The organism is Rathayibacter sp. AY1A5, assembly GCF_002930875.1.
Classification (GTDB): domain Bacteria; phylum Actinomycetota; class Actinomycetes; order Actinomycetales; family Microbacteriaceae; genus Rathayibacter.
The window spans coordinates 54,959-108,475 of record NZ_PSTM01000013.1 but is presented as its reverse complement, the minus strand read 5'-3'; the positions used below and the strand labels follow the sequence as shown (position 1 = coordinate 108,475).

The window sequence follows — 53,517 nt, the reverse complement described above, 5'->3', positions numbered from 1 at the left end:
GGGCAGGACGACGCGGCCCGGCCCCGTCGTCCTGCCCCGCGAGGCGCGCCCCGCCCCCCACGGCCTCGGCCACACAGCAGACCGCCGAGCAGCCCTTTCCAGGGTAGGGGCGGTGCGCGCACATCTCCGGAGGTCGAGAGGACGTTCCGCCCTCGAGGCGAACGCGGGAAACGCGTGTCAGCGTTTCCCGCTAGCCGGTCGCGATCCGCTCTCCGAATCGCGACAACGGGTGAAGCCGACCGCGGCGAGGAGAACGCAAGCGTTCTCCTCGCAATTCAGAACAGATCCGGCGACGGCGTCGACGCGTAGCGGATGGCGACGTCGGCGTGGCGGTCGAAGCGGTAGCCGACTCCGCGGACGGTGCGCACGATCTCCTCGTAGCGGCCGAGCTTGGCGCGGAGGCGGCGGACGTGGACGTCGATGGTGCGCTCGTTCGGTGCGTCGTCGTCCGCGGCGCCCCAGAGCGAGGCGATGAGCTCGGCGCGCTCGATGGTGCGGCCCTCGCGGAGCACGAGGTACTGGAGGAGCTCGAACTCCTTGTAGGTGAGGGGGGTGGTCTCCTCGTCGAGGATGACGCGCTTGCGGGAGATGTCGATGACGACGCCGCCGGGTGCACGGTCGGGGTCGGGCTCGGCGTCGGAGCGGCGCTTGGCGACGGCGGCCGGGTCCTGCAGCGCGAGGCGGACCACGTCCACGTCGCGGCCGCCGGCGCCCTGCGGGGCGAGGGCGACGGAGGCGTACGTCTCGGCGTCGGGGGCGAGCTGCGCCGTGACGCGCTTGAGCTCCTCGACCAGGCGGCCGAGGTCGACTCCGGCGGCGCGGGCCTTGGCCTCGTCGATGCCGACGTACAGGGCGAAGCCGCGGGCCTCGGTGCCCTGGGGGACGGCGCGGAGGCGGGGTGCTGCGGGCGCGGCGTCGGCGACCGGCTGGAGGCGGGGCGCCTCGGTGGGGGTGGTGGCGGTGGCGGTGCGGGTGTGGAGGAGGGTCATGACGAGTCCTTGGCTGGTCGGATCCGGGACGAGTGTCCGAGGGGGCGGATCCGGGTGTGCGCGATCGAGCCGGCCCGCGGTGCGCGGTGGCGGCAGAGTCGGATGCGGGGCATCCAGGGGATCGTCCGCGCCTCGGACGCTCAGCCGATCGTGACGATCAGCGGGCGGAGGCGGTGCGGGGATCCGGCGAGGTCAGTTCCTCATGCACACATTCGACAGCACATGACGGGGCCACCGGCCATCATCATGCCGGCATTCCCGGTGGCCTCGAGGGAGGTCGGGGCGTGCAGGGTGTCAGTCATGTCCGTCAGTAAAGCGGAGGCCGGTGCACGGCGTCAACACTTCCGTGGGGATGGACGGCGCGTCGGGGGTGGTTCGGGTGCTCGGGAGAAGGCGCGCGCCGTGATTGGGGACCTCGATGCGCCCGCTGCGCGGGCTGCTCGATCCGCAGGACGGGCTTTGCCGGACGGTCGCGGTGGGGGCTGTCGAGACCCTCGCTGCGCCGGCCGACCGGCACGGCTCAGCGGGGCTCCCTGTTCCGGGGTGCGACGCGAGGCCCGCTCGTCCGGGTGCCGGCGGGCTCAGCCCGCGAGGCCGTAGAGGCGGTCGCCCGCGTCGCCGAGGCCGGGGACGATGTAGCCGAGCTCGTTGAGCTTCTCGTCGAGGGAGCCGAGGACGATGGTCACGTCGCGGTCGCCGAAGGTCTTCTCGACGGCGGCCAGGCCCTCGGGGGCGGCGAGCAGGCAGACGGCGGTGACGTCGACCGCTCCCCGGTCGAAGAGGAACTGGATGGCCGCGACGAGCGAGCCGCCGGTCGCGAGCATCGGGTCGAGGACGAAGCACTGGCGGTTCGACAGGTCGTCGGGCAGGCGCTCCGCGTACGTGGTCGGCTCGAGCGTCTCCTCGTTGCGCGCCATGCCCAGGAAGCCGACCTCGGCGGTCGGGATGAGCTTGACCATGCCCTCGAGCATCCCGAGGCCGGCCCGAAGGATCGGGACGACCAGCGGCTGCGGGTCGCTGAGCGCGAGGCCGGTGGTCTGCGTCACGGGGGTCTCGATGGTGACGGTGCGGGTGCGGACGCCGCGGGTGGCCTCGTAGGCGAGGAGCGTCATCAGCTCCTCGGCGAGCTGCCGGAAGGTGGGGGAGGGGGTGCGCTTGTCACGCAGCACGGTGAGCTTGTGGGTGATCAGCGGGTGGTCGGCTACGTGGACGCGCATAAGCTCAATCTACTGGCCGGAGCGGCGCCCCACCGGCCGCAGCGGGCCGCCGCAGGAGGGGGAGCGATGCGCGACAGCGATCTCCGCGTCCCCCGCCGCTCCGAGGAGTGGATGGGCCTGGCGCTCGACGAGGCGCGGCGGGCCGCGGGCTGGGGCGACGTCCCCGTGGGCGCGGTGGTCCTCGACTCGGAGGGTGCGGTGCTCGGGCTCGGGCGCAACGAGCGCGAGCTGCGGCGGGATCCGACGGCGCACGCCGAGGTGGTCGCGATCCGCGCGGCGGCCGAGGCCCGCGGCGACTGGCATCTCGAGGGCTGCACGCTGGTGGTCACGCTCGAGCCGTGCGTGCTCTGCGCCGGAGCGATCCTGGCGGCGCGGATCGACCGCGTCGTCTTCGGCGCGTGGGACGAGAAGGCGGGCGCCTCCGGATCCGTGCACGACCTCCTCCGCGACCGCCGGCACAACCACGTGGTCGAGGTGTACCCCGGGGTCCGCGCCGCGGAGTGCTCGCGGCTCCTGCTCGACTTCTTCGCCGACCGCCGCTGACGCCGACCGCCGCTGACGCCGACCGCCGCTGACGCCGACCGCCGCTGACGCCGAGCGCCGCTGACGCCGAGCGCCGCCGAACCCCTCAGCTCGGAGCGCCCAGCCACTCCGTCAGCGCGAGCCGCGTCACCGCGTGCATCCGCTCGAAGCGCTCCGCCGCGACGTCCTCGGCGAGCACGGCGGCGTCGTAGCCCGCCGCTCCCGCCCACTCCCCGTCGCCCTCGAGCCACTGCGCAGCCATCGTGCCGGTCAGCTCGGGGTGGAACTGCACGCCGAGGAGCCAGTCCTCCACGGCGAACGCCTGCACCTCGCCCGCCGGCGACGACGCCAGCAGCGCTGCTCCGCTCGGCAGCGCGAAGGTGTCGCCGTGCCACTGCATCACGTCGACGCCGGCGAGGTGCCGGAGCGGGGAGCCGGCGCCCTCCTCCGTGAGCACGACCGGGCGGAAGCCGACCTCGCGGGCCGATCCGGGATGGACGGACTCGCCCAGGGCGGTCGCGATCAGCTGCGCTCCGAAGCAGACGCCGAGCGTGGGACGGCGGTGGTGCATCCGGTCCTGCAGGAGCGCGATCTCGGGGCTGATGAAGGGGTGCCGCGAGGTCTCGTAGACGCCGGCGCTGGAGCCGAGCGTGACGACGAGGTCGGGGGCGAGGATGTCGATCGCGTCGAGGTCCGTCCCTGCGACGGCGTCGACGGCGAACCCCCGCTCGGTCAGCATCGGCTCGAGCGCGCCGAGCCCGGCACCGCGCTCGTTGACGATCGCCAGGGCCCGGCGCATCTCAGGCGCTCCCGTGCGGCGCGGCCGGCGGGGAGGCGGCGGGCGGAGCGGCGGCGGCCGGAGCGGCCGCGGCGGCCGTCCCTTCCGCCTCCGTCACGGCCGGACGGGCCGCCACCGATCCCGCGCGTCCGCGGTCGACGTCGGGCTCGAGGTAGATCGTGGTGGCGGTGGGGACGGCCTCGCGGATCCGCTTCTCCGCGGCGTCGATCCCGGCGGCCACGTGCTCGAGGGTCTCGGCGGCCGGGAAGGCGAGCTTCGCGGCCACGAGGATCTCGTCCGGTCCGAGGTAGAGGGTGCGCATGTGGATGACGCGCTCGACGTCGCGACCGGCCTCGAGCGCGGCGCGGATCGAGGCGGCGTCGGCGGGAGTCGCCCCCTCGCCGACCAGCAGGCTCTTCGTCTCGACGCCCAGCACGATCGCCACCACGATCAGCAGGGTGCCGATCATGATCGTTCCGATCGCGTCGTAGACCGAGTCGCCGGTGATCACGGTCAGCCCGACTCCGAGCAGCGCGAACGTCAGACCGGTGAGCGCGGCGACGTCCTCGAGGAGCACGACCGGCAGCTCCGGCGCCTTCGCCCGGCGGATGAACTGCAACCAGGACTGCGAGCCGCGGACCCGGTTCGACTCCTTCACTCCGGTGCGCAGCGAGTAGCCCTCGAGGCAGATCGAGATCACGAGGACCAGGATCGGCAGCCAGGCGTTCTCGAGCTCGTGCGGCTCGGCGATCTTCTCGATGCCCTCGTAGAGCGAGAAGACGCCGCCGACGGAGAACAGGATGATCGACACCACGAAGGCGTAGACGTAGCGCTCCCGTCCGTAGCCGAACGGGTGCTCCTCGTCGGCGGCCTTCCGCGACTTGCGGCCGCCGAGCAGCAGGAGCAGCTGATTGCCGGAGTCGGCGAGCGAGTGCACGCCCTCGGCGAGCATGGAGGCGGATCCGGAGAAGAACCAGGCGACGAACTTCGTCAGGGCGATGCCGAGGTTGGCCGCGAGCGCCGCGATGATCGCGGTGCCGCCTCCGGATGCGCTCACGTGGTCTCCTCGGGCTCGCCGCTGGATGGTCGGGCCATCCTACGAGGCGCCGGACCGCACCCGGACCCCCTTGCCGCGGGCTCTTCGTAGGATGAGCGGCGTGACCGATGCGCCCGTCCTGCTCCCGTCCATCGCCGTCCTCGGCCTCGGCTCGATGGGGGGTGCGATCCTCCAGGGCCTGCTGGCTCCCGGCGTGCGCGTCGAGGGGGGCGTGCGGGTGACCAACCGCGACTCCGCGAAGGCCGCCGCGTGGGACGGCCACCCGGTGGTCACCGCCTTCGCCACCGCGGACGACCCGGAGGCCAACCGGCGTGCGGTCGAGGGCGCGGCGATCGTGCTCGTGGCCGTCAAGCCGCACATGGTGCCGGACCTGCTCGACGAGATCGCCGACGCGCTCGCCCCGGGCGCGGTCGTCGTCTCCGTCGCCGCCGGCGTGACCGCGGCCACGTTCGAGCGGCACCTGCCCGCGTCCGTCGCCGTGCTCCGCTCGATGCCGAACACTCCCGCGGTCGTGGGCCGCGCCGTCACCGGCCTCAGCGCGGGCACGCGGTCCGGCGACGAGGACCTGGCGCTCGTGCGCCGCCTGTTCGAGACGGTCGGCGAGGTGGTCGAGGTGCCGGAGTCGCAGCTCGACGCGCTCTCGACGATCTCCGGCTCGGGGCCCGCCTACGTGTTCCTGCTGATCGAGGAGCTCATCGCGGCCGCTGTCGCGAAGGGCTTCACCCCGGAGCAGGCGTCGACGATGGTGGTCGGCACGTTCCGCGGCGCGGCCGAGCTGCTCGCGGACTCCGGCGAGGAGCCGGCGGAGCTGCGCCGGCGGGTCACGAGCCCGAAGGGCACCACCGAGCGGGCCGTCGCGGTCCTGCAGGAGGCCGACCTCGCCGCTCTCTTCACGCGGGCGACCGACGCCGCGCTGGCCCGCGCCCGCGAGCTCGCCGCCTCCTGACTCCGCCCTCCTCTCCGCGAGACGCCGCTCGGGTACGCGACACCCCGGAGCGGGCGTACCGGAGCGGCATCCCGCAGAGGAGGAGGAGGGAGGGGGCGCGGGTCAGGAGCCGAGGGCCGCGAAGCGCTCGATGTCGCTGGGGGTGCCGCTGACCACGATGAGGTCGTGGTTCGAGACGACGGTCTGCTCGGTCGCGTAGGTGAAGGGCTTGCCCGGGCTCTTGACGCCGACGACGGTCACGCGGTGCTTGCGGCGCACGCCCGACTCCGTGAGCGTCAGCCCCCGGATCGGCTTGGGCGGGTACATCTTCGCGAGCACGAAGTCGTCGTCGAACTCGATGAAGTCGAGCATGCGGCCCGAGACCAGGTGCGCGACGCGCTCGCCCGCCTCCGCCTCGGGGTAGATCACGTGGTTCGCGCCGATCCGCTCGAGGATCTTGCCGTGCGAGCGCGAGATCGCCTTCGCCCAGATCTGCGGGATCTTGAGGTCGACGAGGTTCGCAGTGATCAGCACGGACGCCTCGATGGAGGAGCCGACCGCGACGACGGCGACCTGGAAGTCCTGCGCGCCGATCTGCGCGAGGGCGTCGAGCGAGCGGGCGTCGGCCTGCACCGCGTGGGTGACCCGCTCCGACCACTTCTGCACGAGACCGGCGTCGGCGTCGATGGCGAGGACCTCGCGGTCGAGGCGGTCGAGCTGGCCGGCCGTGGCGGCTCCGAAGCGCCCGAGGCCGATCACCAGCACCGGGGCGTCGTACCTGATGCGGTCAACCAACGATGGGCCTCTCTTCCGGTCGTCTGAACAACTGCCTCCGCTGGCTCGCGGCGAGCGCGGCGGCGAGAGTCACGGTACCAACGCGGCCCATGAACATCGTCAGCGCCAGGATGTAGACCCCGGACGGCGGCAGCTCCGCGGTGAGCCCCGTCGAGAGCCCGGAGGTCGCGAAGGCCGAGATCACGTCGAAGAGCACGTGGTCGAGCGAGGCCTTGGTGATGTGCAGGATCAGGACGCTCGACACGGCGACCGTCGTCGCGCCCCACAGCACGACCGAGACGGCCAGGCGGAGGACGTCGTTCGGGATCCGGCGGCCGAACGCCTCCATGTCGTTGTTGCCTCGGGCCTCGGCGAAGGCGGCCAGGAACAGGATCGCGAGGGTCGTGACCTTGATCCCGCCGGCCGTGGAGGCCGATCCTCCGCCGATGAACATCAGCATGTCCGTCACGAGCAGGCTCGAGCCGTTGAGGTCGGGGACCGAGATCGTCGAGAAGCCGCCCGACCGCGTCATCGTCGAGAGGAAGAAGGACTGGAAGACGGTGTCTCCCGCATCGAGGCTGCCGAAGGTCCTCGGATTGTCGAACTCGAGCACGATGTAGAGGACGGCCCCGGCGACGAGCAGGATCACGGAGGTGACCAGCGTCAGCTTCACGTGCACCGACCACTTGCGCGGGCGCCGCCAGCCGCGGGAGAAGGCGTAGATGACGGGGAAGCCGATCGAGCCGAGGAAGACGCCGAGCATCAGGATGCCGAGGAACCAGTAGTCGTCCTCGAACGGGGTGAGTCCCGCGGCGTTCGGGGCGAAGCCGGTGTTCGTGAACGCCATCGCGGAGTAGTAGAAGGAGTGCCAGACGGCCTCGCCGATCGGGATCCCGTCGATCAGCATCCGCGGGAACAGCAGGAGCGCGACGATGATCTCGATCGCGGCGGCGCTGATCGCGACGGTGGCGAGCAGCCCGCCGATCTCGCCCAGGCGCACGGCCTGGCCCTCGGCGACGGGGCCGGAGTGGATCCGCAGAGGGTTCGAGTCGCTGGCGACCATGAGCTTCGCCCGGAGCCCGAGGCGGCGCGAGATCGCCAGGCCCATGATCGAGGCGAGCGTCAGCACTCCCAGAGCGCCGATGTTCACGCCGACGAAGATGATCGAGTGGCCGAACGCCGACCAGTGCGTCGCCATGTCGACCGTCGCGAGGCCGGTCACGCAGATCACCGACATCGCGGTGAAGAAGGCGTCGTGCAGCGGCGTGACGGTGCCCGTGGTGCTCGACACCGGCAGCGAGAACAGCAGGGTGAACACGAGCACGAGCGCCGAGAAGATGAGGATCGCGAAGCGGGACGGCGAGCGTCCGGCGAAGTCGTCGATGAGGTCGCGGGCCCGCTCGAAACCCGACCAGGGGGAGACGGGCGAGACGCCCACGGGGCTGCGGAACTGCTGCCGAACCACCACGGCGGATCCTCCACTCGATCGCGGCCATGCTACCCGCTCGGTGCCGGGCCCCCGGGGCGCTGACTAGCCTGGGCGCATGGCTGACATCTTCGGGGTGATCGCGGACGGGACCCGCCGGGACATCCTCGCCCTGCTGCTCGAGCAGCGGCGGGACGGCTCGGCCGAGGGCATGAGCGTGTCGCGGATCGTGGCGCGCCTCGAGCTGAGCCAGCCGACCGTCTCCAAGCACCTCAAGGTGCTGCGCGAGACCGGCCTCGTCACGGTGCGCGAGAGCGGACAGCACCGCTTCTACGCGCTCGAGTACGCGCCGCTGGCGGAGGTCGAGGACTGGCTGCTGCCCTTCCTCGCCGAGGACGAGGCGGCCGGCGCCCTGCTCGACGCTCCGACCGCGGCCCGGGCGGAGTCGCTGGGCCGGGCGCTCGCCGAGCGCACCCACCAGGTCAGCACCGTGGTGCAGGACATCCAGCGGGGCGTCAGCGAGGGAGCGACGAAGGTGGCGGAGGCGCTGCGCATCCGCAAGTGAGGGGCGCCGAGGAGCCGGAAACGGTGGAGCCCCGGGTCGTGTAAGCTCGCGGGAGCCAGTTTTTCGTAAGCGGCCGCCCGTCGGGCGGTCGACCCCCTGAACGTTGTGAGGTCTTCGTGGGTTCTGTCATCAAGAAGCGTCGCAAGCGTATGGCGAAGAAGAAGCACCGCAAGCTGCTTCGCAAGACTCGCCACCAGCGTCGCAACAAGAAGTAGGCTCGCGCCTCTTCCCACTCGAGCGTCCGCCCTTCCGGGGTCGGGCGCTCGTCTGCGTTCACGGATCATCCCGGCGGCGCTCGCCGTCTCGGCGCCCGTCGCCGGGGCCGCCGTACACTGACCGCATGGTGGACGTGGAGCTGACGCTCGTGGGCAAGCCGGGCTGTCATCTCTGCGACGACGCGCGGACCGTGGTCGAGCAGGTGGTCGCCGATCTGGGCGGCGAGGCGTCGGTCGCCGTCTCGGAGGTGTCGATCCTCGACGATCCCGAGCTGCACGAGCGCTTCGTCGAGGAGATCCCGGTGGTGCTGATCGACGGGCGCGTGCACACCTTCTGGCGGGTCGATCCCGCGCGGCTCCGGCGGGCCCTCCTCGATCGCGGGTGAGCTTCGACCGGGCCGTCCGGACGGAAGCACGACCGCGACGTCCCTCTGACGGGGGACGGGACGGCTCGCGAAAGCTCGCCTCTCGCCCTTACCCTCGTGAGGGGGGAGTGCGCTCCTCCGTGCGCGGACGCAGATCGTCGCCCGTGGAGGAAGGAACCGCCATGCCGTCATCCCGCCGACTCGCCCTGCCCGCCGCCGCTCTCGCGGCGCTCGTGCTCGGCCTGGCCCTCCCCGGAGCGGCCGTCGCGGCCCCCTCCGCCTCGACGGTCTCGACCACGGTCGAGCAGCCGGCCGCGACGACCATCCCCGGCGTGCCGGAGGATCCCGAGCAGCCGGGCGACGGCGGCTCCGACCCCGTTCCCGGCGTCCCCGAGGAGCCGTCCGTTCCCGGAGTGCCCGAGGAGCCGGCAGAACCCGAGCAGCCCGCGCCCGTCGACCCCGCGCCCGTGGACCCCGCGCCGGTCGATCCGGCACCGGTCGACCCCGCGCCCCAGCAGCCGAGCCAGCCCTCCACCGGCGGTGGATCCACCGGCGGCGGCTCGACCGGCGGCGGCTCGACCGGCGGCGGCTCGACCGGCGGCGGCCAGCAGGGCGGCTCCGGCGGCGGTCAGCCCTCCACCGGCGGCGGATCGTCCTCCGGCGGCTCCGGCTCCGGCGGCGGCACCACCGGCGGAGCGACGTCCGGCGGCACCTCCGGCGGCGGCACCACAACCGGCACCACCACGTCCGGCACCGCCGGCTCCTCCGGTGCGGGCGCCGTCACTCCGGCGGCGTCGGCCCCCGGACGCACCGAGCTCGGCACCTCGACCGAGGGCGCGAAACCGGCGGCCGGTGCCGCGACCGCGGACGTCTTCCTCACCCGCGAGCTCGCCGTCCAGCCGGAGGCGCTCACCGTCGAGCTCGCCCGCTTCTACGGCGTCGGCTTCTCGTACACCGGCTTCGCGAGCGGCGAGGCCGTCTCGGCGGTCCTCCGCGACCCGAACGGCACCAAGACCCCGCTGACCCTCGAGGCGGGGAGTGGCACCGCGACCGTGCCGACCGCGCTGATCACCAAGTCGGGCGCCTTCACGGTCGACCTCACGGGCGACCAGGGCTCCGCCGCCAAGGTCGTCTTCCGGCTCGCGCCCTCCACCGGCAACGGCCTCCTGCTCGAGCCGCGCGAGCTCGGCGACGGCAGCACCGAGGCGCCCCGCGGCGCCGTCTGGGGCTTCGACGCCGACGAGGAGGTCGCCGTGGGCGCCTTCGAGACCTCCGGGGCCCGCGCCGACCTGGCCGCCGGCGACGTCGCCGTGCAGTCCGACTCCATCGGCTGGGCAGAGCTGGCGCTGGGCGACGCGGTCATCGCCGACCCCGACCCCTCCGTCTACTGCGTCGTCGCCTTCGGCCGCGAGTCGCACCGCACGGCAGCCGTGACCGTCTCCTACCGTGACAGCGACACCACGGCCGCACCGTGGGAGGCGCAGCAGGTCTGCGGCACCGCGATCAGCGCCGCGCGCACCGCCTTCCTCAGCACGGCCGCCTCGGCGGGACCGGCCGGCATCACGCCGACCACCGCGCTGATGATCGGCGGCGGTGCGGTCGCCGCGTCGCTCGTCGCCTGCGCGGCCGTCCTGGTCGTGATGCGCCGCCGGCGCATGAACACGGACCTCTTCATCGGCGGACCGCTGCCGCGCACGCAGAGCGACTGACGCGTCCCGAGGACGAGGGAAGGCCCGCGGGACGCGATCCCGCGGGCCTTCCCTCGTCCTCTCCCGGCGCTCAGCCGGCCGCGGTGAAGCGGAGGAGGATCGTCCGTGCCTCCGGCCGCAGCTGGAAGTCGGGCCACACGTCCGGACCGCACGCACGGGAGCCCAGGCCGTGCTGGGCGGCGTCGATCACGAGGACCGCGCGCTCCGACGCCGGCAGCTCGTGCGGGTGCGCGGCTGCCGTGATCTCCTGCGGCGTGTGCCTCGCCAGGGTGAAGCCGGGGAGGCGCCCGTGCAGGTCGCGCGCGGCTTCGATGCGGAGCCGGGGCGAGCCCGCCTCCGTCAGCGTCAGCTCGCGCACGCTGCTGCGGTGACCGCTCTCCTGCGGGCGGGCGTACAGAGTCGTCAGCCGGTCCATCTCCGCCGTGAAGCGCCCCACCCGCGCGGCCCGGAGGCTGTCGGGGTAGGACTCGAGCGGGCCGGTGCCGAACCACTCCGCGCCGTCGATCGACGCGGGCATGTCGATCCGGATGCCCAGCCGCGGCCAGACGGAGTCCCAGCCCCGGGTCGGCACGAGGTCGACGCGGAGGACCGTGCTCTCCCCGTCGACGCTCCAGCGCTCCTCCATCAGGAGTCCCGCATCGAGATCCGCGGCCGAGAAGCGGGTCACGCGGCGGAGCCCGGCGGAGGCGTCCACCTCCTGCACGCGGCCGACCAGGCGGTCGAGTCCGGCCTCGCGCCAGCGGGCGGCGGAGGAGGGGGCCGGCGTCCCGCGGCCGTCGCCGTCGTACGGGTCGCCGGTGACGTAGCCGGGGAAGCCCGCGCCCTCGTCGTTGTCGGTCGGGGCGCGCCAGAGCTCGGCGCGCGGTCCGTCGACGGGCAGGCCGGCGAGGGAGGCGAGCCGGCCGTCGCGGAACCGCGCGACTCCGAGCGCGCCGCCCTCGAGGGGCGGAGCGGCGCGGACGGCGCGTGTCCACGCGGGCACCGCCGACGGCACGGCGAGGAGGTGCTGACCGGTGGAGAGCACGTGGCCCTCCTCCGCCCAGGCGGTCGAGGCGTCGAGGACCGCGTCGACGGTGAGCCAGGTCTCGCCGCCGGGACGCACCTCGAGCGGGGGGAGCTCGACGTGCACGGCGTCGCCGGCCGCGATGACCGGGGCGTCGAGCACTCCCTCCGCGGTGACCCGCCCGTCCCGCTCGACCCGCCACGCGAAGCGCAGATCGGCGGTGGAGGCGTCGTGCCGGCGGTTCTCGATGACGACGCCGTCGCCGCGGACCGTGAGGCGCACCGGAGCGACGATCTGCTTCCACTCGAACAGGCCCGGGCTGGGCGTGCCGTCGGAGAGCACCATGCCGTCCATCACGAAGTTGCCGTCGTGCACCACCTCGCCGAAGTCGCCGCCGTACGCGTAGTACTCGACGCCCTCCGGCGTGCGCGCCCGCAGGCCGTGGTCGCGCCACTCCCAGACGAAGCCGCCGTGCAGCCGCGGGAAGCGGTCGACGAGGTCCTCGTACTGGTCGATCGCTCCCGGGCCGTTGCCCATCGCGTGCACGTACTCGCAGAGCAGGAAGGGCTTGGAGCGCTGCCGAGCGGACTCGCCGGGGGAGCAGCCGAGCAGCGGAGTGAGCGAGCCGTCGGTGCCGATCCGCTCGGTCTCGGGGATCGAGGAGTACATCCGCGAGTACACGTCGGTGTACGCGCCGGTGTAGTCGCCCTCGTAGTGGACGGGGCGCTCCGGGTCGCGCCCGTGCACCCAGGCGGACATCGCGGCGAGGTTCGCGCCGGTGCCCGCCTCGTTGCCGAGGGACCAGAGCACGATGCTCGGGTGGTTCTTGTCGCGCTCGACGGTCCGCTCGATGCGGTCGAGGTAGGCCTCGCGCCAGGCGGGGTCGTCGCTGGGGTTGCCCGCCCAGCCGACCCGCTCGAAGCCGTGAGTCTCGAGATCGCACTCGAGGACCACCCAGAAGCCGAGCTCGTCGGCGAGGTCGAGCAGACGGGGATGCGGCGGGTAGTGGCTGGTGCGGATGGCGTTCACGTTGAAGCGCTTCATCATCGCGAGGTCCTCGCGGGCGGAGTCCTCGTCGAACGCTCGACCGCGGTCGGGGTGCGTCTCGTGGCGGTTGACTCCGTGGAAGACGACGCGCTCGCCGTTGACCAGGAAGCGGTCGCCGCGGATCTCGACCGTGCGGAAGCCGAGCCGCAGCGAGACCGTCTCGCCGGCGGAGGCGAGCGTCGCGTCGTAGAGGCGCGGAGCCTCCGCCGACCACGGCTCGACCTCGGGGACCTCGATCGCGGCGATCTCCTCCGCCGAGGCCCAGACCGTCTCGATCCCGAGCCCGGGTACGCGCAGCGTCAGCGGGAACGCGTCGGCCGCGGCGGTCACCTCCGCCTCGATCCGGCCCGCGCCGCCGGCGAAGGAGGAGCGCAGCCACACGTCCTCGATCCCGCCGACGGGGCGCGCGAGCAGGTGCACCGAGCGGAAGATCCCCGGCAGCCACCACTGGTCCTGGTCCTCCACGTAGCTCGAGGCCGACCACTGGTGCACGCGGACCACGACGAGGTTCTCGCCCGGGCGGACGACGCCGGTGACGTCGAACTCCTGCGCGAGCCGGCTGCCGGACCCGATGCCGATCTCGACGCCGTTGACCCAGACGCGGTAGCGCGACTCGACCCCGTCGAAGCGCAGGACGACCGCCTCGGCGGAGTCCCACTCCTCCGGGACCACGACGGTGCGGCGGTAGTCGCCCGTCGGGTTCGCGTCCGGAACGAACGGCGGCTCGGTCGGGAACGGGAACTGCACGTTCGTGTAAGCCGGCAGTCCGTAGCGCCCGTCGCCCTGCAGCACCCAGTGCGAGGGCACCGGCATCAGGTCCCAGCCGGAGTCGTCGAACGACTCGTCCCCGACGGCGTCCACGCCCTCGCCCTCCGGCAGCACGCCGGCGCCGCCCGGGGTCCCCGGAGCGGCGGGGAGCAGGCGGAAGCGCCACTCCCCGTCCAGCGGGAGCGCCGGGGCGTCGGTGTGCAGCCATGAGCGGGGGGCCCGGCGGCGGCCGGAGCCCGGTCCGGTGTCCGTCAGGTAGTGGGAGGTCGTCGGGAGAGTCGTCACTTCACGGAGCCTTCCGTCAGGCCGCCGCGCCAGAAGCGCTGCAGCACGATCATGGCGATGGCGAGCGGGATGATCGACAGCAGGACGCCGCCGGTCGTCAGCTCGTAGAACTCGGGGAGGCGGTCGACCTGTCCGAGCCAGTTGTTCAGTCCCAGTGTGATCGGGAACAGGTTCGTGTCCGAGAGCATCACCAGGGGCAGGAAGTAGTTGTTCCAGATCCCGACCAGCTGGAAGAGGAACACGGTGACCAGCGCGGGAGTCAGGATGCGCAGCCCGAGCGTGTGGAAGATCCGCAGCTCCCCGGCGCCGTCGATGCGCGCCGCCTCGATGATCGCGGTGTCCACGGTCGCCTGAGCGTAGATCCGGCAGAGGAACAGCCCGAACGGCGAGACGAGCGAGGGGATCAGCACGCTCCAGTAGGTGTTCGCGATGCCCATCTGGCTGAAGAGCAGGAACAGCGGCAGAGCGGTCGCGGTGCCCGGCACCAGGACGCCCGCGAGGATCGTCCCGAACACGAGCCTGCTGCCGCGGAACTCGTACTTGGCCAGCGCGTAGCCGCCCGCCGCGGCGAGGTAGGTCGCGAGCAGGGCGCCCACTCCGGCGTAGAGGACGGAGTTGAGGAACCAGCGGACGAAGATGCCGTCGCCGTAGGTCAGCACCTGCGTCAGGTTGTCCCAGAGCGCGAACGTCGGGGCGAACCAGAAGCCGTAGGTGGCGAAGAGGTCCTCGGTCGTCTTGGTCGCCGCGACGACGACCCAGTAGACGGGAATGAGGAAGTAGACCGCCACGACGACGAGGATCGCGGTGACGATGATGGTCGAGGCGCGGTTGCGGCCGGCCGAGCGGTCGGGCCCGCGCCCGGCCTTCACGGGGCGGTCGGCGGTGACGACTCCGGTGGTCGTGGTCGGCGGGGTCTCGGTGCGGCTCATGACGACCTCCTGTTCGAGATCGAGAGGAACGTGAAGGAGAGCAGGAACGCGACCAGCGCGATCAGGACGGCCTGGGCGGCGGCGACGTTGTAGTCGTTGTAGGCGAAGGCCGTGGTGTACGCGCTGAGGTTCGGCGTGTACTGGCTGTCGATCGCCGGAGCGACCGTCTTCAGCACCTGCGCCTCGGCGAACAGCTGGAGCGTTCCGATGATCGAGAAGATCGTCGTCAGCACCAGCGCGGGGCGGATGAGCGGCAGCTGGATGCTGCGGGCGACGCGCCAGGTGGAGGCGCCGTCGACCTTCGCCGCCTCGTAGAGCTCGACCGGGATCGCCTTGAGCTGGGCGACGATGATCAGCATGTTGTAGCCGGTGTAGCTCCAGAGCGAGATGTTCGCGATCGACCAGAGCACCGTGTCCGCACCGAGGAAGTCGGGCTGGAGCCCGACCACGTTCGTCGCGTCGATGAGCGGGCTGAGGCCGGGCACGTAGAGGAACGACCACAGGATCGTCGCGATCACTCCGGGTACTCCGTAGGGGAGGAAGTAGGCCGCCCGGAAGAAGCCGGGGAACTTCGCCGACGCCGACTCGAGCATCAGCGCGAGGACGGTGCAGAGGGCGATCATCACCGGCACCTGGACGATGCCGAAGAGGAACATCCGCCCGATGGAGGCGATGAAGTTGCCGTCGGCGAGGGCCTGCGCGTAGTTGTCGAAGCCCGCGAACCCGCTGGTGACCCCGGCCTCGCCGAAGAGGCCGGAGCGCGTCACCTTCGTGAAGCTGGAGCCGACGGCGACGACGATCGGGACGATGAACGTGAGGACGAACAGGGCCAGGAAGGGTCCGAGGAGGATCCACGGGGCGCGGGCGACCGCGCGGCTGCGCCGGGGCGCGCCCGGCGTCCGCGTGGTGGCCGCGACCGCGGCGGCGGCGGGGGAGGTCGTGGTGGTCATGCGGAGGCCCTCCTGATGCTCAGGCCCTTGTTCTCGAAGACCGTGATGATCTGCTGCTCCGCCTCGGCGACCGCGTCCACGAGCGAGAGCCCGGACGCCTTCTTCCGGAAGCCGTCGCTGAGGATGTTGAAGGACTGCTGCGTGACGGGCCACCAGGACCAGTCCGGGTTCTGCTCCTTCGATGCGGGCACGAGGACGTCCTCGTTGTAGTTCTGCCCGCTGAAGAAGTCGCTCGGACCCTTGCGGGCCGTGCCGATCTCGCCGACCGCGGGAGACCAGCCGATGCCGCTGTTGGCGATCATCGCGTCGATGCCCTCCTGCGTGGTGGTCATCCAGACGGCGAACTCGATCGCCTCCTCCGGGTGCTTGCTGCTCGAGAACACCGCCGCGGTCGATCCGCCGAGGAAGCTCGAGCCGAAGCCGGTGTCGCCCCAGACCGGCATGGGAGCAGCGCGCCACTTGCCCGCGCCTCCGCTGACCCCCTCGATCAGGGCGTCGCCCCAGCTGCCGGTGGCGCAGGAGGCGATACCGCCCTTCGCCGCGGCCGCGAACCACGCGGGGGAGTAGGCGCCGTAGCCGGTCTGCACCAGGTCCTGGTCGATGGCCGTGTCGAAGAAGGAGGCGACGCGCGTCGTGGCGTCGTCGGTCATGTCGATGACCCAGCCGTCCTCCTCCGGGCGCAGCCACTGCGCACCGGCCTGCGTCGCGAACGCGGCGAAGACCGAGGCGTCGGCGAGGGGGAAGCAGTCGATGTAGGAGCCGGCTCCGCGCAGCTCCGTCGCCACCGCGGCCCAGTCGTCCCAGGTCGTCGGCGGCTCCGCACCCACCTTCCCGAACACCTCGGGCTGGTAGAAGAGCGCCATCGGGCCGCTGTCCTGCGGGATGCCGTAGACGCCGCCGGTGTAGCTGACCTGGCCCCAGAGCGTGGGGTCGTACAGGTCGCGATACTGCTCGACGCCGTACCGGGTGAGGTCGACGAGGCCGTTGACGAGCATGAACTCGGGGACGGAGCGGATCTCGACCTGGCCGAGGTCCGGCCCGCCGCCCGCGGCGAGAGCCGAGTAGAGCTTCTGGTACCCGCCCGCGTTGCCGCCGGGGATCCAGACGGCCTCGACCTGGATCTCGGGGTGCGAGGCGTTCCAGACGTCGCAGACCTTCTGCAGGTCCTTCAGCCAGCCCCAGTACTGCAGGCGGACCGGGCCGGTGGCCGGGGCGATCGTCGGCGCCGTGTTGACCGAGACGGTGCCCGGTGTCGCGCAGGCTGTCAGGCTCCCGAGTGCCGCGGTGCCGAGACCGGCGGCGATGAGCTGTCTCCGGGTGAACGGATGCATCTTCCCTCACTTCGTCGTGGTGGAGAGCCGGGGAGTCTCACCCGGCGATGATCGGGACGCTACCACGAATTCGAGTACGTACTCGAAATTGGCGGCACTGCTCCTCCGCCGCCGCTACGCTGGCCGTTCGAGGGGCACGGCGAGGCGCCTCCAGTGCGGAGGAGGGGTCGATGGCGGAGGCGACGAGGCGACGCGGCCCGTACGCGAAGTCGGCCGAGCGCCGCCGCGCCATCATCGAGGCCGCCCACCAGGTCTTCGCTGCACGGGGCTACGCCCGCGGCTCCCTCCAGGAGGTCGCCGACCGCGTCGGGCTCAGCCAGACGAGCCTCCTGCACTACTTCCCGTCGAAGACCGACCTGCTCTTCGCGGTCCTCGAGCACCGCGACCTGATCACGGGCGACGGTTCCTCGCCGCCGGACCCGGAGGAGGGGCTGGTCGCCGGCATCCTGCGGCAGACCCGCTACAACGAGACGGCGCCCGGAGTGATCGAGCTGTACGCCGTGCTCTGCGGCGAGTCGACGACGCAGGAGCACCCGGGGCGCGACTTCTTCGCCGCGCGGTTCCGCCGCCTCCGCAGCGAGTACGCGGCCGAGCTGCGCGAGCTCCAGGCAGCCGGGCGCCTCCGCGAGGGGTCCGATCCGGAGCGGGTGGCGGCGTCGATCATCGCGCTCTGGGACGGCGTGCAGCTGCAGTGGCTGCTCGAGCGCGACGCGGTGGACATGGTGGCGTGCCTGGCCGACTACCTCGACCTCGTGGTGCTGCCGGCTCCCTAGCCGCTGGCGCGAGGGAACCCCGGCCCGTCGAGGGGACCCGCCGTCCGCGGCGGTCTCGACGGCTCGGGGCTCCCTCGACCGTGGTGCGCGCCTAGGGCAGCAGGCGGGTCGGGCCGCGGAACAGGTAGGTGACCTCGCGGAGGTTCGCCTGGTTCAGCATCAGCATGATCACGCGCGAGAGGCCCATGCCGAAGCCGCCGTGCGGCGGGACGCCGTAGCGGAAGAAGTCGAGGTAGAACTCGAGCTCCTCCGGGTCCAGGCCCTTCTCGCGGGCCTGCTCGACGAGGACGTCGACGCGGTGCTCGCGCTGGGCTCCGGTCGAGATCTCGACGCCGTTGTAGATGAGGTCGTAGCTGTTGGTGATCGTCCCGTCGCCCTCGCGGCGCATGTGGTAGAACGGCCGGATGCTCGACGCGTAGTCGGTGAGGAACACGAAGTCGTGCCCGAACTCCTCCTGCACGTAGGCCGCGATGCGGCGCTCGCCCTCGGGGTCCATGTCGTCGTCGGCGCGGGGCACCTCGTAGCCGCGCTCGGCGACGATGCGCTTGGCCTCGGCGAGCGGGATGCGCGGGAACGGCGTGGTCGGGACGGTCAGGTCGATGTCGAAGAGCGCCTTCACCTCGGCGCCGTGCTTGTCGACGACGGCGGTGAGGCCGGCGACCATCAGCTGCTCGTGCAGCTCCATGACGTCCTCGTGCGAGTCGATCCAGGAGACCTCGGCGTCGACGCTCGTGAACTCGGTCGCGTGACGCGAGGTGAAGCTGGGGTCGGCGCGGAAGGCGGGGCCGACCTCGAAGACCTTGCCGAAGCCGGCGGGCTGCGCCATCTGCTTGAAGAACTGGGGGCTCTGCGCCAGGTAGGCCTTCGTCTCGAAGTACTCGACCTCGAAGAGCTCGGCCCGCGACTCCGAGGCGCTCGCCATGAGCTTCGGGGTGTGGATCTCGATGAAGTCGTGCTCGATCCAGTACGTGCGCAGCGCGTGCTCGAACGTGGTCTGCACACGGGCGATGAGGTTCTGCTCGGGACGGCGCAGGTCGAGGAAGCGCCAGTCCATGCGCTTGTCGATGCCGGAGTCGGGCGCGATCGGCGCCTCCGGGATCGACGCGGCGACGACCTCGAGCGTCTCGAGCTTGACCTCGATGCCGCCGAGCTTCACGCGCTCGTCGTGCTTGAGCGCGCCGGTGACGGTGATGAAGGAGCCCTGGGCGAGGCCGGAGATCTCCTCGGTGATCGCGAGGCGCGCAGCCGACGCGTCGTCGCCCTCGACGGCCTCGCGCACGGCCGGGTTCACCAGCTGCACGGCACCCGACTCGTCGCGCAGGACGACGAACTGCACCTTCTTCTGGTCGCGCACGGTCTCGACCCAGCCGGACACGCGGACGGGTCCGTCCTCGAGCGCGGCGAGCTTCTTGACAGTGGTTCGGGGGAGGCGGGTCTCGTCGGTCACGGTAGGGGAGTCTACTCGGGGGCCGCCGAGCGGCGACGGGTAGCGTCGGAGCATGAGCACCGCACTGATCACCGGCGCGTCCTCCGGCATCGGCCTCGCGTTCGCCCGGGCGTTCGCGCGCCGCGGCTGGAGCCTCGTCCTCGTCGCCCGCAGCGAGCAGCGCCTCCAGGAGGTGGCGGCCGGACTGCGCGGCCTCGGCGCCGCTGCGGTCGAGGTCCTGCCCGCCGACCTCGGCGACCGCGAGCAGGTCGAGCAGGTGCGAGCGCGGCTCGTCGATCCTGCCCGGCCCGTCCGCGTCCTCGTCAACAACGCCGGCTTCGGGATCGACGGGACCTTCGCCGAGCCGGACGTCGCCGCCCAGGACCGCGCCTTCGAGGTGATGGTGCGCTCGGTCGCCGTGCTCTCGGGCGCGGCGGCCGAGGCGATGACCACCCGCGGCCGCGGCGCGATCCTCACGGTCTCGAGCGTCGCGGGCTTCGTGCACCTCGGCCCCTACTCCGCGGTGAAGGCGTGGGCGACCGCCTTCGCGCAGTCGCTGGCCGTCGAGCTGCGCGGCACCGGCGTCCGCTCCGCCGCGCTCTGCCCGGGCTGGGTGCGCACCGAGTTCCACGAGCGGGCGGCGATGGACACCTCCTCCATCCCCTCCTTCCTCTGGCTCGACGCGGACGCGGTGGTGGAGGAGTTCCTCCGCGACGTCGCGCGCGGCTCCGTCGTCTCGGTGCCGTCGGTGCGCTTCGGAGTCCCGATGGCCGTGGTGCGGCACCTGCCCGGACCGCTCGTGCGGCGGCTGTCGGCGGCGGTCTCGGCGCGGCGCTGAGGCTCCGCTCAGGTCCGGCTCAGGCGACCCTTTTCCCGGCGTTCCCCCACGCCGCGTTCCGTACACTTGACGCTCGTGGTTGCCGATCAGATCCATCTCGTGCGGCACGGCGAGGTGTTCAACCCCGACCGGGTCCTCTACGGGCGACTCCCGAACTTCCGGCTCTCGGATCTGGGCCACCGCATGGCCCGCTCCGCCGCCGACGACCTGCTCGAGCGCCGGCGCCACGTCACGGCGCTGATCGCCTCGCCGCTCCAGCGCACGCAGGAGTCCGCGCAGCCCATCTCGCAGGCGTTCGAGCTCGAGATCCGCACCGATGAGCGGGTGATCGAGCCGAGCAACCGCTTCGAGGGGAAGTCCCTCGCCGCGCGCAGCTCCGCCCTGCGGAACCCCAAGCACTGGCCCTGGCTCCGCAACCCCTTCGAGCCCAGCTGGGGCGAGCCGTACCTCTCCATCTCGGCGCGGATGTACGCGGCGGTCGAGTCGGCGTGGGAGAGCACGGAGGAGGGCGACGCCGCGATCGTCAGCCACCAGCTCCCCATCTGGACGGTCCACCGCGCCCTCGCCGGCGAGCGCCTCTTCCACGATCCGCGCAAGCGCCGCTGCGCGCTCTCGAGCATCACGACCCTCGAGCGGCGCGGGGACGGCTTCGTCGAGGTCGGCTACTCCGACCCGGCCGCCGGCCTGCAGGGCCTGGCCACCGACGTGGGAGCGGTCTGATGCGCCGGACGGGGCGGCTCCGCGCAGCGGGCGTCCTCGCGCTGGCCGCCGCGCTCGCGCTGACGGGCTGCTCCGAGGATCCGCTCGCCGACCAGTACCGCAACGGCAGCAACAAGGGCTACATCTCGGGGGACGGCACCGTCACCGAGATCGCCGCCGCCGACCGGGACGACCCCATCGTCTTCTCCGGCACCGACGAGACCGGCGCCACCATCGACTCCGCCGACCTCGCCGGGCAGGTCGTCGTCGTCAACTTCTGGTACGCCAGCTGCGCCCCGTGCCGCGCCGAGGCCGCTGACCTCGAGACGGTGAACACGGAGTTCGCCGACAAGGGCGTGTCGTTCGTCGGCGTCAACGTGCGCGATCAGGCCCCCACCGCGGCCGCCTTCGCCGAGACCTTCGGGCTCGGCTACCCCTCCATCGTCGACACCGACTCGTCGGTGCAGCTCGCCTTCACCGGCACCGTCCCGCCGAACGCCGTGCCCACGACGCTCGTCCTCGACAGGGAGGGGCGCGTCGCGTCGCGCATCCTCGGCCAGCTCCAGGAGGCGTCGATCCTCTCGACCCTCGTGGGCGACACGCTCGCCGAGGGGGAGTAGCGGCGTGGGCGACATCGTCGTCAGCGGTCAGCTCCTGCTGGCCGTGCCGATCGCGCTCCTGGCCGGGCTCGTGTCCTTCGCGTCGCCCTGCGTACTCCCGCTGGTGCCCGGCTACCTCGCCTACGTCGGCGGATTCACCGACGCCGACGAGCGGGCGGCCCGCGGACGCCGCCGGGTCGTGCTGGGCGTCCTCCTCTTCGTGCTCGGATTCTCGCTGGTGTTCGTCCTCTACGGTGCGGCGGCGGGCACGGTCGGCTTCTGGCTGCGCCAGTACACCGACCTGATCACCCGCGTCCTCGGGCTCGTCGTGATCGCGATGGGGCTCGTCTTCATCGGCCAGTTCTCGTTCCTCCAGCGCACGCTCCGGCCCGGTATCCGTCCCGCCACCGGGCTGATCGGAGCGCCGCTGCTCGGCATCGTCTTCGGCGTCGGCTGGACGCCCTGCCTCGGCCCGACGCTGAGCTCGATCCTCGCCCTCAGCTACGGCGTGGGCTCGCCCTGGCGCGGCGCCCTCCTCGCCCTGGTCTACTGCCTCGGACTCGGCATCCCCTTCCTCCTCGTCGCCTTCGGCTTCAGCTGGGTGACCAGCACGCTCGCCTTCGTGAAGCGCCACATCCGCGTGGTCAACATCCTCGGCGGCGCCGCCCTCGTCCTGATCGGAGTCCTGATGGTCACGGGCATCTGGAACACCCTCGTCTACGGATCCCTCTCGGCGGTGATCGATGGCTTCCAGCCGGCGATCTGAGCCCGAGGAGAGCACGCGCCGCCCCGACGAGGCCGCGCAGCGGAGGACGGACGCCTCCTTCCGCCCCGCCGACCACTACGACTCCGACGGCACCGTCACGCAGCCGGCGCTCGGGTTCACCGGCTGGCTCCGCTGGATGTGGCGCCAGCTCACCAGCATGCGCACGGCGCTGTTCCTGCTGCTGCTGCTGGCGATCGCGGCGGTCCCCGGATCGCTCGTGCCGCAGCGCTCCTCCGACCCCAACGGCGTGACCCAGTACTTCGTCGACAACCCCGACCTCGCGCCCCTGCTCGACAAGGTGCAGGCGTTCGACACCTACACCTCCGCCTGGTTCTCGAGCATCTACCTGCTGCTGTTCATCTCCCTGATCGGCTGCATCGTCCCGCGCACGCGTCACCACTTCCAGGCGATGCGATCGCGGCCGCCGCGCACCCCGGCACGCCTGCAGCGCCTCGCCGGCTACACCGTCCGCGAGGTCGAGGGCGCGACGGAGGAGGAGGCCGTCGCCTCCGCCCACTCCGTCCTGCGCCGGGCGGGCTACCGCGTCGAGCGCTACGACGACCCGCGCGGCCGCTGGTCGAGCGTCTCGGCCGAGCGCGGCTACCTCCGCGAGACCGGCAACCTTGTCTTCCACTCCGCCCTGGTCGGCATCCTCGTCGCCGTCGGAGTGGGCGGCGGGTTCGGCTACAGCGGGCAGCGCGTGCTGGTCGAGGGCTCCCAGGGGTTCGCGAACAACCTCGCGGCCTACGACTCCTTCAACCCCGGCCGCTTCTTCGACAGCAGCCAGCTCGACCCGTACCAGCTGACCCTCGACAGCCTCGACGTGAAGTACGAGGAGCAGAACCAGTCGGCGCTCGGCCAGCCCGTCGATTTCACCGCGAACGTCACGACCTCCGAGCGCGGCGGGGGCACCGAGGACCGCACGATCAAGGTCAACGACCCGCTGGCGATCGGCGGCACGAACGTCTACCTCCTCGGCAACGGCTACGCCCCGACGATCACGGTCCGGGACCCCTCGGGCCGGGCGATCTTCACCGACTCGGTGCCGTTCCTCCCGCAGGACGCGAACCTGACCTCCGTCGGCGTCGTGAAGGTGCCGGACGGGCTCTCCGAGCAGCTGGGCCTCACCGGCTTCTTCTACCCGACGCAGGACACGCTGGCCTCCGGAGCGTCGACCTCGATCTTCCCCGACCTGCAGTACCCCGTGCTCTCGCTGAACGTCTTCGCTGGCGACCTCGGCCTCGACGGGGGAGTGCCCACATCCGTCTACGTGCTCAACACCGACTCGCTGACCCGGCTCACCGGCGGCACCACCGGCGTCGCGCCGATCACCCTCAAGCCCGGCGACACGGCCGAGCTCCCGAACGGGCTCGGCAGCGTGACCTTCGACAACACGGGCGCCGACCCGACGCGGATCGGCACCGACAGCGTCAAGCGCTTCGCCTCGTTCGACATCCACCACGACGCGACCCAGGGCTGGGTGCTGCTCTTCGCGATCCTCGTGCTCGCCGGACTCCTCACCTCGCTGTTCGTCCCGCGGCGCCGCGTGTGGGTGAAGGCGACCGCCCAGGACGACGGCGGCCTCCTCCTCGAGTACGCGGGACTCGCCCGCGGCGAGGACCCCCAGCTGGTGCGCGCCGTGCGGACGATCGCCGACCGGCACGCCCCGCTCGACTGACCCGCCTCCCGGACGCCCCGGAGGCCCCTCCACAGGCGCCGCCCGGCTGGGCAGGGGCCGAGTCTGTGCAAGCGCGAAGGGGCGGGCGGGGCGGCGAGCGATTACCCTGAGGAGGTGATCGCGATCCTCTCGCAGTACTCGGTGCTGTGCCTCTCCTCCGCCATGGGCATCTACGCCATGGCGTTCGTCTTCTTCGCGATCGACCTCGCCCGCCGCGCCTCCCTGGCCGACGGCGAGTCGATCGAGGTCGTGCAGGAGGCGGAGCGCGTCGCCTCCGCGGCCGCCGCCGACCGCGCGGCCAGCGGCAAGGCCACCGTCGCCGCCGCAGGCTCCGGACGCACCGCGACTCTCTCCCGCATCGGCAGCCGCGTCGAGGACGAGGTCTACCGCGCCCCCGCCCGCTCGAAGACCATGCGCATCGGGTTCTCGCTCACGCTCCTCGGCTTCGTGCTGCACCTCGCCGCGACCGTCCTCCGCGGCGTCGCCGCCGGCCGCGTCCCCTGGGCGAACATGTACGAGTTCTCGATGACCGGGACGCTCATCATCATCGGCGTCTTCCTCGCCGTCCAGCTGCGCTGGGACCTCCGCTTCCTCGGAGCGTTCATCACCGGCCTCGTCCTGGTGCTCCTCGGCATCGCGACCGTCAACTACTACGTCGCCGTCGTCCCGCTCCCGCCGGCACTCCAGTCCTACTGGCTGGTCATCCACGTGCTCGTCGCGATCCTCGGCACCGCGTTCTTCGCCCTCGGCTTCGCGCTCTCGGTCACCCAGCTCCTCCAGGCCCGCCGCGAATCCTCCGGCGACAGCCCCCGCTCGGTCCTCCGCTTCCTGCGCACCCTGCCCAGCTCCCTCACCCTCGAGAACCTCGCCTACCGCGTCACGATCCTCGGCTTCATCCTCTGGACCTTCACGCTCATCGCCGGCGCCGTCTGGGCCGAGAAGGCCTGGGGCCGCTACTGGGGCTGGGACACCAAGGAGGTCTGGACCTTCATCATCTGGACCATCTACGCCGGCTACATCCACGCCCGCGCCACCCGCGGCTGGCGCGGCACCCCCTCCGCCTGGCTCGCCATCGTCGGCTTCGCCGCCGTCATGTTCAACTTCGGCGTCGTCAACGTGTTCTTCAAGGGACTCCATGCCTACTCCGGCCTCGACACCGGCATGTAATCGGGTCGGCGGGGCCTGGTGGGGCCCCTCGCGGCGTTGTCGGCGACGAACGTAGCGCCGCTACGCCCGACGCCTCCGCCTTGCGATCGACCCCACCAGGCCCCGCCGACCGCCCACCAGGACGCGCACTGGGGACGGCTCCGCTTCGCGTTCGCCGCGGGGGAGTGCTCCGCTTCGCGGTCGCGGTGGTGGGTGGACTCCGCTTCGCGGTCGGGTCAGCGTGGGCTCCGCGGTCGCCGAGGTGGGTGGGCTCCGCTTCGCGATCGCCGTGGGGGTGCGGTCGCCGTGGGGGAGCGGTCGCCGTGGGGGAGCGCTCCGCTGCGCGGTCGGGTTCTGGGGAGCTGCGCTTCGCGGGAGGGCGGGGGGACGGCGGTCGACGGGACATGCTGATCGAGTAGTGAGCAGCGCGAGTATCGAGATCCCCTGACACGAACGCTCGGAGCGAGCCTGTCGAGTTCCCGCGTACGGAAGCGCCGGGTCGGTGCGTGCTGATCGAGGAACGGGCGTGTCGGGGCCGGGGGCACGGACGGGCTTCGGGTGGCCCCGCGCGGGTCAGACGGCGGTGACGACGTCGATGAGGTGGGGGGCGAAAGGGGCGTCGAGGGCGAGGACGACGCGGGTGCGGGCGTCGGAGGGATGGACGCCGCGGTAAATGCCGCGGAGGTCGGCGACGGTCTGGCCGCGGCCGGGGCCGTGGGTGGCGTCGACAGTGACGTGGACGCGCGGGGCGGAGGTGAGGGCGACGGCGTCGACGGCGATCGCGGCGGCCATGGGGTCGTGCATGGCAGCGGTGCGCTCACCGAAGTGGCCGACGTAGAAGTCGAAGTAGAAGTCGAGCGCCTGCCCGATGGCCTGCGCGAGGGGATCGGGCGACGCGAGCAGGACGGCGCGGTCCTCCTCCGTCAGCAGGTGCCGCATGGTCACGTCCAGGGGCACGAGCGTCAGATCCCAGTCGGCCGCGACGACCTCGGCGGCGGCCGCAGGGTCGTGCCAGATGTTGGCCTCCGCCACGGCGGTCACGTTGCCGGGGACCAGCGCGGCTCCGCCCATCACCGTCACCGAGTGGACGAGGGACGCGATCTCCGGGTGCGCACGGAGGGCGAGCGCGAGATTCGTCAGCGGGCCGATCGCGACCAGCCGCAGCTCGCCCTCGTGCTCACGAGCGAGACGGAGGAGGAGGTCGGCCGGATCCTCGTCGACCGGCTCGCCGCCCTCGGGCAGCGCGACCCCGCCGATGCCGTCGTCGCCGTGCACGTGCGGAGATCCGCCGGCGTAGTCCTCCTCGAGGAAGTGGTGCGCCCCCACGGCGACCGGCACGTCGTCGCGGCCGGCCAGCGCGAGCAGGCCGAGGCTGTTGACGGCGGCCCGGCGGGCGTCGGTGTTGCCGCTGACCGTGCTGATCCCGACGAGGCGGGCCCGGGGCGAGCGGAGGAGGTACGCCAGGGCGAGCGAGTCGTCGATGCCGGTGTCGCAGTCGAGGAAGACGGGGACGGTCGATGCGCTCACGGTGCTCCGATGCTCGAGGGTGGGGGACGCGTCGGGCACCGGCGGCCGACGCTCCCATTCTGCCGCTCCTCCGACGCGGCGCCCGCCGCCGACGATCAGAGCAGCGCGTAGGAGTCGCGGAGCCGCGCCCGCCACCAGGCGAGCCGCTCCGGTGACACGGCGTGACGGGAGAGGAGCTCCTCCGAGACCTGCACGCGGCCGACGGGGATGCCGCCGTCGACCGGCCGTAGCGGCCGCTCCGTGACGTCCGCGGCGAGGAGGGACGCGGTGCCGAGTCCGCAGTCGAAGGGCAGCTCGGGGAGCGCCGCGGCCAGGGCGGCGCCCATGGCGAGTCCGACCGAGCTGTCGATCGCGCTCGAGACCACCGCCGGCAGCCCCGCCTCGGCGACGAGGGCCAGCGCCCGGCGCGTCCCCCCGAGCGGCTGGGCCTTCACGACCAGCAGGTCCGCGGCTCCGGCCCGGGCGACGGCGAGCGGATCGGCGGCCTTGCGGACGCTCTCGTCGGCGGCGATCGGGATGCCCATGTACTTCACCCGGTAGCGCAGCTCCGCCAGCTCGTCGACGCTCGCGCACGGCTGCTCGACGTACTCGAGGTCGGACTCCGCGAGGGCGTGGACGGCGTGCTCGGCCTCGTCGAGGTTCCAGCCGCCGTTCGCGTCCACGCGGATCCGGCCCTCCGGACCGAGCAGGCGGCGGACCTCGACGACCCGGGCCACGTCGTCGGCCAGCGTCTGGCCGCGCTCGGCGACCTTCACCTTCGCCGTGCGGCAGCCGTGGTAGCTCGCGAGCACGGCGGCGACCTCGTGCGGTGCGACGGCCGGGATGGTCGCGTTCACCGGGATGCGGTCGCGCAGCGGTGCCGGCTGCTCGCTCCAGCCGTAGTCGATCGCCGCCCGGAGCCACGCCGCCGACTCCTCCGCGCCGTACTCGAGGAAGGGCGAGAACTCGGTCCAGCCCTCGGGGCCGCGCACGAGCGCGATCTCGCGGTGGTCCACACCGCGGAAGCGGGTGCGCAGCGGCAGAGCGACGACGCGGAGTCCCGCGTCGATCTCGCCGAGGGAGGGGAGCGGGGAGGCGGGCACGACGTCGTCCATCCGGCCATTGTCCACCGGCCGGGGCGACGCGGCGGCCACCCGGGCGCAGGAGGTCGGCGACGCGCGCGCAAGCCCCCGGGGTCCCTCCTCCGAGCGCCCGCCGAGGTGCCAGACTGACGAGGCTGCCGTTGGAGTCCGGAGGAGTGCGATGAGCCAGATGCCGATGAGCCCGCCGCCCGCGCCCGCCCCGGGCCCGACGCAGGGTTCCGTCCCCTCCCACCGCCCGCTCGGCAGGGGCGCCTGGATCGCGCTGGGCACGAGCCTCCTCGTGGGCGTCGTCTACACCGGCGTGCTCGGCACGCTCGTCGCCGTCGGAGTGGGCGGCGCGCTCGACTCCGCCGCCGGCAGCGCGTCGACGAGCGCTCCGTCCGAGCCGTTCGGCGACCCGACGGACGACCCGTTCGGCAGCGGGGACCCGTCCGATCCGCTCTACGACTACCCCGGCTACCAGGACGGCGACGCCGCGACGATCCTCGGCCAGCCGTCCGCGGAGGACGTGCGCGCGAGTGCCGAGAAGGCCGTCGCGGCCGTCGAGGGCGCCGTCCCCGAGGAGTGGACCTCGGCCGACGACGAGTACTACGAGCAGTCGCAGAACGCCTACGGCGGGCCCTCCCTCCTCTACGACTACATCTCGGCGACCGAGTACGCCGCCGCCGACGTCTCGACCGACGCCGACAGGCAGGCGGCGGTCGACCGTTTCACCGCAGCGCTCTCGCCTCTCGGCTTCGACGACGTCGAGGTGGCCGACACCCCCGAGGAGTGGTCGGAGGCGGGCTACGAGCTCGACGGCGACCTCTCGGACGAGGAGGCCTCGGCCGCGCTCTGGATCGTCACCGCCCGCTCATCCGCCGACCTCGTGCCCGCGATCGAGCTGGGCCTCGTCGACCTCGACGCCGATCCGACCGGCCTGGTCGCCGACATGCTCGACGGAGTCGGCCTCTCGCCGGACCCGCAGGGCGCGTTCCTGGCGGGGTACGCGAACGGGGTCCTCCAGGACGAGGACCGCGGCGAGTTCACCGACCGCCTCGAGGAGTACGGCGGAGTCGCCACGACCTGACCGGGCGCTACAAGCAAGCCCGTCCGCCCGCAAGCCCGAATCGGTGCACCGCCCGCGCCCTACGGTGAGGGGATGGCTGCACCCCGCTCGACCAGGCCCCTGCGCGACTACGCCGCGATCGGAGACGGTCGCACGGTCGCCCTGATCGCGAAGGACGGCAGCGTCGACTGGATGCCCGTCCCGGACCTCGGCTCCACCCCCGCCTTCGCCGCCCTGATCGACGCCGAGTCCGGCGGCTGCGTCGAGCTCGCCCCCGAGGAGCCCGCCGAGGTCTCGCGCGCCTACATCCGCGACACGAACGTCCTCGAGACCACCTTCACCACCGAGTCGGGGACCGTCCGCGTGACGGACGCGCTCGTCACCGGGATCGCGGGCCGCCTCCCGTGGGCCGAGCTCGCGCGCCGCGTGGACGGTGTCGACGGCGAGGTGCGGATGCGGTGGGCCGTGCGTCCCGGAACGGGACTCGGCCGGTTCTCCCCGTGGATCCAGAACGCCGACGGCCGCTCGCTCATCCGCGCCGGAGACATCACCATCGGCGTCACCGGGCAGGAGCACGGGCCCGACGGCGACGACGCGCCCTCCGGCGCCGGCGACGAGCTGACGGGCTCCTTCGTCGTGACCGCGGGGAAGGACGCCGTGCGGCACGTCCTGGTCGTGTCGGCCACGCATGACGAGCCGCTGCACTTCCCGGTCGCGAAGAACGTCGACCGCGGCATCGACCGCACCATCCGCAGCTGGCAGAACTGGTCGGAGGAGTTCTCCTACGACGGCCCGTGGTCCGAGGCCGTCCAGCGCAGCGCCCTCGCGCTCAAGCTGCTGATCTACTCGCCCACAGGAGCCATCGCCGCGGCCGCGACCACGTCGCTCCCGGAGTCGCCCAACGGCGGCAAGAACTGGGACTACCGCTTCGCCTGGGTGCGCGACGCCGCGTACACGATGCACGCGCTGGTGCGCTTCGGCCTGCGCGAGGAGACGCACGCCGCGCTGTCCTGGCTCCTCCGCACGATCAAGGAGCACGGGCCGGACCTGCACATCTTCTACGGACTCGACGGCTCCATGCCGACCGTCCTCGAGGAGTTCGACGTCCCGGGCTACGCCGGCATCGGCCCGGTCGTCGCCGGCAACGCAGCGCAGAGCCAGCTGCAGCTGGGCGTCTTCGGCGACCTCTTCGACATCTGCCGCATCTACGTCGACGAGGGCAACGTCCTCGACATCCAGACCGGTCGGCTCCTCGCCCGCGTCGCCGACACCACCTGCGACCTGTGGCGGAACCGCGATGCGGGCATGTGGGAGCTGGAGGAGGAGCAGCACTACACCTCCTCGAAGATGGGCTGCTGGCAGGCGCTCGACGCGGCCGTGCACCTGGCGGAGCTCGGCCAGGTCGCGGGCAGCCCCGACCGCTGGCGCTTCGAGCGCGACCGCATCCGGGAGTGGATCGAGGAGCACTGCTGGTCCGAGGAGCTCGGCTCCTACGTGATGTACCCGGGCAGCGAGGAGCTGGACGCCTCGGTGCTCCTGCACGCGCCCAGCGGCTACGAGCGCGGCGAGCGGATGATCTCGACCATCGACGCCCTGGTGAAGGAGCTGGGCCGCGGCGCGCTGCTGTTCCGCTACTCCGGCATGGAGGGCGAGGAGCACCCGTTCGTGGCCTGCTCGTTCTGGCTCGCCTCCGCCCTGGCCTGCGTCGGTCGGCACGACGAGTCGGTCGCCCTGATGGACGAGCTCGTCGCCACGGTCCCGAACGACGTCGGGATCATGTCCGAGATGATCGCGGTCGACGACCTGGCCTTCTGGGGCAACCTGCCGCAGGGGCTCAGCCACCTCGCGCTGATCAACGCGGCCATCACCATCGAGGAGCTGGCGCCGAAGAAGGTCGGCCGCGCGTAACCCCGCCGACGGCGTCCGCGCAACCCGTTGAGGGCCGGCTCCGAGGGGCGTAGACCGGTACCACCCCCTCGCACCGCACCCACAAGGAGCACCTCAGCATGGATCTCGGGATCACCGGCCGCACCGCCCTCGTCACCGGAGGCGACTCCGGCATCGGCCTGGCCACGGCGCAGCTCCTCCTCGCCGAGGGCGCGACCGTCGTGATCACCGACAAGGACCAGGCGGAGCTGGACCGGGCGGCGGCCGGGCTCGACGCTCCGGAGGGCCGCCTGCACGCCTTCGCCGCCGACGTCACCAGCACGGAGCAGCTCGTCGAGCTGCATCGCCGCGTGGCCGGAGCGGTCGGCGCGATCGACATCCTCGTGCAGTGCGCCGGAGTCACGGGGGCGCAGGGCCTCTTCCACGAGATCGACGACGAGGGCTGGACCAGCACCCTCGAGGTCGATCTGCTCGGGCCTGTGCGGCTCGTGCGCGAGTTCCTCCCCGACCTCCGCACCGGAGGCTGGGGCCGGCTCGTGCTCATCGCCTCCGAGGACGCCGTGCAGCCCTACGACGACGAACTGCCCTACTGCGCCGCGAAGGCGGGCGTCCTCGCCTTCGCCAAGGGCCTCTCGCGCTCCTACGCGCAGGAGGGCCTGCTCGTGAACACGGTCTCGCCCGCGTTCATCCGCACTCCGATGACCGACGCGATGATGTCCAAGCGCGCCGAGCAGAGGGGCACCTCGGTCGACGAGGCGATCTCGTCCTTCCTCGACGAGGAGCGGCCGTACATGGAGCTGAAGCGCCGGGGCGAGGCCGAGGAGGTCGCAGCCGTGATCGCCTTCCTCTGCTCCGACCGCGCCTCGTTCGTGAACGGCTCGAACTACCGCGTCGACTCCGGATCCGTCGCCACGATCTGATCCCTGCAACCACGGGCCCCGCCCAGCGCGCGCACCCCGCGCGTGCGGGCGCCGTCCAGCCGAAGAAGCCAGACTCGGGGCGGGACACCGCACCCGGCACTGCAAGAGAAAGGAACGGTCCATGACCACCACCCTCGAACGCCACGTCGAAGCCCCCGCGGGCTCCGGTGCCAAGACCAGCCGCCGTCAGAACGCCGAGAAGGGCTTCAAGGCCTCCAAGGAGCTGCTCGACAGCCTCCAGATCGTCCTCGTCGACCTGATCGAGCTCCACGTCCAGGGCAAGCAGGCCCACTGGAACGTCGTCGGCAAGAACTTCCGCGACCTCCACCTGCAGCTCGACGAGATCATCGAGGCCGCGCGCGAGTTCAGCGACGACATCGCCGAGCGCATGCGCGCCCTCCACGGGATCCCGGACGGCCGCAGCGACACCGTCGCCGCGACCACCACCCTCCCCGAGTACCCGCACGGCGAGATCGACACGGCCGAGACCGTCGACCTGGTCACGATCCGCCTCGAGAACACCGCCGCCACCATGCGCGAGGTCCACGACCAGGTGGACGAGGAGGACCCGACCAGCGCGGACCTTCTCCACGCGATCATCCAGAGCCTCGAGCAGTACGCCTGGATGGTGTCGGCCGAGAACCGCACCACCTCCGCCGCCAAGTAGGGGCGAGCACCGGCAAGGGGACTCCGCGTCAGCGGGGTCCCCTTCCGTCTGCCCGAGCGGTGTCGAGTCGCCGTGCAGTCCGGATCAGTAGGGTCGTGACATGAGCACGCAGGTCTCCGAACTGTTCGACGCGCACCGCTGGGCGGCCGTCGACGGCTTCGACGCACTCGAGGACATCACCTACCACCACGACCGCTCCGGCCGCATCGCGCGGGTCGCGTTCGACCGGCCCGAGGTCCGCAACGCGTTCCGGCCGCGCACGGTCGACGAGCTGTTCCGCGCCCTCGAGGACGCCCGGACGAACCCGCGCATCGGCGTCGTCATCCTCACCGGCAACGGCCCGAGCCCGCGCGACGGAGGCTGGGCGTTCTGCTCGGGAGGAGACCAGCGGATCCGCGGCCGCGACGGCTACCGGTACTCCGACGGCGAGACCGCCGAGGGCATCGACTCCGCGCGGAACGGCCGCCTGCACATCCTCGAGGTGCAGCGCCTCATCCGCTTCATGCCGAAGGTCGTCATCGCGGCCGTCCCCGGCTGGGCCGCGGGAGGCGGGCACTCGCTGCACGTGGTCTGCGACCTCACCCTCGCCTCCGCCGAGCACGGGCGATTCAAGCAGACGGACGCCGACGTCGGCTCCTTCGACGCGGGCTACGGCTCGGCGTACTTCGCCCGCCAGATCGGGCAGAAGGCCGCGCGCGAGGTGTTCTTCCTCGCGCGGGAGTACTCCGCGCAGCGCGCCTACGAGATGGGCGCCGTGAACGCGGTCGTCCCGCACGCCGAGCTCGAGACGACCGCGGTGGAGTGGGCCGAGACGATCCTCACCAAGTCGCCCACGGCCATCCGGATGCTGAAGTACGCGTTCAACGCCGTGGACGACGGCCTCGTGGGCCAGCAGCTCTTCGCGGGCGAGACCACGCGCCTCGCCTACGGCACCGACGAGGCCGTCGAGGGACGAGACTCCTTCCTCGAGAAGCGCGAGCCCGACTGGTCGCCGTTCCCGTGGCAGTTCTGAGCCGGAGGGCACGCAGGTGACCCGCCCGCTCGCCGGTGTCGACGCGACGGTCGAGGCCGTCCTCCTCGCTCTTCGCGCGGCCCTGGACGGCAGCGGCCCGGCGATCCGCGTCTCCGCCCCCGGCGCTGCGACCGCCTCCGAGGATGCCGTCGTGCCGCAGCGCGTCGCCGCCGTCGTCGAGACCTCGGGGTCGTCGGGGCCGCCCAAGCGGGTCGCGCTCTCGACAGCGGCCCTGCTCACCAGCGCCTCCACGACCCTCGCCGAGCTCGGCGGGCCGGGACGCTGGCTGCTCTGCCTGCCGACGCACTACGTCGCGGGACTGCAGGTGCTCGTCCGCTCGCTGACCGCGGAGGCCGACCCGGTCGTCCTCCCGGCCGGCGGCTTCGACGCGGCGGCCTTCCTCGCTCTCGCTCGGACGATGCCGGCGGGGGAGCGGCGGTACTCCTCGCTGGTCCCCGTGCAGCTCGCGCGGCTGCTGGACCTCGCCGAGCGCGATCCGGCCGCGGCCGAGGCGCTCCGCTCGTTCGACGCGCTCCTGATCGGCGGCCAGGCGACGCCGCAGCCGTTGCGGGACCGCGCCGCCGCCCTCGGTGCGCGCATCCGCCTGACCTACGGATCGAGCGAGACGTCCGGCGGCTGCGTCTACGACGGCGTCCCGCTCCACGACGTGCGGATGCGCGTCGAGAACGGGCAGGTGCTGCTCGGCGGCCCGACCCTCGCGGAGGGCTACCTCGACGCCGACGGCGCGATCGACCACGAGCGCAGCGCCTCCGCCTTCCTCGAGCTCGACGGGGAGCGCTGGTACCGCACGGGCGACGCGGGGTCGATCGTCGACGGGCGCCTCCGGGTGACCGGTCGGCTCGACCGCGTGATCGTGTCGGGCGGGGAGAAGGTGTCGCTCGACGCCGTCGAGGCCGTGCTCCGCGAGGGGCCCGTCCCCGACGCGGTCGTCGTGCGGCGGGCGGACGAGCAGTGGGGCGAGGTCCCGGTCGTCGTCACGGCGGAGGAGGCTCCCGCGCTCACCGACCTGCGCACCCTGATCGCCGACCGCCTCGGGCGCGCCGCCGCTCCTGCGGTCGTGCTGCCCGTCGGCCGCATCCCCCTCCTCGCCTCCGGGAAGCCCGACCGCCGCGCCCTCGAGGTGCTCGCCGAGCAGGGCTGACCGGCTCCGAGCGTCGACGGGCCGGTGGGTAGGATTCCCTCCGTGTCGAGTACGAGTCGCAAGAAGAAGTCCTCCAGCGGCCGCCCCGGGGGCAGCCCGCGAACGATCGTCGTGAAGCCCGCCGGTCCCCGCGAGTGGATCGCCGGCGCCCGCCTCCGCACCCTCCCGCTGGCCGTCGCCCCCGTGCTCATCGGCACCGGAGCGACCCAGGTCGTCGACGAGGGCTGGCACTGGGTGCGCGCCCTGCTCTGCCTGGCCGTCTCGCTCGCCCTGCAGATCGCCGTCAACTACGCCAACGACTACTCCGACGGCGTGCGCGGCACCGACGCCAACCGCGTCGGACCCTCGCGGCTGACCGGCTCCGGAGCGGCGAAGCCCCGCCAGGTGCTCACCGTCGCCCTGGTCTTCTTCGGGATCGCGGCCGTCGCCGGCCTCGTGCTCACCGCCCTCTCGGGGCAGTGGTGGTTCCTGATCGTCGGCGCGGCGGCGATCGCGGCGGGCTGGTTCTACACCGGCGGACGCCGCCCCTACGGCTACCTCGGGCTCGGCGAGCTCTTCGTCTTCGTGTTCTTCGGCCTGGTCGCCACCGTCGGCACCACGTTCGTGCAGATCGGCCGCACCAACCAGGAGTCGTGGCTCGGCGCCGTGGCGGCGGGCCTGTTCGCCTGCGCCGTGCTCATGGTCAACAACATCCGCGACATCCCGACCGACCGCCTCTCGGGCAAGCGGACCCTCGCGGTCCTCGCGGGACCGGCCGTGTCCCGCGCGATCTACACGGGCTTCGTGCTGATCCCGTTCGGCATCGCGGTGATCCTCGCGCTGTTCTACCCGCTGGCATGGCTGACGCTCTTCGTGCTTCTGATGATCCTGCCGGCCATCCTGATCACCCTGACGGCGAAGACGGCGAAGGAGCTCATCCTGGCGCTGCAGTTGACCAGCCTGGGCGGGCTCGCCTACGCGGTCATCCTCGGGGCGGCGCTGGCGTTCTAGAGCGGCGGCTCGCACGAGGCGGGCTCGGGTGGGCCGGATTCGGGTGAGATCGGCTGTTGCGGGCCGGGCCTGGTGCGAGCGGGGTCAGCGCGTCAGAGGGGAGGCCTCGCCGGCGGGAGCGCCCGGCTCAGCGGTCGTCGCGGGTCGCGTCGACCGCGGCGTCCTCGACGTCGTCGTCGGTCGGGGCGCGCGGGACGTCCTTGCGGCGCTCGTAGATCGCCTCCGCGATGCGCTCGCGGGGCTTCCTCAGCAGGATGTAGGAGAGGGACAGGCTCGCGATCGCGGCGACGAAGCCCGCGGTGACCGCTGCCGTCAGCTCCGAGTCGACGAAGGTGCGCGCCGGCAGGTACACCAGCACGAAGACGCCGGCGAACATCGCCAGGCGCAGGAGCGAGTAGACGACGACCGCGCGGCTCAGTTTCACCGGGACAGTGTACGTCGGCCCCTGCACGCGCTTCCGTGAGCACCGTGGGAGCCTCCTGTCCAGCGTCCGTGCGGACCCTCCCCGACGGGGGTGCCGGACGTAGACTCGTGTCCATGATCCGCCTCGTCATCGGCCTGCTCGTGGCCCTCGCCGTCTTCACGGTCTACACCGTGATCGACGTCGCGATGAGCAACCGTCACGCCGTGCGGGCGATCCCGAAGTGGTCCTGGCTCCTGGTGGTGCTGATCCTCCCGGTCATCGGTGCGGGACTGTGGTTCTGGATCGGCCGTCCCCGCAAGCAGCGCGCCGCCGGCCGCCGCTACACCGCTCCGGACGACGACCCCGACTTCCTCGGCACCCTCCGCACCGAGCGCGACCCCGAGGAGGAGCGCCTGCAGGCAGAGCGCATCGCCCAGCTCGAGCGCGACCTCGCCGAGATGGACGAGCAGGGCGAGGCCGACGGCCCCGGCCGCCGGGATGCCTGAGCACCGGCCGGTCGCCCCCTCCACCCGATTCGCGGTCGACCTCCTCACCCGCTTCGTCGCGCTCGGCGTCCGCGACGTCGTCGTCGCTCCGGGCTCCCGCTCGCAGGCGCTCGCCCTGGTGGCGGCCGAGCTCGAGACCCGCGGCGACATCCGGCTGCACGTGCGGATCGACGAGCGCTCCGCGGGGTTCCTGGCGCTGGGCCTCGCCCTCGAATCCCGGATGCCGGCGCTCGTGATCACGACCTCCGGCACGGCGACCGCGAACCTGCACCCGGCCGTGCTCGAGGCGGACGCCTCGGACGTGCCGATGATCGTGCTGACCGCCGACCGGCCCGACGAGCTGCGCGGCATCCGCTCGAACCAGACGGCCGAGCAGCGCGAGCTGTACGGGCGTGCCGTGCGGCTGTTCGAGGACGTCGCTGCTCCGGACGACGCCTCCCTGCCCGAGGACGCGCGGGCGCTCGCCGATCGTGCCGTCACCGCGGCGCGCCGCGGGCCGGTCCATCTGAACCTCTCCTTCCGCGATCCGCTCTCCTCCGCTCTGCCCGACATGGAGCGGATCGAACCGGTCTCGTCGCCCGCCGTCGGATCCTGGATCCCGGGTGCCGTCGTGACCGCCGGCCCTGGTGAGCCGCTCACGGTCGTCATCGCCGGGGACAAGGCGGGCGCCGCGGCCGAGGAGATCGCTCGCGCCGGCGACTGGCCGCTGCTCGCCGAGGTCTCCTCCGGCGCCCGCTTCGGACCGCAACTCGTCGTCGCCTGGCGGGGCCTGCTCGGCGAGCCCGACTTCGGCGGACGCATCCGCCGGGCGATCGTGCTCGGACACCCGACGCTCTCCCGCGAGGTCCCCGAGCTGCTGCGGCGCGAGGACGTCGAGGTGATCGTCGTGGACGCCGTGCGCGAGCAGTTCTACAACCCCGGCCGGCGCGCCCGCCGCGTCGGAGGCGTCGACGTGGTCCGCCCCGAGGGGTCGCCGCGTCCCGAGCGCGGCGAGCGCGCCTGGGCCGGATCCTGGGTGTCCGCGAGCCGCGCCCTGACGGTCGACCCCGACGAGCTGGACGAGGTCCCCGACGCCGGGTCGATGTCGGTCGAGGACCGCCGCGGCTACGCGCGCAACGCCCTCGCCGCGATCAGGGCACCGCTCACCCGCGACTTCGTCGTCGCCGCGGTCTGGAAGGTCACCTGGCCGCACGACCGGCTGCTGTTCGGAGCGTCGCGGCTGATCCGCGTCGCCGACGGGACCCTGCCGGGCAAGCGGATATCCGTCCTGGCGAACCGCGGCCTCGCCGGCATCGACGGCACGATCTCGACGGCTCTCGGGATCGCGGTGGCTTCGCAGGCGACCGAGCAGGGAGCCGGCGGAGTCACCCGCGCGGTCCTCGGCGATCTCACTCTGCTCCACGAGGCCGGCGGCCTCCTCCTCCCGCCCGGAGAGCGACGCCCGCGCGTGCAGCTCGTCGTCGTGAACGACGGGGGCGGCACGATCTTCGACGGACTCGAGGTCGCATCGAGCTCGCATCCCGATGCGTTCGACCGCGTGCAGTTCACCCCGCAGAACGCCGATCTGGAGGCTCTCGCGCGCGCCTACGGGTGGGGCCACCGTCGTGCGGCGACGCGCGGCGAGCTGGAGCAGGCGCTGACCTCGCCGGGCGACGGGCCGGGCATCGTGGAGATCCGGCTCGAGCGCTGAGTCCGCACGGGTCCGGTCGGTCGGTCCTCCACAGGTCGTCGTCGGACGCTGTTCTCCCGGGGACGCCTCGTTCGAGCTCCGCAGCTCGTCTTCTGCTGCTTCGCTGGAGGCATGGCTGATGCGGAGACGGTGCGAGGAGAGGTCCTCGCCCTCGGCGACCGGGCGGCGGCGCTCGCGAGGAGCGCCTCCCCGGTGCTCCTGACCGCGGCGGAGGCGCTGCACGCGGGACACCGCGCGGCGCTGACCTGTCCCGACGCGTTCGCCCGAGGCTCCTCGACGGACAGCAAGGATGCGACGGACCTCGTCGAACGGTCGATCCGAGCGGAGTTCGCCGTCGCCCTCGGGGTCTCCGAGCGCACCGCCGCCAGGGAGCTGCTGCACGCCTCGCTCCTGATGGAGGAGCTGCCGCGGACCCGCTCCGCGCTCGCCGACGCCAGGATGCGCTGGGAGGCCGGCCAGCTCGTCTGCTCCGTCGCGGCGACCCTCCCGGCAGCGGCGCGCGCGGCCTACGACGACCGGGCCGTCGACCTCGCGGAGACGCTGACCCCGGGGCAGCTGCGCCACGCCCTCGCGCGGGTGCGGGAGGAGCTGCACGACGAGCCCCTCGCCGAGCGGCACGCTCGCGCCCGCGAGGACCGCCGGGTGTGGATGACAGCCGGGATCGACGGCATGGCGACGGTGTGCGCGCACGTCCCCGCGCCCGAGGCCGTCGGAGCGCTCGCCCGGCTCGACCGCATCGCGAGGGATCTGCGGGACGGCGCCGAAGGGGACCGCGATCTGCGGACGCTGGCGCAGCTCCGCGCCGACGCGTGGGCCGACCTGCTCTGCCACGGGGACGTGGCGTGGACCACTCCGGAGGGAGCCGCGGCGCCCTCGACCGGACTGCGGGCCGAGGTGAGAGTCACCGTGGCGGCGAGCACCGCCGCAGGTGACGACGAGGCGGCCGCCGAGCTCGACGGCTACGGGCCGATCCCCGCCGAGGCGGTGCGAGCGCTCATCGACGACGCCGCCGCCTTCACTCCCGTGCTGATCGACGAGGAGACCGGCGCGGTCGTCTCCGTCGGGCGCCGGCACCGCCTCCCGCCGCCGAGGATGAGGCTGCTGGTCCGCCTCCGCGACCAGACCTGCCGCTTCCCGGGCTGCACCCGGCCGGCGTCCTCGACGGAGACCGACCACAGCGTCGAATGGCGGAACGGGGGAGAGACGACTCCCGACAACCTCGCCTCCCTGTGCGTCGCCCACCACCACGTGCGCCACGGCGACCGCTGGACGTATCTGCTCCATCCGGACGGCACAGCGGACTGGACCACACCGACCGGCCGTCGCGTGACGACCCGGCCGCCGGCACTGCCCGGGCGTCCGCCGGTGGGCGCAGGACGACGGCCGGGTGCTCCCCGGCTCGACGGGGACCCGGCGGGGTAGGCGCCGGGTAGCCGACGGCTTCAACGACTCCCGACGTGCGTCAGGCCAGCGCGTCGGTGATCGGGCGGAACTTCATTCGGGTCTCGGCGAGCTCGGACTCGGGAACGCTGTCGGCCACGATGCCGGCGCCCGCCCAGGCCGTGACCGCGCCCTCGGCCGTGACCTCGGCGCTGCGGAGTCCGACGGCCCACTCGCCGTCGCCGTTGCCGTCGATCCAGCCGACGGGTCCTGCGTACCGACCGCGGTCGAAGGGCTCCAGGTGCTCGATGAGCGCAAGGGCGTCGGCGGTCGGAGTGCCGGCCACTGCGGCGGTCGGGTGAAGAGCATCGACGAGATCGAGCGCGCTGGAGGAGTCGTCCAGAATTCCTCGCACGTCCGTCGCGAGGTGCCAGAGATTCGGCAGGCGGAGCGTGAACGGGGCGGCGCCCGCCGTCAGCTCCCGTGTGTGGGGCTCGAGTTCCCGGACCAGACTGGCGAGAGCGAAAGCGTGCTCCGAGCGGTCCTTCGGACTCTCGAGCAGAGCGGCCTCCACGTCCGCGTCGGCGAGGGGATCCTCGCCTCGTGCGGCCGTGCCGGCCAACACCCTCGCCGAGATCTCGCCCCGATCGACCGCGACCAGCGTCTCCGGACTGGCGCCGAGGAATCCGTCCACGGCGAAGCCCCAGCAGGCCGGGTACCGCTCGGTGAGCGCACCCAGCATCCGACGCAGGTCCGCCCCCGGCGGGAGCCGTCCCTTCAGATCGCGCGCGATCACGACCTTGGACAGCTCACCCGCCCGGATCGTCTCCACCGCGGCAGCGACCGCCGCGCGGTACCCGTCCGGCGGCAGCGCACCCGGCGAGAGCGGCACGTGGTACTCCGCCCCCAGCGGCTCCTCGCTCGGCGTATACGGTCTCTCCGCCTCGCCGATCGTGATCCGCGTCAGCCATGACCGGCCGTCGCGCGTCCCGATCACGGTGCGCGGCACGATCAGCACGCTCGTCGCCTCGGATCGGCTCGAGAAAGCGAAGGTCCCGAACGCGACCAGCCCCGTCCCGGGCAGTCCGACCCGGTCCTCCACCGTCGCCGCGTCGCAGAGCCGACGCCAGGTTGCCGCCGCCTCCCGCAGCCGTTCCGGGCCCGAGAACTCGAGGCGCAGGGCCTCGCCGCGTCCGCTGAGCCCGGCGCCGTCGCGCTGCCAGAGGAGGGGCCGCCTCGGGTCGGAGTGGGAGAGGAGCGACGGCGGAGAGTCCAGTGGAGTCGTCTCCGCACGCAGCAGGGGGGTTCCAGCGCCGATGAGCGTCACCTCAGCAGGGTACGCCCGCGCCAGAGGATGGGACGTCCCATGCCGCGGGGCTCGGGGCGCAGGGCTCCGTTGCTACCGTGATTCGGTCCGGGGCCGCCGCGCGAGGCGGAGCGGGGCGGTCCCGGCGCTTCCCCATGGGGGAGCGCGCCGACCGGGCGCGGGACGGCGGATGCACAGCCGCCGTCCCTCGTCTCGCCGTAGACTTGCGGATCGTGACGAAGGCAGACCTCACCAAACGGCCCGACGAGGTCGCCTCGATGTTCGACACCGTGGCTCCCGCCTACGACCTGGTGAACGGACTCCTCTCGGTGGGGAACGACCGGCTCTGGCGGATCGCGACGACTCGCGCCGTCAACCCTGCTCCCGGTGAGCGCATCCTCGACATCGCGGCCGGCACCGGCACGTCGAGCGCGTCGCTGGCGCGGTCGGGCGCCCAGGTCGTCGCAGCCGACTTCTCCCCGGGGATGATCGCCGTCGGCCGTCGCCGTCAGGCGGGCAACGACCGGATCGAGTTCGTCCAGGCCGACGCGATGGATCTCCCGTTCGAGGACGAGTCGTTCGACGCCGTGACCATCTCGTTCGGTCTGCGCAACGTGGCCGAGCCGAGGACGGCGCTCGCCGAGTTCCTGCGTGTGCTGAAGCCCGGCGGCCGGGTCGTGATCTGCGAGTTCTCGACTCCGCCGATCGCTCCGCTGGCCGCCGCGTACGACTTCTACCTGTCGAGGGTCATGCCCGCCGTCGTGCGCCTCGCGTCGTCGAACAATCCCGCGTACGACTATCTCGGCGATTCCATCCGGGCCTGGCCGGAGCAGAGCGTCGTCGCCGCCTGGCTCCGCGCGGCGGGCTTCGAGCGTGTGGCCTACCGCGATCTGACCGCGGGCATCGTGGCGCTGCACCGCGGCGTCAAGCCGATCGCGGCGACCCGATGACGACCGGGGTCCGCACAGGCCGAGACGTTAGGGTTTCCCTGTGAACGCCACTGCGCCCGTCGCCCGTCGCAGCCCGTCTCTGACGGCGCAGCTCGGCCTCTCCGAGCGCATCTTCTCCTCCTCGTCGGACCGCGCTCTCGCCCGCACGATCGACGCGGGTCTGGAGCAGGTCGAGGAGGGTCTCGTCCGGCAGCTGTCCTTCGCGGACGCCGTGGCCGACGTCTCCACCCGGTACCTCCTCGAGGCGGGCGGCAAGCGCGTGCGCCCGATGCTCACCCTCCTGGCCGCGTCGCTGGGCCGCGGCAACACGCCGCAGGTCCTGCTCGGTGCGCAGGCGATCGAGATCACGCATCTCGCATCGCTCTACCACGACGACGTCATGGACGAGGCGGAGAAGCGCCGCGGCGTCCCGTCGGCGCAGACCGTGTGGGGCAACAACGTGGCCATCCTGACGGGCGATCTGCTCTTCGCCCGCGCGAACCAGCTGATGGTCGAGCTCGGCGACAAGGCGATCCGGCTCCAGGCCGACACGTTCGAGCGGCTCGTCCTCGGGCAGCTGCATGAGACGGTCGGCCCGACCGACGGCGAGGACCCGGTCGAGCACTACCTGTCCGTCCTGGCCGACAAGACCGGGTCCCTGATCGCCGCGGCGGGCCGCACGGGAGTCGCGTTCTCGGAGGCTCCGGAGGAGTACGAGGAGGCCATGCGCGTCTTCGGCGAGAAGATCGGCGTCGCCTTCCAGATCGTCGACGACGTCATCGACCTCTCTCCCCAGCCGGAGGAGACCGGAAAGAACCCCGGCACGGACATCCGCGCCGGCGTGTCGACGCTGCCGATCCTGCGCCTGCGCGAGCGCGCCTCCTCCGATAGGGAGGCCGCGGCTCTCCTCGCCCGCATCGAGAGCTATGTGAGCCGCTCGAACGACGCCATCGCGCACACGGAGGAGCAGAGCGCCGACATCTCGGACGCCATCGCTCAGCTGCGCGATCACGACGTCACCGCGCAGACCCTCGCCGAGGCCCACCGGTGGGCCGACGAGGCCGTCGCCGCCCTCGCTCCGCTGCCCGACGGCTCCGTCCGCAAGGCGCTGACGCGTTTCGCCGACACCGTCGTCGAGCGCAACGGCTGACCCCGATCGTCGCGGCGCGCCCTGCGCCGCAGGAATGAGACCGGTTGTGCGCTGCGGCGCCCCGGCAGGAGGAACGCAATGACCAAGCTCAGGCTGGCCATCGTCGGCGCGGGTCCCGCGGGCATCTACGCCGCCGACCTCATGATCAAGGCCGAGAAGAAGTACGACGTCTCGATCGATCTGTTCGAGCACCTGCCCGCGCCCTACGGCCTGGTCCGCTACGGCGTCGCGCCCGATCACCCCCGCATCAAGGGGATCATCACCGCGCTGCGGGAGGTGCTCGACCGGGGCGACATCCGCATCTTCGGCAACGTGCACTTCGGGACCGACATCACGCTCGAGGATCTCAAGCGGCACTACCACGCCGTGATCTTCGCGACCGGCGCCGTCCGCGACGCTCCGCTCGACGTCCCGGGTGTCGAGCTCCAGGGCTCCTACGGTGCGGCCGACTTCGTCAGCTGGTTCGACGGCCACCCCGACGTGTCGCGCACCTGGCCGCTGGAGGCGTCCTCCGTCGCCGTCATCGGCAACGGCAACGTGGCGCTCGACGTCTCGCGGATGCTGGCGAAGCACGCCGAGGACCTCCTGCCCACCGAGGTCCCGCCGAACGTCTACGAGGGGCTGAAGGCGTCTCCTGTCACCGACGTGCACGTCTTCGGGCGCCGCGGTCCCGCTCAGGTGAAGTTCACGCCGCTGGAGCTGCGCGAGCTGGGCGAGCTGCGCGACGTCGACATGATCGTCGCCGACGAGGACTTCGACCTCGATCCCGCTTCGGAGGCCGCCATCGCGACCAACAAGCAGGTCATGGTCATCAACCGGGTGCTCAACCAGTGGCGCACCCGCGAGGTCGGGAGCGCCTCGCGTCGTCTCCACCTGCACTTCTGGGCGAAGCCGCTCGAGTTCGTGGACGACGGATCCGGTCGGGTCGGCGCGATCCGGTACGAGCGCACCGAGCCGGACGGCGAGGGCGGAGTGCGCGGCACGGGTGAGATCCGCGAGGTCCCGGTCCAGGCCGTGTACCGCGCGGTCGGCTACTTCGGCTCGCCGCTCGACGGCCTCCCGTTCGACGAGATGCGCGGCGTGATCCCGAACCGCGAGGGCCAGGTCCTGGACGACGAGGACCAGCAGGTCCACGGCGTGTACGCGACCGGCTGGATCAAGCGCGGACCGGTGGGCCTCATCGGGCACACCAAGTCCGACGCCATGGAGACCGTCGCGCACGTGCTCAACGACCAGGCGTCCTGGTGGACGCCCGAGCACCCCGAGGAGGCGGCCGTGGTCGCCCTGCTCGAGGAGCGGGAGATCGCCTACACGGATCTCGACGGCTGGCACCGGCTGGACGAGCACGAGATGGCGCTCGGCGAGCCCGAGGGCCGTGCGCGCGTGAAGGTCGTTCCTCGCGAGGACATGATCGCGATCTCGCGGGCGGAGCCGGTCGCGCTCTGACGCGTGCTCTCCGAACGGCCCTCCGGTGCACTCCGGGGGGCCGTTCGTCGTTCCGGCGCGGACGCCGCGCACCTCCTCTAGGATTCGGGCACCGCTCTGGACGGAGACAGCATGACCACGGCCTCGCCCCACGACGTCATCCGGGTGCGCGGTGCGCGCCAGAACAACCTCCGGGGGATCGACGTCGACATCCCGAAGCGGAGGATCACCGTGTTCACCGGGGTCTCGGGCTCCGGCAAGTCGTCGCTCGTCTTCGGCACCATCGCGGCCGAGTCCCAGCGCCTCATCAACGAGACCTACTCCGCCTTCGTGCAGCAGTTCATGGGGTCGCCGGCCCGCCCGGACGTGGAGTCGCTCGACGGACTGTCGGCCACGATCGTCGTCGACCAGGAGCGGATGGGGTCGAACGGCCGGTCCACGGTCGGCACGGCGACCGACGCGTACACGATGCTGCGGATCCTCTTCAGCCGGATCGGCGATCCGCACGCGGGCACGAGCGGTGCGTTCTCCTTCAACCTGCCGGAGGGGATGTGCCCGCGGTGCGAGGGGACGGGCCGGGTGTCGAGCATCGACCTCGACGCGCTGATCGACCGCTCGAAGTCGCTCGAGGGCGGCGCTCTCGACGCGATCCCCAACTTCGTCGTCGGCGGCTGGTACTGGAAGGGCCTCGCCGAGTCGGGCCTCTATCCGGCCGATGTGCCGATCGCCGACTTCACGCCCGAGCAGATGGACGCGTTCCTCCACCGTCCGGCCACGAAGATGGCCATCGCCGGGATGACGATGACCTACGAGGGCCTCCTGGTGAAGGTCACCCGCCTCTACCTGGCGAAGGAGGCGGCGCAGCCGCACATCCGCGCCTTCGCCGAGCGGGTGGCCACCTTCGCCGCCTGTCCCGAGTGCGGAGGCGGCCGGCTCACCCGGGTGGCGCTGGAGTCGCGCATCGGGGGCCGGAACATCGCCGAGTGCGCCGCGCTGCAGGCGACCGACCTCGCCGCGTGGCTCCGCGGGCTGCAGGCGCCGTCCGTCGCTCCTATCGTCGAGACCCTCCTCGGGACGCTCGACGCCCTCGTCCAGGTCGGGCTGGGCTACCTGTCGCTCGATCGGGAGTCGGGCACCCTCTCGGGCGGTGAGGCGCAGCGGGTCAAGATGGTGCGGCATCTGGGATCGAGCCTCACGGACGTCACGTACGTCTTCGACGAGCCGACGGCGGGTCTGCATCCGCACGACGTCTCGCGGATGATCGAGCTGCTGCGCCGCCTGCGGGACAAGGGCAACACCGTCCTGGTGGTCGAGCACAAGCCGGAGATCATCGAGATCGCCGATCACGTGGTCGACCTCGGTCCGAGGGCCGGTGCGCACGGCGGCGAGCTGCGGTTCGAGGGGACGGTGGCGCAGCTGCGCACGTCCGACACCCTGACGGGCCGTCATCTCGGTCACCGCGTCCCGCTGAAGGAGGCCGTGCGCCGTCCGACCGGGGCGGTGGAGATCCGCGGGGCCTCCACGCACAACCTCCGCGGCGTCGACGTGGACGTCCCGCTGGGCGTGCTGACCGTCGTCACCGGAGTCGCAGGGTCGGGGAAGTCGTCGCTCCTGCACGGCTCGCTCGCGGGTCGGCCCGGCGTGGTGGTGGCCGACCAGTCGCCGATCCGCGGCTCGCGGCGCAGCAATCCGGCGACCTACACCGGGGTCCTCGACGCGATCCGGGCGGCCTTCGCGAAGGCGAACGGTGTGAGACCGGCGCTCTTCAGCGCGAACTCGGCAGGCGCCTGCCCCGTCTGCAAGGGGGCCGGGATGATCTTCACCGAGCTGGGCCCCGCCGCGACGGTCTCGTCGGTCTGCGAGGAGTGCGACGGCAAGCGGTTCACCGCTGAGGTGCTCGAGTACCGCCTCCGCGGGAGGAACATCCACGAGGTGCTCTCGATGCCGATCGTCGACGCCGCGGAGTTCTTCGCGAGCGGACCGGCGCACACGGTGCTCGCCCGTCTCGTCGACGTCGGTCTCGGCTACCTCACGCTCGGACAGCCGCTGAACACGCTGTCCGGGGGCGAGCGCCAGCGCCTCAAGCTCGCGATCAACATGGCCTCGTCCGGATCCGTCTACCTGCTCGACGAGCCGACCACGGGCCTGCACCTCGCGGACGTCGACACGCTGCTCGGACTGCTCGACCGGCTGGTCGACTCCGGGAACTCGGTCGTGGTGATCGAGCACCACCGCGCCCTGATGGCGCACGCGGACTGGATCATCGACGTGGGGCCCGGAGCCGGGCACGACGGAGGGACGATCGTCTTCGAGGGGACTCCGGTCGGGCTCGCGGCGGCGGACACGCTGACCGGACGCGCCCTCGCCGAGTACGCGCGCTGACGCGTCCGCAGGCGCGACGCTCGCGCGTCAGCGCGAGAACGGGCCGGACAGGGCCGCCCACTGCAGGAGCATGATCGTCTTCGCGTCGACGATCTGCACGCCGATCTGGGTCAGCGCCTCGTCGAACGAGAGCTCGAGTACCTCGATGTCCTCGCCCTCGTCGGCGAGTCCCGCGAACGCTCCGCTGCGGGTGCCCGCGCGGTAGCGGCCGGCGTAGAAGTGCAGCTTCTCGGTGACCGAGCCGGGGCTCATGAACGCGTCGAACACGTGCTCGAGCCGGCCGACCTCGAGTCCGGTCTCCTCGGACGCCTCGCGGCGGGCGCCCTCCTCGGGCCCGTCCTCGTCCAGGAGACCGGCGGGCACTTCGAGGAGCATCCCGTCGAGGTCGCCGTTCACGTACGCGGGGTAGCGGAACTGCCGGATCAGGACGACGGTGCGCGCGTCGGCGTCGTAGAGCAGGACCGCCGCGCCGTTCCCCCGGTCGTACGTCTCGCGCTGCTCGCTGGTCCAGCTGCCGTCGCGGTGCCGGTAGTCGAAGCGGGTGGTGCGGAGGACGTACCAGTCGCTCGAGAGGAGGGTGACCTCCTTCACGACGACGTCGGGGTTCCCGACGAGGTCGAGGCCCTCCCGGTCGAGTCCGGTGCGGCCCCGCCGGTCGGGCTCGTCGATGCCGGCGGTCACGCGCGTGCTCCCGTGTGCGTCATTCCTCAGCGGAAGTTGACGAACTGGAGGTCGAGCTCGAGGTCGGCTCCGCGCAGGAGCGCCATGGTCGCCTGGAGGTCGTCGCGGCTCTTCGAGGAGACGCGGAGCTCGTCGCCCTGGATCTGCGACTTGACCGACTTCGGCGCCTCGTCGCGGATGAGCTTGTTGATCTTCTTCGCGTGCTCCTGGTCGATGCCCTCCTTGAGGGTGGCCTCGATCCGGTACTCCTTGCCGGACGCGAAGGGCTCGCCCGCGTCGAGGCTCTTGAGGCTGATGCCGCGCTTGATCAGCTTCGACTGGAAGACGTCGAGGATGGCGTTCGCCCGCTCCTCGGTGTTGGCCTTGATCAGGATCTTCTCGCCGCTCCAGGCGATCGAGGCGCCGACGTTCTTGAAGTCGTAGCGCTGCTCGACCTCCTTGTGGGCCTGGTTCAGGGCGTTGTCCGCCTCCATCTTGTCGATCTTGCTGACGACGTCGAACGTTGAATCTGCCATGGCTCCGAGTTTAGCTTTCAGGCGTGGCGGAGCCCGGCCCCAGGCGCGGCTGGTACCTCTGAGGGGTGCGCCGCCTCCCCGTTCTCGTCCTCGTCCCGCTCGCCGGCCTCCTCCTGGCCGGCTGCGGCCAGCGGCCGCCCGCGCTGACGCTTGAGGAGGGCCTGTCCACCGTGCCTCCCGCGGCGACCGCTCCCGTCGCGGCCGACCCCGTCGTGCTGGAGGATCCCGAGCAGGCCGCGGCGACGCCGGTGCGACTGCTCGCCGACGAGGCGTGGCTGGGCTCGGCGTCCGAGGGGAGCGGCATCCCGCTGCGTGCGCTCACCGCCTACGCGGGCACGGCCCTCCTCACGGCGTCGGTCGACCCCGACTGCCGGTTGGACTGGGCGACCCTGGCCGGCATCGGCTACGTCGAGAGCAGGCACGGCACGATCGACGGCGGCGAGCTGGGCGAGGACGGGCGGCCGACGGAGCCGATCTACGGTCCGCGCCTGGACGGAACGCGCTTCGACCGGGTCCCCGACAACGACGGCGGGGCTCTGGACGGCGACGCCGAGGTCGACCGGGCGATGGGTCCGCTGCAGATAATCCCCGCGACGTGGATGGCGTGGGCGTCGAGCGGATGGGATCCGCAGAACGTGGACCAGCAGGCGGTGACCGCCGCCCGGTACCTCTGCGACGCCGGCGGCGACCTCTCGACGGAGTCGGGATGGCGGGCGGCGATCGCGGCCTACAACCCGGCCGGGAGCTACGCGGGGAAGGTCGCGGAGGCGGCGTCCCGCTACGCGGCGGAGGCGGACTGAGGCCTCGCGGCACCGATTTCCGATCCGCCGGTCGCGTGGGTATCCTTGCTGAGCGCCTCCGGTTGTGAACACGCGGTCGGGTGCGCCACGGCGAGTTACCCTAGCGGCCAAAGGGATCTGACTGTAAATCAGACGGCGTAGCCTTCGGGGGTTCGAATCCCTCACTCGCCACCGAGCAGGAACACCCAGCAGACGCCCCGGCATCACGAGATGCGCGGGGCGTTCCGCATGTCGGGGGATCGCCGTTCCGGCGGAGTGCCTTTCCGGGGGAGTGCCTTTCCGGGGGAGCACCGGTCCGGCGGATCGCCGGGCCCGGCGTCTTCGTCCCGTCGCACCCCGCACGCCGTCGGCCCGGCCTCCGCGGTCGCCCGGCCCGCGCTGTCGGCCCGGCCCGCGCCGTCGCCTCAGCCCCGCGCCTCCTGCTCCAGGAACGCCGCGAGGGAGAGCGGCGGCCGTCCGGTCAGCCGCTCGACGTCGGACGAGACGTGTTCCAGCTGTCCGGCGGCGATCGCGGAGTAGGTGCTGACCCAGGCGTCCAGCTGCCAGCCCGGTGCGTTCCAGCGGCGGCGTGACGCGTACGCCTCCTCGAGGGTCTCGTCGACGTACACGGCGGGGCGGCCCGCCGCCGTCAGGGTCGCCGCGACCTCGTCGAGGGTGAGGGCCTCGGGCCCGGTCAGCTCGTAGGCGGCTCCGCGGTGCTCGGAGGGGGAGCGGAGGACCGCGGCGGCGGCGCGGGCCACGTCCTCGCGCGCGACGACGGCGGCACGGCCCGATCCCGCGGGTCCGCGGATCGCGCCGTCGTCGCCGAGCATCGCGGGCAGGAAGTCGAGGTAGAGGTTGTCGCGGAGGAACGTCCAGCCCATGCCCGAGCGGCGGATCGCGTCCTCGGTGGCCGCGTGGTCTCGGGCGAGGGTGAAGACCGCGTCGGGTGCGGCTCCGGCGAAGGAGGTGTAGACGACGTGCTCGACACCCGCGGCGGCGGCTGCACCGACGAACGCGAGGTGCTCGGCGCGGCGCTCCTCGTTCTCGGAGGCGGAGACCATCAGGAGGAGGCGCACGCCCTCGAGCGAGTCGCCCGCGTCGGCGAAGGAGGAGCGCACCACCTCGGCCCCGGGGAGCCCGGGCGCGCGGGACGGGTCGCGGACCAGCAGGCGGAGGGCGTGACCGGCGTCGGCGAGCTCGCGCGCGACGCGACCGCCCACGGCTCCGGTGGCTCCGGTGAGGGCGATAGGGGTGCTCATCCCCCCATGATGGGCCCGATCCCTAGGCTGGGGCCATGAGCGACAACGCCCCCCTCCTCGCCATCGCCCGCTCGATCGCCGTCGAGGCGGCGCACCTCGCCCGCCAGCGGCGGCAGGACGGTGTCGAGATCGCCGCGTCGAAGTCGTCCCCGGAGGACGTGGTGACGGCCGCGGACCGGGAGGTCGAGGAGCTGATCCGCAGGCGCCTGGCCGAGGCGCGTCCGGACGACGGCTTCCTCGGCGAGGAGTCGGGGTCGGGGGGCGGCACGAGCGGGCTGACCTGGGTCGTCGATCCGATCGACGGGACCGTCAACTACCTCTACGGCATCCCCTCCTACGCGGTCAGCATCGCTGTGGTGGAGGGGGAGCCGGATCCCGCGACCTGGACCGCGCTCGCCGGCGCGGTCGTGAACGGAGCGACGGGCGAGGTGACCACGGCCAGCCGAGGCGGGGGAGCCGAGCGGGACGGAGTCGCGCTGCAGGTCTCGGCTCCCTCCTCCCTCTCGCTCGCGCTGGTCGGCACCGGCTTCGGCTACGACGCGGGCCGCCGGATGCGCCAGGGCGCCGTGGTGCAGGAGCTCCTGGGCTCGGTCCGCGACATCCGCCGCATCGGCTCGGCGGCGCTCGACCTGTGCTCGGTGGCCACCGGGCAGCTGAACGCGTACTACGAGCGGGGCCTGAACCCGTGGGACCTCGCTGCGGGCGCCCTCATCGCCGAGGAGGCGGGCGCGCGGGTCGCGGGACTCGACGGCGCGCCCTTCGGCTCCGGCCTGCTCATCGCGGCACCGGATCCTCTCTTCGCCGAGCTGGAGGATCTGCTGCGCCGCCTGCGCGCGGACGAGGTGTAACCGCTCTCCCAGGCCGGGCCGACAGGGATTCCGTGCGCCGAGAGGCGGATCGGCGCAGGATCCCGCCGGGGCTCGCCGCGGGTCGTGCCCCGATCGCGCCTGTGCGCGGCGGCCTCTGGCCGGATCCCGCCGGCCGTGGTTATCCTTTATGAATTCGTGATGTTCGCACAGGCTGCGCTCACGGAACCGAGCGGTGCCTCTCCCTGGAGGCCCGCTCGTCCCCTGCCCCCGACGGAAGACATCGATTTCGTGAGCCCCGATTCGCCCGCCCCCGCTGCCCCTGCATCGACCCCCGGCGAATCGACTCCACCCCTCTCCCGTCGCGAGCTCCGCGAGCGCGAGCGCGCTCTGGCCCTCGCCTCCGACGTCTCGCTCGCGAGCGGCTCCGACGACCTCCTCGCGGCTCCCACGGCGGAGCAGCTGCGCGAAGCGGAGCGCCGCGTCGCCTCGGTCCGCAGCGCCCCGGCCCCCGTCCCCGCACCGCGCGCGACGCCGCTCCGGCCCGTGCGCCGGGCCCGGGTCGGCGGACTCGTCGCCCTCTCCTTCGTCGCGGCCATCGTGGCGGCGACCTCTCTGCCGGCCACATCGCTCCTGACCGCGGAGGACGTGCAGGCGCAGAGCCTCTCGACCCCCTTCGGCGCCGACGCCCGCCGCGGCGCGCAGTCGTTCGTCGCCGGCGAGGTCAGCGCCGAGACGGTCGCCCGCGACGGGTTCGGCGTGCAGGAGCGCAAGACGCAGACCAACGTCGCCGACATCGTCCGCACCTCCGACACCGGCTTCACCAACGACCCGAACGCGTCCATCCAGTGGCCCTTCGCCGTCGGCGTGCCGGTGGGCGACCGCTTCGGCTACCGCAACTGCGCGGGCTGCTCGGTGAACCACGGCGGCACCGACTTCAACCCGGGCGACGGCTCGCCCATCCAGGCGATCGCCGACGGCGTCGTGCGCACGGTCATCGACGGCGAGGGCTCGCTCGGCGTGCACGTGATCGTCGACCACGAGATCGACGGGCAGCTCGTCTCGAGCGTGTACGCGCACATGCAGCACGGCTCGGCGGCCGTGAACGAGGGCGACCCGGTGAAGGTCGGTCAGCTCCTCGGCCTGGTGGGCACGACCGGCATGTCGACCGGCCCGCACCTGCACTTCGAGATCCGCCTCGACGGCGTGACCAAGGTCGACTCCTACCTCTGGCTCAAGGCCAACGCCGGGCGCTGACCCGGCGGCGCGACGCGGGAGCCGCCGGGCGGACCCCGCGGCCCGCTACTCCGCGCGCAGCCAGACCGTGGTGTCGGCGGGCAGCGCCGGCTCGTGCAGCTCCTCCGAGGACAGCACCACGGAGCCGACGGGCAGCTCGACCGGAGCCTCGCCGAGGTTCGCGATCACCGTGACGGCTCCGTTGCGGAACGCCACGACGTCCTCCGGGTAGCCCTCGAGCCATTCGACGGCGCCGGAGCCCAGGTCCTCGGCGCGGCGCACCGCGAGCAGGGACCGGTACAGCTCGAGCGTCGAGCCCGCGACACCGCGCTGGCGGTCGCGCGCGAGCGGCGCCCAGTCGCCGGGCTGCGGCAGCCAGGAGTCGCCGGTGCCGCTGAAGCCGTACGCGGGTGCGTCCGCCTCCCACGGGATCGGCACCCGGCAACCGTCACGGCCGTAGCGCTCGCCGCCCGTGCGGAACCAGGTCGGGTCCTGACGCGCCGAGTCCGGCAGGTCGATCGCCTCGGGGAGCCCGAGCTCCTCGCCCTGGTAGACGTAGGCGGAGCCGGGGAGCGCGAGCATGAGGGCGGTCGCGGCACGAGCGCGGCGCAGCCCCAGGACGGGGTCGGGGAGTCCCGGCGTGCGCGGGCCGATGCCGTAGCCCTGCGGGTTGTCGGACGTCAGTGCCAGGCGGCTCGCGTGGCGCACGACGTCGTGGTTCGACAGCACCCAGGTCGACGGGGCGCCGACGGCGGCGAAGGCCTCGACGGAGGAGTCGATGATGTCGCGGAGGGCGGGTGCGCTCCACGGGGTCTCGAGGTAGGCGAAGTTGAAGGCCTGGTGCATCTCGTCGGGGCGGACCCAGCGGGCGAGCTTGGAGAGGGGCTGCACCCACGCCTCGGCGCAGAGCACGCGGTCGTCCGGGTACTCGGCGAGCAGGGAGTGCCAGTCGCGGTAGATCTCGTGGACGCCGTCCTGCGCCCAGTAGGGGGCGGTGGCGGGCTGCTCGCCGTCGGCGGGAGCGACTCCGCCCATCGACCCGCTGTCGGCGGGCGGCGTGTAGTCGGGCAGCCCCTCGGCCTTGATCATCCCGTGCGCGACGTCGACGCGGAAGCCGTCGACGCCGCGGTCGAGCCAGAAGCGGAGGACCTCCCGGAAGCGCTCGCGCACCCACTCGTTCGTCCAGTCGAAGTCGGGCTGCGAGGTGTCGAAGAGGTGCAGGTACCACTGGCCGGCCGAGCCGTCGGGCTCCATGACGCGGGTCCACGCGGGGCCGCCGAAGACAGACTCCCAGTTGTTCGGGGGCAGCTCGCCCGACTCGCCCCGGCCGTCGCGGAACAGGTAGCGCGCCCGCTCGGCGCTGCCCGCGGGAGCGGCGAGCGCCTCCTGGAACCAGCGGTGGGCGCTGGAGGAGTGGTTGGGCACGAGGTCGACGATGATCCGGATGCCCAGGGCGTGAGCGCGGGCGAGCATCGCGTCGAAGTCGGCGAGGGTGCCGAAGAGCGGATCGACGTCGCAGTAGTCGGCGACGTCGTAGCCCGCGTCCTTCTGCGGCGAGGTCATGAAGGGCGAGAGCCAGATCGCGTCGACGCCGAGCTCGGCGAGGCTCTCGAGGCGCGAGGCGATGCCGGGCAGGTCGCCGATGCCGTCGCCGTCCGCGTCCGCGAAGGAGCGCGGGTAGATCTGGTAGATGACGGCGGTGCGCCACCACTCGGCTCCCCGGCGGTGCTCGGCCTCGGAGTCGGGGCCGGGGGAGTTCTCGGGCGCGCCGGAGGTAGCGGAGTCCAGGGTCATGCGGTCGAGTTTATCGGGCGGCTCGTGGGCGCCGGGGGCACGCCCCCCGCCGTCCCGTACAGTCGACGGGTGATCGATGAGACGCCGGACGAGGCCCGAGCCCGACGCCGACGGGCGCTGCTGTGGGTGGTGCCGCTGCTGGTGCTGCTGGTCGGCGGCCTGGTCGCCGTCACCCTCGCGATCGGCGGATTCGCGCTG

At 72.5% G+C, this 53,517-nt stretch carries 50 protein-coding genes and 1 tRNA gene (1 of these 51 running past the window's edge); 32 read left to right on the top strand and 19 right to left on the bottom strand.

The features are described from left to right. Positions 1 to 275 precede the first annotated feature (275 nt). Positions 276 to 989 (bottom strand): winged helix-turn-helix domain-containing protein, encoded by a 714-nt coding sequence (locus C5B98_RS10935; RefSeq protein WP_104262947.1) that lies wholly within the window; start codon positions 987 to 989, stop codon positions 276 to 278. 581 nt (positions 990 to 1,570) lie between these two features. After that, entirely contained in the window at positions 1,571 to 2,206 is a 636-nt protein-coding gene (gene upp / locus C5B98_RS10930; protein ID WP_104327787.1) for a uracil phosphoribosyltransferase, read from the bottom strand. 66 nt (positions 2,207 to 2,272) lie between these two features. Here upp and C5B98_RS10925 point away from each other — a divergent pair, with 66 nt between their 5' ends. After that, on the top strand, positions 2,273 to 2,749 hold the full coding sequence (locus C5B98_RS10925) for a nucleoside deaminase (RefSeq protein WP_219812140.1): 477 nt from the start codon (positions 2,273 to 2,275) through the stop codon (positions 2,747 to 2,749). Between the two features lie 85 nt (positions 2,750 to 2,834). Here C5B98_RS10925 and C5B98_RS10920 read toward each other — a convergent pair whose 3' ends face one another. Together C5B98_RS10920 and C5B98_RS10915 are read right to left on the bottom strand one after the other, a co-directional pair. Next, positions 2,835 to 3,527, bottom strand: coding sequence for a gamma-glutamyl-gamma-aminobutyrate hydrolase family protein (locus C5B98_RS10920; RefSeq protein WP_104327786.1), 693 nt, complete (start codon positions 3,525 to 3,527; stop codon positions 2,835 to 2,837). Position 3,528: 1 nt separating this feature from the next. Further along, positions 3,529 to 4,563, bottom strand: a complete 1,035-nt coding sequence (locus tag C5B98_RS10915) for a cation diffusion facilitator family transporter (RefSeq protein ID WP_104327785.1) — start codon at positions 4,561 to 4,563, stop codon at positions 3,529 to 3,531. Positions 4,564 to 4,717: 154 nt separating this feature from the next. On the opposite strand from C5B98_RS10915, the gene proC reads away from it, so the two are divergent. Further along, complete coding sequence (gene proC / locus C5B98_RS10910) at positions 4,718 to 5,509, top strand: pyrroline-5-carboxylate reductase (RefSeq protein ID WP_374953059.1); 792 nt, start codon at positions 4,718 to 4,720, stop codon at positions 5,507 to 5,509. A 102-nt stretch (positions 5,510 to 5,611) separates the two neighbouring features. Here proC and C5B98_RS10905 read toward each other — a convergent pair whose 3' ends face one another. Together C5B98_RS10905 and C5B98_RS10900 are read right to left on the bottom strand one after the other, a co-directional pair. Beyond that, positions 5,612 to 6,283 carry a TrkA family potassium uptake protein gene (locus C5B98_RS10905; RefSeq protein WP_068255410.1) on the bottom strand — a complete coding sequence of 224 codons (672 nt, stop codon included), beginning with the start codon at positions 6,281 to 6,283 and terminating at the stop codon, positions 5,612 to 5,614. After that, the gene (locus C5B98_RS10900) at positions 6,276 to 7,646 is read right to left on the bottom strand and encodes a TrkH family potassium uptake protein (protein ID WP_244229642.1); all 1,371 of its coding nucleotides are present in this window, start codon (positions 7,644 to 7,646) and stop codon (positions 6,276 to 6,278) included. Before C5B98_RS10900 ends, C5B98_RS10905 begins: the two co-directional genes overlap by 8 nt. A 160-nt stretch (positions 7,647 to 7,806) precedes the next feature. Here C5B98_RS10900 and C5B98_RS10895 point away from each other — a divergent pair, with 160 nt between their 5' ends. The 4 genes from C5B98_RS10895 to C5B98_RS10880 all read left to right on the top strand — a co-directional run bounded on the left by C5B98_RS10895 (position 7,807) and on the right by C5B98_RS10880 (position 10,542). After that, complete coding sequence (locus C5B98_RS10895) at positions 7,807 to 8,253, top strand: helix-turn-helix transcriptional regulator (RefSeq protein ID WP_104224854.1); 447 nt, start codon at positions 7,807 to 7,809, stop codon at positions 8,251 to 8,253. A gap of 116 nt (positions 8,254 to 8,369) precedes the next feature. Then, a complete protein-coding gene (locus C5B98_RS10890) occupies positions 8,370 to 8,468 on the top strand; it encodes a 30S ribosomal protein bS22 (RefSeq protein ID WP_003792170.1) in 99 nt (32 codons plus the stop codon). Positions 8,469 to 8,593: 125 nt separating this feature from the next. Then, the gene (locus tag C5B98_RS10885; RefSeq protein ID WP_104224855.1) at positions 8,594 to 8,854 is read left to right on the top strand and encodes a glutaredoxin family protein; all 261 of its coding nucleotides are present in this window, start codon (positions 8,594 to 8,596) and stop codon (positions 8,852 to 8,854) included. 161 nt (positions 8,855 to 9,015) lie between these two features. Next, positions 9,016 to 10,542, top strand: coding sequence for a hypothetical protein (locus C5B98_RS10880; RefSeq protein WP_104327784.1), 1,527 nt, complete (start codon positions 9,016 to 9,018; stop codon positions 10,540 to 10,542). Between the two features lie 70 nt (positions 10,543 to 10,612). On the opposite strand, the gene C5B98_RS10875 is transcribed toward C5B98_RS10880, so the two are convergent. The 4 genes from C5B98_RS10875 to C5B98_RS10860 are packed head-to-tail and all read right to left on the bottom strand — an operon-like array spanning position 10,613 to position 16,855. Then, the gene (locus tag C5B98_RS10875) at positions 10,613 to 13,645 is read right to left on the bottom strand and encodes a glycoside hydrolase family 2 TIM barrel-domain containing protein (RefSeq protein WP_219814443.1); all 3,033 of its coding nucleotides are present in this window, start codon (positions 13,643 to 13,645) and stop codon (positions 10,613 to 10,615) included. Continuing rightward, a complete protein-coding gene (locus C5B98_RS10870; protein ID WP_104225919.1) occupies positions 13,642 to 14,574 on the bottom strand; it encodes a carbohydrate ABC transporter permease in 933 nt (310 codons plus the stop codon). The genes C5B98_RS10875 and C5B98_RS10870 overlap by 4 nt, the downstream gene beginning before the upstream one ends. Continuing rightward, positions 14,571 to 15,524, bottom strand: a complete 954-nt coding sequence (locus C5B98_RS10865) for a carbohydrate ABC transporter permease (RefSeq protein WP_104327783.1) — start codon at positions 15,522 to 15,524, stop codon at positions 14,571 to 14,573. The genes C5B98_RS10870 and C5B98_RS10865 overlap by 4 nt, the downstream gene beginning before the upstream one ends. Then, on the bottom strand, positions 15,521 to 16,855 hold the full coding sequence (locus tag C5B98_RS10860; RefSeq protein ID WP_104224859.1) for an ABC transporter substrate-binding protein: 1,335 nt from the start codon (positions 16,853 to 16,855) through the stop codon (positions 15,521 to 15,523). The genes C5B98_RS10865 and C5B98_RS10860 overlap by 4 nt, the downstream gene beginning before the upstream one ends. A gap of 170 nt (positions 16,856 to 17,025) precedes the next feature. Here C5B98_RS10860 and C5B98_RS10855 point away from each other — a divergent pair, with 170 nt between their 5' ends. Beyond that, positions 17,026 to 17,628, top strand: coding sequence for a TetR/AcrR family transcriptional regulator (locus C5B98_RS10855; RefSeq protein ID WP_258059745.1), 603 nt, complete (start codon positions 17,026 to 17,028; stop codon positions 17,626 to 17,628). Between the two features lie 91 nt (positions 17,629 to 17,719). On the opposite strand, the gene aspS is transcribed toward C5B98_RS10855, so the two are convergent. After that, positions 17,720 to 19,075, bottom strand: a complete 1,356-nt coding sequence (gene aspS / locus C5B98_RS10850; RefSeq protein WP_258062680.1) for an aspartate--tRNA(Asn) ligase — start codon at positions 19,073 to 19,075, stop codon at positions 17,720 to 17,722. A gap of 52 nt (positions 19,076 to 19,127) precedes the next feature. Here aspS and C5B98_RS10845 point away from each other — a divergent pair, with 52 nt between their 5' ends. The 6 genes from C5B98_RS10845 (at position 19,128) to ccsB (ending at position 24,801) form a co-directional block, all read left to right on the top strand. Next, positions 19,128 to 19,892: an SDR family oxidoreductase gene (locus C5B98_RS10845; protein ID WP_104327781.1), complete on the top strand. Its 765-nt coding sequence runs from the start codon at positions 19,128 to 19,130 to the stop codon at positions 19,890 to 19,892. 75 nt (positions 19,893 to 19,967) lie between these two features. Beyond that, positions 19,968 to 20,612: a histidine phosphatase family protein gene (locus C5B98_RS10840; protein WP_104266731.1), complete on the top strand. Its 645-nt coding sequence runs from the start codon at positions 19,968 to 19,970 to the stop codon at positions 20,610 to 20,612. Continuing rightward, positions 20,612 to 21,211: a TlpA disulfide reductase family protein gene (locus C5B98_RS10835; protein WP_104249773.1), complete on the top strand. Its 600-nt coding sequence runs from the start codon at positions 20,612 to 20,614 to the stop codon at positions 21,209 to 21,211. The genes C5B98_RS10840 and C5B98_RS10835 overlap by 1 nt, the downstream gene beginning before the upstream one ends. 4 nt (positions 21,212 to 21,215) lie before the next feature. Continuing rightward, positions 21,216 to 21,956 carry a cytochrome c biogenesis CcdA family protein gene (locus C5B98_RS10830; RefSeq protein WP_244230512.1) on the top strand — a complete coding sequence of 247 codons (741 nt, stop codon included), beginning with the start codon at positions 21,216 to 21,218 and terminating at the stop codon, positions 21,954 to 21,956. Further along, complete coding sequence (locus tag C5B98_RS10825; protein ID WP_104282433.1) at positions 21,934 to 23,634, top strand: cytochrome c biogenesis protein ResB; 1,701 nt, start codon at positions 21,934 to 21,936, stop codon at positions 23,632 to 23,634. The genes C5B98_RS10830 and C5B98_RS10825 overlap by 23 nt, the downstream gene beginning before the upstream one ends. A gap of 162 nt (positions 23,635 to 23,796) precedes the next feature. Further along, positions 23,797 to 24,801, top strand: a complete 1,005-nt coding sequence (ccsB, locus tag C5B98_RS10820) for a c-type cytochrome biogenesis protein CcsB (protein WP_104249832.1) — start codon at positions 23,797 to 23,799, stop codon at positions 24,799 to 24,801. A gap of 552 nt (positions 24,802 to 25,353) precedes the next feature. Here ccsB and C5B98_RS10815 read toward each other — a convergent pair. Together C5B98_RS10815 and C5B98_RS10810 are read right to left on the bottom strand one after the other, a co-directional pair. Continuing rightward, complete coding sequence (locus C5B98_RS10815; protein WP_104239146.1) at positions 25,354 to 26,307, bottom strand: nucleoside hydrolase; 954 nt, start codon at positions 26,305 to 26,307, stop codon at positions 25,354 to 25,356. A gap of 95 nt (positions 26,308 to 26,402) precedes the next feature. Beyond that, positions 26,403 to 27,401, bottom strand: a complete 999-nt coding sequence (locus C5B98_RS10810; protein ID WP_104327780.1) for an o-succinylbenzoate synthase — start codon at positions 27,399 to 27,401, stop codon at positions 26,403 to 26,405. Positions 27,402 to 27,549: 148 nt separating this feature from the next. Between C5B98_RS10810 and C5B98_RS10805 the strand changes: the two genes are divergently transcribed. From C5B98_RS10805 to C5B98_RS10775, 7 genes are all read left to right on the top strand, one after another. Next, positions 27,550 to 28,458: a hypothetical protein gene (locus tag C5B98_RS10805; protein ID WP_104233420.1), complete on the top strand. Its 909-nt coding sequence runs from the start codon at positions 27,550 to 27,552 to the stop codon at positions 28,456 to 28,458. Positions 28,459 to 28,530: 72 nt separating this feature from the next. Further along, on the top strand, positions 28,531 to 30,345 hold the full coding sequence (locus C5B98_RS10800; protein ID WP_104233419.1) for a glycoside hydrolase family 15 protein: 1,815 nt from the start codon (positions 28,531 to 28,533) through the stop codon (positions 30,343 to 30,345). Positions 30,346 to 30,443: 98 nt separating this feature from the next. Then, positions 30,444 to 31,244 carry an SDR family NAD(P)-dependent oxidoreductase gene (locus tag C5B98_RS10795; RefSeq protein ID WP_104327779.1) on the top strand — a complete coding sequence of 267 codons (801 nt, stop codon included), beginning with the start codon at positions 30,444 to 30,446 and terminating at the stop codon, positions 31,242 to 31,244. A gap of 121 nt (positions 31,245 to 31,365) precedes the next feature. Next, positions 31,366 to 31,911 carry a Dps family protein gene (locus tag C5B98_RS10790; RefSeq protein WP_104223596.1) on the top strand — a complete coding sequence of 182 codons (546 nt, stop codon included), beginning with the start codon at positions 31,366 to 31,368 and terminating at the stop codon, positions 31,909 to 31,911. 100 nt (positions 31,912 to 32,011) lie between these two features. Next, positions 32,012 to 32,923 carry a 1,4-dihydroxy-2-naphthoyl-CoA synthase gene (locus C5B98_RS10785; RefSeq protein WP_068255374.1) on the top strand — a complete coding sequence of 304 codons (912 nt, stop codon included), beginning with the start codon at positions 32,012 to 32,014 and terminating at the stop codon, positions 32,921 to 32,923. 16 nt (positions 32,924 to 32,939) lie between these two features. Next, positions 32,940 to 34,085: an AMP-binding protein gene (locus tag C5B98_RS10780; protein WP_104323625.1), complete on the top strand. Its 1,146-nt coding sequence runs from the start codon at positions 32,940 to 32,942 to the stop codon at positions 34,083 to 34,085. A gap of 42 nt (positions 34,086 to 34,127) precedes the next feature. Next, positions 34,128 to 35,075: a 1,4-dihydroxy-2-naphthoate polyprenyltransferase gene (locus C5B98_RS10775; protein ID WP_374953057.1), complete on the top strand. Its 948-nt coding sequence runs from the start codon at positions 34,128 to 34,130 to the stop codon at positions 35,073 to 35,075. A 127-nt stretch (positions 35,076 to 35,202) separates the two neighbouring features. Here C5B98_RS10775 and C5B98_RS10770 read toward each other — a convergent pair whose 3' ends face one another. Continuing rightward, positions 35,203 to 35,499 carry a DUF4229 domain-containing protein gene (locus C5B98_RS10770; protein WP_104239140.1) on the bottom strand — a complete coding sequence of 99 codons (297 nt, stop codon included), beginning with the start codon at positions 35,497 to 35,499 and terminating at the stop codon, positions 35,203 to 35,205. 113 nt (positions 35,500 to 35,612) lie between these two features. On the opposite strand from C5B98_RS10770, the gene C5B98_RS10765 reads away from it, so the two are divergent. The 3 genes from C5B98_RS10765 (at position 35,613) to C5B98_RS10755 (ending at position 39,096) form a co-directional block, all read left to right on the top strand. Then, positions 35,613 to 35,984, top strand: coding sequence for a PLD nuclease N-terminal domain-containing protein (locus tag C5B98_RS10765; protein ID WP_104262987.1), 372 nt, complete (start codon positions 35,613 to 35,615; stop codon positions 35,982 to 35,984). Continuing rightward, positions 35,977 to 37,674 carry a 2-succinyl-5-enolpyruvyl-6-hydroxy-3-cyclohexene-1-carboxylic-acid synthase gene (menD, locus tag C5B98_RS10760; RefSeq protein WP_104327778.1) on the top strand — a complete coding sequence of 566 codons (1,698 nt, stop codon included), beginning with the start codon at positions 35,977 to 35,979 and terminating at the stop codon, positions 37,672 to 37,674. The genes C5B98_RS10765 and menD overlap by 8 nt, the downstream gene beginning before the upstream one ends. A gap of 111 nt (positions 37,675 to 37,785) precedes the next feature. After that, the gene (locus C5B98_RS10755) at positions 37,786 to 39,096 is read left to right on the top strand and encodes an HNH endonuclease signature motif containing protein (protein WP_104327777.1); all 1,311 of its coding nucleotides are present in this window, start codon (positions 37,786 to 37,788) and stop codon (positions 39,094 to 39,096) included. Positions 39,097 to 39,136: 40 nt separating this feature from the next. Here C5B98_RS10755 and C5B98_RS10750 read toward each other — a convergent pair whose 3' ends face one another. Continuing rightward, the gene (locus C5B98_RS10750; protein WP_374953056.1) at positions 39,137 to 40,381 is read right to left on the bottom strand and encodes an isochorismate synthase MenF; all 1,245 of its coding nucleotides are present in this window, start codon (positions 40,379 to 40,381) and stop codon (positions 39,137 to 39,139) included. Between the two features lie 212 nt (positions 40,382 to 40,593). Here C5B98_RS10750 and ubiE point away from each other — a divergent pair, with 212 nt between their 5' ends. The 4 genes from ubiE to C5B98_RS10730 all read left to right on the top strand — a co-directional run bounded on the left by ubiE (position 40,594) and on the right by C5B98_RS10730 (position 46,246). Further along, the gene (gene ubiE / locus C5B98_RS10745; protein WP_104326264.1) at positions 40,594 to 41,310 is read left to right on the top strand and encodes a bifunctional demethylmenaquinone methyltransferase/2-methoxy-6-polyprenyl-1,4-benzoquinol methylase UbiE; all 717 of its coding nucleotides are present in this window, start codon (positions 40,594 to 40,596) and stop codon (positions 41,308 to 41,310) included. Positions 41,311 to 41,350: 40 nt separating this feature from the next. Further along, positions 41,351 to 42,439, top strand: coding sequence for a polyprenyl synthetase family protein (locus C5B98_RS10740; protein ID WP_104249782.1), 1,089 nt, complete (start codon positions 41,351 to 41,353; stop codon positions 42,437 to 42,439). A gap of 78 nt (positions 42,440 to 42,517) precedes the next feature. After that, a complete protein-coding gene (locus C5B98_RS10735; protein ID WP_104257164.1) occupies positions 42,518 to 43,885 on the top strand; it encodes an FAD-dependent oxidoreductase in 1,368 nt (455 codons plus the stop codon). Positions 43,886 to 43,996: 111 nt separating this feature from the next. Then, entirely contained in the window at positions 43,997 to 46,246 is a 2,250-nt protein-coding gene (locus tag C5B98_RS10730; RefSeq protein ID WP_104327775.1) for an excinuclease ABC subunit UvrA, read from the top strand. Positions 46,247 to 46,273: 27 nt separating this feature from the next. On the opposite strand, the gene C5B98_RS10725 is transcribed toward C5B98_RS10730, so the two are convergent. Continuing rightward, the gene (locus C5B98_RS10725; protein ID WP_104282427.1) at positions 46,274 to 46,927 is read right to left on the bottom strand and encodes an NUDIX domain-containing protein; all 654 of its coding nucleotides are present in this window, start codon (positions 46,925 to 46,927) and stop codon (positions 46,274 to 46,276) included. A 26-nt stretch (positions 46,928 to 46,953) separates the two neighbouring features. Continuing rightward, the gene (locus tag C5B98_RS10720; RefSeq protein WP_104223606.1) at positions 46,954 to 47,442 is read right to left on the bottom strand and encodes a YajQ family cyclic di-GMP-binding protein; all 489 of its coding nucleotides are present in this window, start codon (positions 47,440 to 47,442) and stop codon (positions 46,954 to 46,956) included. A 65-nt stretch (positions 47,443 to 47,507) separates the two neighbouring features. Between C5B98_RS10720 and C5B98_RS10715 the strand changes: the two genes are divergently transcribed. Then, entirely contained in the window at positions 47,508 to 48,242 is a 735-nt protein-coding gene (locus C5B98_RS10715) for a hypothetical protein (RefSeq protein ID WP_104223607.1), read from the top strand. Between the two features lie 89 nt (positions 48,243 to 48,331). Then, a tRNA-Tyr gene (locus tag C5B98_RS10710) sits at positions 48,332 to 48,413 on the top strand. Between the two features lie 233 nt (positions 48,414 to 48,646). Here the strand turns inward: C5B98_RS10710 and C5B98_RS10705 are convergent. After that, positions 48,647 to 49,483 (bottom strand): NAD(P)H-binding protein, encoded by an 837-nt coding sequence (locus C5B98_RS10705; protein WP_104223608.1) that lies wholly within the window; start codon positions 49,481 to 49,483, stop codon positions 48,647 to 48,649. A 35-nt stretch (positions 49,484 to 49,518) separates the two neighbouring features. Here C5B98_RS10705 and C5B98_RS10700 point away from each other — a divergent pair, with 35 nt between their 5' ends. Together C5B98_RS10700 and C5B98_RS10695 are read left to right on the top strand one after the other, a co-directional pair. Next, the gene (locus C5B98_RS10700; RefSeq protein ID WP_104223609.1) at positions 49,519 to 50,331 is read left to right on the top strand and encodes an inositol monophosphatase family protein; all 813 of its coding nucleotides are present in this window, start codon (positions 49,519 to 49,521) and stop codon (positions 50,329 to 50,331) included. A gap of 249 nt (positions 50,332 to 50,580) precedes the next feature. Beyond that, the gene (locus C5B98_RS10695) at positions 50,581 to 51,546 is read left to right on the top strand and encodes a M23 family metallopeptidase (RefSeq protein WP_146076953.1); all 966 of its coding nucleotides are present in this window, start codon (positions 50,581 to 50,583) and stop codon (positions 51,544 to 51,546) included. A gap of 45 nt (positions 51,547 to 51,591) precedes the next feature. Here C5B98_RS10695 and C5B98_RS10690 read toward each other — a convergent pair whose 3' ends face one another. Continuing rightward, positions 51,592 to 53,319, bottom strand: coding sequence for a glycoside hydrolase family 13 protein (locus C5B98_RS10690; RefSeq protein WP_104327773.1), 1,728 nt, complete (start codon positions 53,317 to 53,319; stop codon positions 51,592 to 51,594). Positions 53,320 to 53,388: 69 nt separating this feature from the next. Here C5B98_RS10690 and C5B98_RS17000 point away from each other — a divergent pair, with 69 nt between their 5' ends. Continuing rightward, positions 53,389 to 53,517, top strand: the 5' portion of a protein-coding gene (locus C5B98_RS17000; RefSeq protein WP_159939698.1) for a hypothetical protein. Its footprint extends 48 nt past the window's final position; the window shows 129 of its 177 coding nt (coding positions 1-129); its start codon is at positions 53,389 to 53,391; its stop codon lies off the right edge, out of view.

Coding starts and splice junctions, on each gene's coding strand:
- C5B98_RS10935 (WP_104262947.1), bottom strand. CDS start 989: ATGACCCTCCTCCACACCCGCACCGCCACCGCCACCACCCCCACCGAG.
- upp (WP_104327787.1), bottom strand. CDS start 2,206: ATGCGCGTCCACGTAGCCGACCACCCGCTGATCACCCACAAGCTCACC.
- C5B98_RS10925 (WP_219812140.1), top strand. CDS start 2,273: ATGCGCGACAGCGATCTCCGCGTCCCCCGCCGCTCCGAGGAGTGGATG.
- C5B98_RS10920 (WP_104327786.1), bottom strand. CDS start 3,527: ATGCGCCGGGCCCTGGCGATCGTCAACGAGCGCGGTGCCGGGCTCGGC.
- proC (WP_374953059.1), top strand. CDS start 4,718: ATGGGGGGTGCGATCCTCCAGGGCCTGCTGGCTCCCGGCGTGCGCGTC.
- C5B98_RS10895 (WP_104224854.1), top strand. CDS start 7,807: ATGGCTGACATCTTCGGGGTGATCGCGGACGGGACCCGCCGGGACATC.
- C5B98_RS10885 (WP_104224855.1), top strand. CDS start 8,594: ATGGTGGACGTGGAGCTGACGCTCGTGGGCAAGCCGGGCTGTCATCTC.
- C5B98_RS10880 (WP_104327784.1), top strand. CDS start 9,016: ATGCCGTCATCCCGCCGACTCGCCCTGCCCGCCGCCGCTCTCGCGGCG.
- C5B98_RS10870 (WP_104225919.1), bottom strand. CDS start 14,574: ATGAGCCGCACCGAGACCCCGCCGACCACGACCACCGGAGTCGTCACC.
- C5B98_RS10865 (WP_104327783.1), bottom strand. CDS start 15,524: ATGACCACCACGACCTCCCCCGCCGCCGCCGCGGTCGCGGCCACCACG.
- C5B98_RS10860 (WP_104224859.1), bottom strand. CDS start 16,855: ATGCATCCGTTCACCCGGAGACAGCTCATCGCCGCCGGTCTCGGCACC.
- C5B98_RS10855 (WP_258059745.1), top strand. CDS start 17,026: ATGGCGGAGGCGACGAGGCGACGCGGCCCGTACGCGAAGTCGGCCGAG.
- C5B98_RS10845 (WP_104327781.1), top strand. CDS start 19,128: ATGAGCACCGCACTGATCACCGGCGCGTCCTCCGGCATCGGCCTCGCG.
- C5B98_RS10835 (WP_104249773.1), top strand. CDS start 20,612: ATGCGCCGGACGGGGCGGCTCCGCGCAGCGGGCGTCCTCGCGCTGGCC.
- C5B98_RS10825 (WP_104282433.1), top strand. CDS start 21,934: ATGGCTTCCAGCCGGCGATCTGAGCCCGAGGAGAGCACGCGCCGCCCC.
- ccsB (WP_104249832.1), top strand. CDS start 23,797: ATGGGCATCTACGCCATGGCGTTCGTCTTCTTCGCGATCGACCTCGCC.
- C5B98_RS10810 (WP_104327780.1), bottom strand. CDS start 27,401: ATGGACGACGTCGTGCCCGCCTCCCCGCTCCCCTCCCTCGGCGAGATC.
- C5B98_RS10805 (WP_104233420.1), top strand. CDS start 27,550: ATGAGCCAGATGCCGATGAGCCCGCCGCCCGCGCCCGCCCCGGGCCCG.
- C5B98_RS10800 (WP_104233419.1), top strand. CDS start 28,531: ATGGCTGCACCCCGCTCGACCAGGCCCCTGCGCGACTACGCCGCGATC.
- C5B98_RS10795 (WP_104327779.1), top strand. CDS start 30,444: ATGGATCTCGGGATCACCGGCCGCACCGCCCTCGTCACCGGAGGCGAC.
- C5B98_RS10790 (WP_104223596.1), top strand. CDS start 31,366: ATGACCACCACCCTCGAACGCCACGTCGAAGCCCCCGCGGGCTCCGGT.
- C5B98_RS10785 (WP_068255374.1), top strand. CDS start 32,012: ATGAGCACGCAGGTCTCCGAACTGTTCGACGCGCACCGCTGGGCGGCC.
- C5B98_RS10765 (WP_104262987.1), top strand. CDS start 35,613: ATGATCCGCCTCGTCATCGGCCTGCTCGTGGCCCTCGCCGTCTTCACG.
- menD (WP_104327778.1), top strand. CDS start 35,977: ATGCCTGAGCACCGGCCGGTCGCCCCCTCCACCCGATTCGCGGTCGAC.
- C5B98_RS10755 (WP_104327777.1), top strand. CDS start 37,786: ATGGCTGATGCGGAGACGGTGCGAGGAGAGGTCCTCGCCCTCGGCGAC.
- C5B98_RS10735 (WP_104257164.1), top strand. CDS start 42,518: ATGACCAAGCTCAGGCTGGCCATCGTCGGCGCGGGTCCCGCGGGCATC.
- C5B98_RS10730 (WP_104327775.1), top strand. CDS start 43,997: ATGACCACGGCCTCGCCCCACGACGTCATCCGGGTGCGCGGTGCGCGC.
- C5B98_RS10720 (WP_104223606.1), bottom strand. CDS start 47,442: ATGGCAGATTCAACGTTCGACGTCGTCAGCAAGATCGACAAGATGGAG.
- C5B98_RS10705 (WP_104223608.1), bottom strand. CDS start 49,483: ATGAGCACCCCTATCGCCCTCACCGGAGCCACCGGAGCCGTGGGCGGT.
- C5B98_RS10700 (WP_104223609.1), top strand. CDS start 49,519: ATGAGCGACAACGCCCCCCTCCTCGCCATCGCCCGCTCGATCGCCGTC.
- C5B98_RS10690 (WP_104327773.1), bottom strand. CDS start 53,319: ATGACCCTGGACTCCGCTACCTCCGGCGCGCCCGAGAACTCCCCCGGC.